This window comes from Bacillus sp. 41-22 (assembly GCF_025809295.1).
In the GTDB taxonomy this organism is placed as follows: domain Bacteria; phylum Bacillota; class Bacilli; order Bacillales; family Bacillaceae_G; genus Bacillus_A; species Bacillus_A mycoides.
This window is the reverse complement of record NZ_CP084035.1, coordinates 2166174-2223844: the sequence shown is the minus strand read 5'-3', so window position 1 is coordinate 2223844 and position 57671 is coordinate 2166174. Positions and strand designations below refer to the sequence as shown.

The window sequence follows — 57671 nt, the reverse complement described above, 5'->3', positions numbered from 1 at the left end:
CCCCTAAGTTCATTTCCTCTATCCCTTCATTTGAAAATTAATCTAATTAAACAAATAGCGATAATGATAACGATTATCACTATCAATGTAAAAAATAATACACTTACTAAACTAATTGGTCAAGTGTACTTTTCATCAAAATATTATTCATTGATAATGTTTTTCATTTAATATTCTTACACCGAAATGATAATCTTTCTCAATAAACTTGTCAACCTATTTTTATTTTTCAGATAAAATATTTTAGTACTTCTCAATACAATTACATCTAAAAGCATTAATAAGTACTTACATTAAAAAATTTAATTCGTACTCCTCTTTTTAAAATTGAAGAAGATAAACTGTAGATACCTTCATTTACAAAGCCTTACCAAAAACTCAAGTATATATTTTCTCAACATTTTTCTGAAAATATCGAGAAAGTATATCTTGCAATTACCGATGCATGTCGTGTTTATAATTTAAGATTTAATAAGTATTTCGAATATAATATATCAATTTATGATATTCCAATATAATCCAAACGGATACTTTACTCATTTTTTGCCTCTAGAAAATTCCACATGTTATAATTCATAAAAAAGCACCCTATTAAATAGGGTGCTTTTTAGTAAACATAGTGTTAAAGAAGATTTATATACTTACGCTACACTGCGATACTCTTCTTCTTTTTCTTTTTTCTGCTTAGGCACTTGGATTAAAAGTGCGATAATAAATGATACGACACATAATACGCCGATCACCATGAAAGTTGGTTTGAATCCACCTAGAACTGCACCGATAAAGGAACCAGCGAGCGCTCCAAATCCAAATCCTTGATACACAATTCCGTAGTTCTTACTATGGTTTTTCATACCGTAGAAATCACCAACGATAGCTGGGAAAATAGTGATATTTCCACCAAAGCAAAACGCTACACTTGCTACACATACGAAGTAGATACCATAATTTAAATCTACGAAACTTAAAACCAAGACTGAAGCTGCCATAACAACAAATGTACCAGTAACGATTTTTAAACGGCCGATTTTATCTGATAACGGTCCTAAAATAATACGACCTAATGTATTGAAGATTGCAACCATAGCCACCGCATTAGCTGCTGTCGCTGCGCTAAGCCCTACAAGTTGAACACCAATGTCTTTTACCATACCAATTAAGTATAAGCCACTCATACATGATGTAAATAACATAATAAATAATAAGTATACTTGTTTTGTGCCTAACATTTCTTTCGTTGTATATTCCTGAGTTTTTGTTTCATGAACTGCTCCTTGATCTGCAGCTTGATGGATTAAACAAGCGCCAAGGACAATCATAGCTGTAACAATTAAACCCCAGTATATAAACGCTTGTGATACACCAACTGATTCAATTAACTGTGCGTTAATATATTTAAAAATTAAGCTACCCGAACCATATGCAGAGACAGAAATACCAGCAATTAAACCTTTACGCTTTGGAAACCACTTTATTAAATTGGATAATGAAGTGATATATGCTGTACCATCTGCATAACCTACAACAACCCCTGCTAGTACATAAAGCAATATTAATGAGGAAGCTTGTGAACTAAGTATTAATCCACTTCCTAATGCTAGTCCAGCTATCATAATAAGTTTACGAAGTCCCCATTTTTCTTGCAATTTACTCGCAAACAAAGTTGAAAACGCTAAAGACAGGCTAGTAATTGAGAAAGTTATAGCAACAGCGTTAAGACTCCAACCGTATTTACTCACTAAGGGCTGATTGAATAAACTCCATGTATATATCGTACCAAGCCCCATTTGTACTATGACTGTTCCAAGGACAACAAGCCATGGATTAACCGATGATTTTTTCATACCATCTCTCCTCCTCTTTCTATTTCAATGCTATTCGCTAAATATGCTTTTTTTATTTTTATTTTCGCCACCTCATTCGACTTAACAACTTCATTGTATAGGATGTTTTCGCTTATGTAAGCACTTACAAGATGGAGCGTCAAAAATATGGAATCAGTTACAGAAAACGAAGGGTGAAATACAAAAAACTACTTGTTAAATACGTAGTAGTTTTTATAATGTTTTACATCAATACGACTTACGGAGCTTTCACATCCTCTTTTACCAAAAAAATTATCGAATTATCCATGGCTGGACTTCAATATTTTGCTTATCCTATTCTTATTTAACTCTTCAACGTTTATAACATGTTCGTCTGTATTTCTTGATACAAATCATTTAATAGTCTTGTAATCAAAAATTCCATCTTTTATACATTTTAACTTCCATATATCTTGTTTTTTAACGAAACATACAGAATTACAACGTTTTTTTACAATTTTATACATAAAAATAGAAAATATATAATTCATTTACATAATGTTGCACTTTAATTTTTACTAAACAACAAATATTTTATTGATAAATAAAACTAAACATTCACTAATATATCTATACGTGGTTTAATATATATAATAAACAAACATTTCTGACTTTTATAAGGAGGTACTATGAAAGCAAACGTAGGCGATACTATACTATTTCAACGAAATAACTTAAAGATCACAGCATCTGTACTAAAACTATACACTGAATCGGTCTTAGTTGAAGTCACAGATGTAAGCGGTGGTACTTTTGAATTTGACCGAACAATTGTAAATCATAAAAACTATAAAATTTTAAATGCAAATAAATAAAACAATACAATACAAAATAGCCCCTGCTTAACAGCGGAGGCTATTTTGTATAATAACAATTCATTAATTTACATATCCTAAAACACTAACAATCTCGCTTGCTTTTAAATTATTAATATAATAATAAATTTCTAACCCTCTTCTCTCAGCTCTTAGCACTTTACCTTTCATTTTTGATAAATGCTGCGAAACAGTCGATTGAGGAATATTCAATATTTCTGTTAATTGTGTTACATTACAAGTTTTGCGTGCACTTAATTCATTTACAATTTGTAATCGTATTGGATGCGCCATTATTTTTAAAATATCCACATCTTCTTCAGTTACTAAACTTTTTTTTATCTCGCTCGTATATGTTGTCATAAGACATTCCCCTTTTATTTGAATTCCTTTTTATTAAAATCTGCTTCTAAATAAAATATTATCTCTAAATATACAATTAAGACCCTTATATAGAAATAATAGGATTTTGATTATTTAAAAACAGCAATACTATACAATTTCATCTATTTGGTACATATACATAATACAATTTCAATTTGTGCTCTATGTGAAGTTAGCATAAATTTATAATGAAGATTTTTCAAACAATTCACATCTAACTATATACTTCCTCATAATACTATCCAGTGATTTTAACATATTTTAGGCATTTGTATATACTATTGCAAAACACATTCTTATTGAGGGGGACTTTATATGCCAACACCGTTACAAGAACAAGTTGAAGAAGCTCGTGAAACGTATGTCAGTCGTATTATCTTAGTTGGTGGTTCAGCTTTATTTTTAACAGGTGGTGTTATATCTGCAATTTCAGCCTTTAAAAGTTATAACCGTTTGGCAAATACGCCACCTTCTTCAAATGATTCATAATTGCATCATTCATTCCTTTAAATAATAAAGATGCCGCCTCTACTATAGAGACGGCTTTATATAAAAACATTATTAAATTCATTTGAACTTAATTGAAAAAACGTTATAACAATTTGGTACAATGTTCAAAGTAAGGATAGATACTTTCAATTTGACAAGCTTATTTCACCACAAACCTCGTCTGACTACACCCATCCTTCTGCTTCGTTACCTCTAATACAGCTGGCATTGTGTTTTTCAGTTCTTGAACGTGTGAAATTACACCGATAAAGCGACCTGATTTTTGCAAGTCGATTAGGGCGTCAACTGCTTTCGTTAATGACTCTTCATCTAATGAGCCGAATCCTTCATCGATAAACATCGTTTCGATGGAAATACCACCCTCATACGCTTGAATTACATCTGCCATTCCAAGTGCTAAGCAAAGTGATGCGTTAAATTTCTCACCGCCAGATAATGTTTTTACATCTCGGGTTTGACCTGTATATGCATCATATACATCTAATCCTAATCCACTTTGTCGATTCCTCTTTTCAACTCGTTCGCTTCGTTTTAAATAAAATTGTCCATTTGATAATTTACGTAGTCGTTCGTTCGCAATTTGAACAATTTGTTCTAAATACTCAATTAAGATGTAACGTTCAAAGGATATACGACTATCATTATCCCCTTTCATTACTTCATATAAATCAACAAGTTCTTGGAATGCTTTTTCTTCCTCATGAATTTGTTCATCAATTCGTTTAATATTTTCATGTAAATCCGTAATATATGATACGGCGTTTTGAGCACGTTGTCGTTTTTCTTTAATAATATCAAGGCTAATTTCCAATTCTCTCACTTGCTCATCTAATGAAGAAATGTCCATATACTCTTTATCTTTTAAGTCTGCTTTTAATTCGTCAATTTGTTTTGTAAGTACTTCTAGAGATGAGTAATAACTTTGGATTTCTTGTTGTAACTTATCCATCTCAGCATCATTTAATTTGGATTCTTTATATGTTAATTGATCTGTAAATCCACTTTGTTCTAGCTCTTTCATAAAGCGTGTAAACGTCTCTTCTCTCTTCTCTTTTGCACTATTAAATTGATTAGAAGCATTATCATGTTCTGCTTGAATACGTATATTTTCATTTTGCCAATGTTGATACGCCTCTTGTACTTTCTCCCATTCATCTTCCATTAACCTAAGTTCTTGCAGAGCTTGGTCAAACTGTACTTTCCAAGCTTGTACCGTTTGCAAGCTTTCCGGAATATTTTGCTTATCATGTTCATATGACGTACGAAGCTGCATACACTCCATTTCAGTACGGTGCTGCACAGTTTCTACTTCACGCTTTTGTTTCTGGAGTTCTTCTACTTTTTCTTCTACGCTTTTTATATTCACAGCAATTTGCTTACGCGTTTCTTCACTTGCTTTTAACGCATTAACTTCTGCTGCTAATTGCTTTCCTTTTTGAACGAGCGCACTATATGTTTCTACTAATTCTTCTGAGCGATAGCCTCGCTTTAGCACTTCTTCTATCACTTGTTCATATTGAACTCGATAGAAATTCCACTTTTCTTCTAATTGAACATGTAATTTTTCCGCAATATTTTTCTTTTCTCTTAGCTCATTTAACTCTTTTTCATCAATTGCATTACTTTGCTCTGTAGCTTTTTTCGGGTGGTCCATACTACCACATACTGGACAAGATTCACCATCATGTAAATGAAGAGCTAATATACCAGCTTGTTCACTTAACCAGCGGCGTTCAATATTTTCATATGTACTAACTGCCTGTTGCATCTTATGAAACGCACTTTCTTTTTCTAGCTCGTATTTTTGTTTTTCTTGCCATACATCATATGCCTGCTTTAATACTTTTGCATCTTCTCGCATATTCGTTAGTGCTTCTACTTTAGCTACATATTGTTCAAGCGCTGCTTCTAATTGCTGTAATTCGCCAGACATTCTTTGTTTTTCATTTTTATGCGCTTCTAGTTGTTCATCTAACTTTTGCATACCTTCTTTTAATTTTCCTATTTGAATTTCAGCATTTTGCAAATTTAACTTTTTCTCAGCTAATGATGCAATAATTGGCTGTAACTCTTCTAGTCTTTGAACTTGTTTTTTAGCATTTTCTCGCCCGGATGCCTTATTCTTTAATGCTTCATATTTCTCCTGAGCAAGTGCAAAACTGTTCATTATATGCTCTTTTTTTGCGATTATCTGTTTTAACAAACTTTCAGACTGCTGTTCATATTGCATCGCTTCCTCATACCATTGCTCAAATGGTAATAATCGCTTCGCCTGTTCCGCATGTTTAAAAGATTTTTCTTTCATTTCGATTACGGCACGGTTTTCTTGTAAAATACTGTACTTCTCATTCTTTTGTTCTAAATCTTTGAATTTCTCATTTACAGCTTTTGCTGCATGAAAACGTGCCTCTGCTTCTTTTAATTGTTTCGTTTTGTCATTTTGTTCTAAGTGTAATTGCTCAACCTCTGCATTGTACCAAACTGTTTCTTGTTCTAATGCCTCTACTACTTGATGTGTATTTACATGCTCTTGTTCCACTAATGTCTCTAATAATGCCCCATCACGTATTGGTAATTTAAATACATTACGGAAATATAGCTCACGTTCTTTTTGTTTTTCTTGTAAGACGTCTTTCCATTGTTTGCGCTTTTGATCTAATATCTCACGCATTAATTTATAACGATCTGTTTTAAAAATGCGGCGTAGTATTTCTTCTTTATTTTCCGTTTCAGATGTTAATAATTTTCGGAACTCTCCTTGCGGTAACATGACAATTTGGCTAAATTGATGTTTACTTAATCCAATTAAATCTTCAACTTTTTTATTTACATCCGTTACATGAAAACGATCGACACATGGAACTTTTTCCTCATCAATTACTTCATATAATTCGACTGCATGTCCTGTAATTGTTTTATTTCCTTGTTTTTTATGGCCCAGTTGTCGTTTAATTTCATAACTTTTTCCTTTTAATTGAAAAGTTAATTCCACACTTGTATAAACATCATCATCAGCAAATTGGCTACGAAGCATGTTTGTATCACTGCGCTCTTCTCCACTAGCCTCTCCATATAATACATAACAAATCGCATCAAAAATCGTTGTCTTTCCAGCTCCTGTATTTCCAGAAATAGCGAAAATACGATGCTCACCAAGATCTTTAAAATCGATTACTTCTTTCTGTTTATATGGACCAAACGCGGTCATTATAAGCTGAATCGGTCTCATCCTCGCTCACCTTCCCGTTCTTGCACTGTTTGCAAAACATCTAAAAATAGACGTTCTTTCTCTTCTGATAAATCTAGCCCTTTCATTTCTTTATAAAATGCTTTTAAAAGAGATAAATCATCCGTTTTATGTCTTGAAACAGTTACTTCATTTTCATCTGTGAACTCTCGTCTTTGAATAGATCTTTCAACATGCATTGCATTTGGGTATACAGAACGTATTTTTTCCATTGGCTGCAAGACAGGATTTTCATCTAATAATTTCACAAATACATAATCTTCACTCACTGGATGAAGCAATAAATCGTCTATTTTCGCTTCTACTGTACGCATTTTACGACGTGGTGTAAGTAAACGTTTTTCAATTGTTGTTTCACCTTTTTCATCCAGTTCCACAATATAATATCCTTTTTTATGCTTTTCTTCAGAAATAGAATATGCAAGTGGTGAACCTGAATAACGAATTGTCTCATTACGTACAAAATGCGCTTGATGTAAATGGCCAAGCGCCGTGTAATGAAACTTATCAAAATAATGGCTATTTACATATTCAGCACCACCAATTGAAAGTGGTCGTTCCGCATCACTCGTATTTTCCTCTGCCTCTCCTGAAGAAGTTACAAATGCATGTCCTACAAATATGTGTCTCGCTTCTTTATCCATCGTTTCAGAGAGTTCGTTCATAAAAATACGCATCGCATCATCATGAGAACGAACATCTTCATTTTTCAATATATGTCTAACAATACTTGGATCTGCATACGGAACGAGATGGAAATGAACCTCTCCGTATTCATCATTTAAAACAACAGGATTGTATGGAAACTGGAGTTGTCCAACAATATGTAATCCTTGTTTTTTCATTAAATTACTACCAAAATGTATGCGGTCCGGACTATCGTGGTTTCCTGCAACTGCAATTATTGGTGTTTGTAAATCAATAACTATCTTTTGTAATACATCATTTAATAAGTCTACTGCTTCTGTAGGTGGAATTGCTCGGTCATATAAATCTCCTGCAATAATTACAGCATCCGGTTTTTCCTCTTCAACAGCTTGTACAAACTGATCTAACACAATTTTTTGATCTTCAGTCATATATACACCATGAACAAGCTTACCTAAATGCCAATCCGCTGTATGAAAAAACTTCATATTACCCTTCTCCTTTTAGTTTACTGATTGTAGTGAAACAAGCTGATAGTTTAGTGTAGTTTTTCCGTTCTCCCATTCTAACTTTTGGACAATTGCACTACCGATTCTTTCTTCGTTTGATTTATATAAAGGCAATATTTCTTGAATAGTAAATAGATGATAACCATCTAAAATTAATTGAAATAAATTATCTTCTATATGTAATCTTACTTCTTTTTCATTTGAAATAATTTTTGTATGCATCTCAAATTTCATGCTAGATACAACCCCTTTTTTCTAATCTCTACATTTTAATAGTATAGTGGTCATGCAAGATTGACAAGTAAATACACCGCGATGTACATACTTTTTTAATTATAAATATTTTATGTTTTTTTATATGAAATACGGTATGTGAAATTATTAATCTACAAAAATAAAAATGCCCTTTCAGGCATCCTTATTTTTGTAAGTACTCTTTCATAACGTAGTACAATACAGTTATTAAGACAATCGCTACAAAAAACGCAAATACGGCCACAACATACCCATCTTTATTTAATAAAAAGCATATGGAAATAGATATTATAAAAATCGGAAACACGAGACGTACCTTAGCCTTCACTTCTTCTGTCGTATCTGTATGATGAAAATACTGTGTAATTCCTACCATAAGAGATGACAAAATAATAACCGACAATAGTAAAGGTCCTGGCATTCCGATCTCTCCTTTCTCTATTTCTAATTATATACAAACCCCGCGCTCTTTAAAAGTTAGATAATTCAGCCTTTTAACTTTTTCTACATCAACTCTTTAATTTACGCCACGTATACTAACTCAATATAAGTTATACATATAATAGCGCCTTCAACACGACATTTTCAAATAATAGCACTTACAGTAATGTTGTAATATTCCTCTTCATTCTCTGAAATCCTGCAAATATAACTCGTCAAAATATGCGATAAATACTAACACTAAGCACCTAATTTGGACAAAAATTATAGAGGACATTTCAGCATGTATCAAGAAATAAGAATAGAAAGATAAGTAAGGGAGGATTTATAATGACTGAACACGTTTTATTTTCTGTTAGCGAAAACGGCGTTGCATCTATTACTTTAAACCGTCCAAAAGCACTTAATTCTTTATCCTATGACATGTTACAACCAATTGGGCAAAAACTTAAAGAATGGGAGCAAGATGAGCGTATTGAACTCGTCGTTTTAAAAGGAGCTGGGACGAAAGGTTTTTGTGCAGGTGGTGATATTAAAACGCTATACGAAGCACGTTCTAACGAAGTTGCATTACAACATGCAGAGCAGTTTTTTGAAGAAGAATATGAAATTGATACATTTATTTATCAATACAAAAAACCAATTATCGCTTGTTTAGATGGAATTGTAATGGGCGGTGGTGTCGGTCTGACAAATGGAGCGACGTATCGAATTGTAACAGAGCGTACGAAGTGGGCAATGCCTGAAATGAACATCGGTTTCTTCCCTGATGTCGGTGCTGCTTATTTCTTAAATAAAGCGCCTGGATATACTGGTCGATATGTTGCTTTAACAGCATCTATTTTAAAAGCTCCTGATGTATTATATATTAACGCTGCTGATTACTTTATGACATCAGATTCATTACCAAATTTCCTTACCGCACTTGAAAATGTAAATTGGAAAAAAGAAGATGTACATATTCATTTAAAAGAAGTTATTCGTACATTTGCAACTGCTCCAAACTTAGATGGTAATCTTTCTTCTTCAGTAGAAGAAATTAATTCGCATTTTGCATTCGATACAATTGAGGGAATCATTCAATCGTTAGAGAAAGATCAAAGTCCATTTGCCCAAACAACGAAAGAAAAGCTATTATCCAAATCCCCTGTTTCATTAAAGGTAACATTAAAACAGTTTATTGATGGCCAAGAAAAGTCAGTTGAAGAATGTTTCGCGACAGATCTTATACTCGCTAAAAACTTCATGCGACATGAAGATTTCTTTGAAGGAGTACGCTCCGTTGTAGTTGATAAAGACCAAAATCCAAATTATAAATATAAACAATTAAGTGATGTTTCAGAAGAAGATGTAAATCGATTCTTTAACTTACTTAACGCTTAAACAAAGAGGCCATATATTGTAGCACACTCTCAGCTACTCTATATGGCCTCTTCTTTTTAGTTAAATAATTTTAAATATAATTTAATTTTATTTAACTAAAATATATGTTAAACTAACGTTAATCGAATTTTCTAAAAACAACAAAGGAAGGCGGATAACATTATGGAAAATTTTTTCTGTTTATTATTATGTCTATATGTCTTATTATTCTACCCGGTCCTGATACAGCAATGGCTACGAAAAACACATTGATTGCCGGCAAAATCGGCGGCGTAAAAACTGTTTTTGGTACTTGTGTTGCGCTTTTAATTCACACTTTAGCTGCTGTAATTGGTCTTTCAGCACTTATTGTAAAGTCTGCTCTTTTATTTTCTATTTTTAAATATGTTGGTGCTGTATATTTAGTCTATATTGGTATTAAAGCCCTTTTAGCAGTAAGAAACACAGAAGACTTAAATACAAATGACGTTCCAATAAATAATGACAATAAACATACTTCTTGCTTTCGCCAAGGGTTTCTTACAAATTTACTAAACCCTAAGGTTGCAGTCTTCTTTTTAACTTTTTTACCACAGTTTTTAAATCCAAATCATAATACATTTATACAACTTCTCGTTATGGGACTTACTTATCTCATTTTAACCGTCATTTGGTTTGCTTTTTATATATTTTTAATTGATAAAATTAGTGCTTTTATGAAAAAACCGAAGACACAGCGTTATATTCAAGGGATTACAGGAATCGTCTTAATTGGGTTTGGTATTAAATTAGCCTTTGAAAGAAATAGTTAACACAATACAAACGAAAATACACTACTCCATTATGAGTAGTGTATTTTCGTTTGTATTATTTTTATAATGAGTGGGAATGCACCCCACTCATTATCATTTCACTTTATTAAAACCAGCGCTCAGTTACAACTTTTTTACGTGTATAAAATTGAACGCCATCCGTACCATTTGTACCAAGATCTCCAAAGAATGAAGCTTTGTTTCCTGCAAATGCGAAGAATGCCATTGGTGCTGGAACATTAACGTTTACACCAATCATACCAGCATCAATATTGTCTCGGAATGTTTGTGCATGTTTTCCATTTGACGTATAAATAACAGCACCATTCGCAAATTTCGATTGATTTGTCAGCTTAATACCTTCTTCTAAATCTTTTACTCTTACAATACTTAATACCGGAGCGAAAATTTCATCTTGCCAAATTTTCATTTCTTGATTTACACCATCAAAGATTGTTGCACCAACAAAGTAACCTTCTCCAACTTCTTCATTGATTTTACGGCCATCTACTAGTAAAGTTGCTCCATCTGCTACACCACTATTAATATAGCCTAAAACACGCTCTTTATGAGATTCACGGATTAATGGTCCAACATAATTATCTTCGTTGAAACCGTCACCTACTTTTAACTTCTTCGTTTCCGCTACTAATACATCAATGAATTCATCAGCAATTTCATCAACTACTGCTACTACTGAACATGCCATGCAGCGCTCTCCACTACTTGCAAACGCAGACCCAATTACACCTTGTACTGTTTTCTCAAGGTTGCAATCTGGCATAACAACTGCATGGTTTTTCGCACCTGCTAACGCTTGTACACGTTTACCATTTTTTGTACCAGTTTCATATACGTAGCGTGCCACTGGCTCAGAGCCAACAAACGAAACTGCTTGAATATCTTTATTTTCTAAAATACTATTTACAACATCTTTTCCGCCTTGTACTAAATTTAATACCCCTTTTGGAAAACCAGCTTCATAGAATAACTCTACAAGTCGCTCAGCTAAAAGTGGCGTTCTTTCAGATGTTTTTAATACGAATGTATTACCGCAAGCAATTGCAAGTGGGAACATCCATAATGGAATCATCATCGGGAAGTTAAACGGTGTAATACCAGCAACAACTCCGATTGGGTAGCGCCAAATCGATCCATCAATTCCACTAGCAATATTCGGAAGAGCTTGTCCCATCATTAAATTTGGTGCTGATGTTGCAAGTTCTACCGCTTCAATACCACGCTGTACTTCACCAGTTGCATCCGTTAGCGTTTTACCGTTTTCTAGCGTAATGATTTTTGCAAGCTCATCTTTATTTTCTTGTAACAGTTGTAGATATTTGTATAGTTGTCTTGAACGATTTGGAACTGGCACTTTAGACCATGTTTTGTATGCCGCTTTTGCCGCTTCAACAGCTTTTTCAACATCTTCTTTTGGAGAAAGTGGAACGTAAGCGATGATTTTTCCAGTTGCCGGATTCGGAACCGCTTCTACTTCCGTACCAGTAGATTCTACCCATTCGCCATTAATATGATTTTTCACTCGTTTAATTTCAGTTGTAATCATTATATTCTCTCCTTTTTTATCATGGTTTTTATAAGTGCACTATTTTTGATTAGAAATTAATTGTTCGCTAACTTTCTTATATAAAGCAGCCATATCGTTTTCACCATATCCTGCCTCACTCGCTTCTTCATATACGTTTAATAGCATTTCGCTTACTGGTAAGTGAAGTTCGCTTTCTTTCGCTAAATCTACTGCAAATCCTAAATCTTTCTTTAATAAATTCACAGTAAAGCCTGGCTCATAATTTTCTGATGCAATGAAACTTTTATAATTACGCTCATAAATTCTACTTTGACCGTAACTTACATTTAAAATATCAAACATTTTATCTAAATCCATATTGTTCTTTTTCGCTAATGTTAAAGCTTCACTCACACCAGCTGTATAAAAACCAATTAATAGATTATTAATTAATTTAACAGTTGTACCACTATCAATCTGCTCACTAACATGGAAAACATTCGCTCCAAGCACTTCCATGACAGATTCAGTTTTCTCATATACTTCTTTCGATCCACCAACCATAAACGTTAATGTACGGTTTTCTGCACCAATTACCCCACCGCTAACAGGTGCTGCTAAAAAGTCTACTTTCTTTTCCTTCGCCGATTCCTCTAATTGTTTGTTTAATTGTGGAGATACTGTACTTGTATCAATTAAAGCTACATTCGAGTGGCTATTTTCAAATAATCCTTCTTCCCCAAAATATACCGCTTCCACAGCACGAGGTGAAGGCAAACTTGTAAAAATCACATCGCATGTCTCTGCTAGTTTTGAGATTGATAGGCCGATAATTCCTCCTTCTTTTTCAAAGGAAGCTTCCGCCTCTTTATTCAAGTCCACTCCATATACTGTGTAGCTAGATTTAACTAAATTTTTAGACATTGGAAGACCCATGTTACCTAAACCGATAAAACCAATCTTTTTCATATCGCTTTCCTCCTATTTACACAATATATTTCCCGCGATTTATAATAACTTTCGCAATATCTCTCTTTTTCGTAAATAAGTTTGAGTATAAAGGCACTAATAATTGACGGATTTCAGCTAATATTTCTTGTCTATTTTGTTCTTCTGTGACAGCTGCTGAAAGAATGGAAATCGCAGCTTCTTCTACTTTACGATATCCTTCTTCACAAATAACACCTGTTATCATTTGCTTCGTACGCTCTTTTTCCTCACCATTTTTACTAACTGCTTTCCTCGTACGTAAAAATGCTGATTCCATGACGTACACGTCCGTCAACATATTTGATAATACGCGTGAATATTCTTGCTCTTGCTCAATTTTTATTCCTGGAGTTTTAGAGAGCGTTTTCAAAGATTGTTTCAACAATTTTTTCGCTAATAAAATGTAACGATGGTTTCTTTCTACATTTGCTACATCAATTTCTACTTCAGCATCTTCTATTTGCTCGATTTGCTTCATTAACATTTTTGCAACTGTTAATCTATTAATTTCATTCGTTCCTTCAAAAATACGACTAATTCTAGCATCACGATATAATCGTTCTACTTCGTATTCTTGCATATAACCGTAACCACCATGAATTTGTACAGCTTCATCTACGATATGAGCAAGTGTTTCAGAAGCGTTTACTTTATTCAGTGCACATTCAATTGCAAATTGGGACATTTTTTTCATAAGATCTTCATCACTCTCATGAATTGCTTCATCAATTACACCCGCTGTACGGTAAGCTGCACTTTCTGCTCCATATGTAGAAATAATCATATTGGCAATTTTCTCTTGAATCATCGTAAAATCTACTAATTCCGTTTGGAACTGTTTTCGCTCTTTTCCATATTGAACTGACAAACCGATTGCTTGTTTTGCTGTTCCAATATTTCCAAAAGCAAGTTTTAGTCTAGCGAAGTTAAGAATATTAAGAGCTACGTGATGCCCTTTCCCAACTTCCCCTAAAATATTTTCAGCGGGGATGACAACATCTTCTAAAATAAGCGTCGCTGTTGAAGATCCTTTAATCCCCATCTTCTTTTCTTCTAATCCTATTGATACACCTTCACATGTTCTTTCGACAATAAACGCTGTCATTCCTTTATTTGTCTTCGCAAAAACAACGTATACATCTGCCATATGAGCATTTGTAATCCACTGCTTCTCACCATTCAACTTCCAAGCAGTACCATCTTCATTCAATACTGCACTCGTTTTTGCACTTAATGCATCAGAACCAGCATTTGGCTCAGTTAAAGCATAAGCCCCAATCCATTCTCCCGATGCGATTTTCGGTAAATATTTTTCTTTCTGTTCTTTCGTTCCATAATATATGTAAGGCAATGTACCTACACCGGCGTGTATATTAAAAGAAACGCTAAATGCACCAGCGTAACCCATTTTCTCTGCTACAAGACCTGAGACAGCCTTTCCTAACTCGAATCCGCCATAATCTTCTGGTACCTCAATGCCTAATAATCCAAGTTCCCCAGCTTTCTCAAATAATTGGCGAGAAACTTTATAGTTATGTTGTTCAATATTCTCAATTTGCGGGACAATTTCTTGTTTAACGAATTGTTCTGTCGTTTTTGCAATTAAATCTTCATCCCCTGAAAAATCTTCTGGTGTAAAGAAAGTATTATTCACATCTTTATTGAGTGAAAAAAATTCATCCCATGGTAACTTCGTTTTCTCCATCTGAATCCCCCTATCATTTCGGCCTTCGTTGATCTTTGCATATGCTCGTCTACGATGAGTGGAATATCTTATTATTGAAAACAGAAGGCGATGATTTTTCACATCAAGCAGTTCGTTTTGCCAAAGATGTATTTTCATCGCCTAAATCCTTCTACCTATTGATCTTCAGATAATACTGTTTTTGCAATTCCAGTATCTAACTCTTCAAAGTCATGATATGAAATTGTTTCATATAATTCACTTCTCGTTTGCATATTAGAAAGTGCATCTTTTTGAGAACCTGTTTCCTTAATTAGCGTAAACACATTCTCATATGCTTTTGCAGCAACACGAAGTGAAGTTACAGGATAAATTACCATTTGGAAGCCCATATTCGCAAATTCCTCTGCACTATAATATGGTGTTTTTCCGAACTCAGTCATATTTGCTAGTAAAGGTGCATTCACTTTGCTAGTAAATAAACGAAATTCTTCTTCCGATTGAAGCGCTTCTGGGAATATTGCATCTGCTCCTGCTTTTACATATGCATTCGCTCTTTCAATCGCTGCATCTAATCCTTCCACGCCGCGAGCATCTGTGCGTGCTACAATATATAAACTTGGCGCAACTTCTTTAATCGCTTTAATTTTTTGAACTAATTCTTCTGTAGTAACAAGTTTCTTACCATTTAAATGTCCACATTTCTTTGGTAATTGTTGATCTTCAATCTGAACAGCCGCAACTTTCGCTTCCACCATTTCTACAGCTGTTCTCGCTACGTTTAGTACTCCACCAAATCCTGTATCAATATCAACAAGAACTGGTAAATCTGTAGCTCTAACTAGATCCCTTGCTCTCTCTGCTACTTCAGTAGACGTCACGATTCCTAAATCTGGTAGTCCTTTACTTGCAGTGTAAGCAGCTCCCGATAAATATAGAGCTGAAAAACCTGTATTTTTCGCAACAAGAGCCGCCATTGCATCATGAGCACCTGGAATTTGCAAAATTTCATTTGCTTCTACTAAAGCTCGGAAGCGATTCGTAAGCTCCTCTTGTGTCGACTGTTTATTCACAACCCAAGCCATTCTAAATTCCCCCTATTATTAAATTAAGAATAGATCTACAAATTCGTTTACATTCATATTTTCTAGTTTTTCTTCATTTAGACAAGCTTCATGGATTTTTTCTTGTTGCTTACTAGAATAATGACCTGCCATATTTGCAGTGAATTTTCGAACAACTTTTGGAATTGCTTCGTCTCTACGGAAACGGTGGCCAAGTGGATATTCACATTCCACATTTTCTGTTACAGTACCATCTTTAAAATGAACTTGAACAGCATTGGCGATTGAGCGCTTGTTCGGGTCAAGGTAATCTAAACTGTACTGTTTATTTTCAACAACAACCATCTTATTACGTAATTCATCTACACGTGGATCATTCGCTACTACATCCTCATAATCATCCGCAACGATATCTCCTTTTAATAAACCTATTGCCGTAATGTATTGTAGGCAGTGATCGCGATCAGCTGGGTTATTTAATGGACCTTCTTTATCGATAATACGAATTGCTGACTCATGAGTTGTAATTGTAATACGATCAATTTCATCTAATCTTTCTTTAAGTTCCGGATGTAATTTCACTGCACATTCTGCAGCTGTTTGTGCATGGAATTCTGCTGGGAATGACACTTTGAATAATACATTTTCCATTACATAAGATTCTAGCGGTCTTGCTAATTTTAATTCTTGCTTGTTAAATAACACATCTTGGAATCCCCATCCTGGTGCAGATAATGCCGTTGGGTAACCCATTTCACCTTTTAATGCAGTCATTGCGAGATGAACACCGCGGCTCGTCGCATCACCTGCTGCCCATGATTTACGTGAACCTGTATTTGGAGCATGACGATATGTACGAAGACTAGAATTATCAATCCACGCATGTGATAATGCATTAAAGATTTCCTCACGCGTTCCGCCAAGCATTTTTGCAACTACTGCAGTTGTTGCTACTTTTACGTATAATACGTGATCAAGACCAACACGGTTTAAGCTGTTTTCTAAAGCAAGTACACCTTGAATTTCATGTGCTTTAATCATCATTTCTAGTACTTCACGTACTTTTAATGGTTCTTTTCCTTCTGAAATACGAACGCGGCTAATATAATCTGCAACTGCTAAAATTCCGCCTAAGTTATCAGATGGATGTCCCCACTCTGCTGCAAGCCAAGTATCGTTATAGTCTAACCAACGGATCATACATCCGATATTAAATGCGCCTTTTACTGGATCTAGCACATAAGATGTTCCTGGTACACGTGTACCATTTGGCACGATTGTTCCTGGTACAACTGGTCCTAATAATTTCGTACACTCTGGGTATTGTAGTGCTAAAATTCCACATCCAAGTGTATCAAGTAATACGTAGCGAGCCGTACTGAATGCCTCTGCACTTGTAACCTCTTTATTTAATACATAGTCCGTAATTTCTTCTAATAATGCATCTTTTTGTTTAATTTCATTTGTTTTAATCATGCTATTCTTCCCTTTCTGTCGAAAATTCGTTATTATTAATGATGGGTGTCGGTCAAACACCCATCTGGCGGGCGGCGCTAACAACTCCCCAGTTGTTTTTATTTACTAAATGCATGTCGCTCGCCAATATAATTTACACGTGGACGGAACAAACGATTGTTCGCATGTTGCTCAATTACGTGTGCACATAGCCCTACTGTTCTAGAACTAAAGAAGATTGGTGTGTAAAGTTGAATTGGAATACCAAGCATCCAATATACTGGAGCAGCATAATAATCAAGATTCGGATAAATCCCTTTTTCCTTCTCCATAATTTTTTCTCCAGCTTCACACATTTCATATAGTGTATAATCGCCTTTCACATCACATAACTGCTTTAATGCTTCCTTCATCATAAGTGCTCTTGGATCCATCTTTTTCATATAAACACGGTGTCCAAAGCCCATAATTTTTTCTTTGTTATATAGTTTCTTCTGTAATAACTCTTCAAATTTCTCAACATTACCAGCTTCTAAAAGCATGTACATAACCGCTTCATTCGCACCGCCATGAAGACTTCCTTTTAAGGATGCAACTGCTCCTGTTAAAGCACCGTATAAGTCGGATTGCGTTGATGCAATAACGCGTGCTGTAAATGTAGAGTTTGGCATTTCATGTTCACTATATAAAACAAGGGAACGATCAAAGATTTTCTCTTCAAGTTCAGTTGGTTTCTTTCCAGTTAACATATAGAAGAAATTCGCACTATATGACAATTCTTGAAGAGGCTCAATTGGTTCCTCATTATTTAAAATATGGTAGCTATTCGCTACAATATTTGGCACTTTACTTAAAAGCTTGTATCCTCGACTTTTATTCACTTCTAACGAGCGGTTTTCGATATCACTATCGTAACCAGCTAATGCAGACACACCTGTACGTAGCCCATCCATAGGATGCGTTTCCTTAGGCAATGCCTTTAGAACATTGAATACACCTTCTGGCACTGTATATTCTTCTTTTAATTTCTTTTCAATTGTTACTTTCTCATCCTCATTCGGTAAACGTTCTTCTAATAAAAGGTGCACAATGTCTAAATACTCTTTTGTTTTTGAGAGTTCGATTAAATCATACCCTTGAATTACAATTTCACCTTTTACTGTGTCAAGAAACGAAATTTTCGTTTCCGCTGCTACTACACCATCTAATCCCGGGGAAAATTTTTCTTCAGCTTTCATCATTATTTCCTCCAATCCTAATAGATCTTCGTGCACATAACTGTAAGCCTTTACAATAATATGAAACTACATTTCTATTTCAATGTATCAGAGTTTTTAGAAGATTTCAATTTATTTTATAATGATAAGTTTCCTATACTTTTACCGATGTAATAATACAATTTTTCAAAAATAACTTTCATCTTTTATAAAGAAAGGACAGACATCCTTTTACAATTTTTTAAAACGAAATATAACAATTATCCATATAATCCCACTAAATATACCTTTAATCCCTTTTTCTTCAACAAACATAAAAAACCGAGCTGCACTCATGCACAGCTCGGTTTTTTATAATATTTATTTCATATGCCCATAAATATAATTCTTATATAAAATTTATTTATTTTTAATACAATTATTATTTTACATAATTAAATTAAATTTCTTCCGTTTCTTTACGATAGCTTACAACTAATTCATAGTTTTGAAAGTACGAAAGATCATCAAAATCTATAAAAATAAACTACCGTCTTTCTCAACTGACACTATTTCCCCATCTGATTTTTCAGAAATAATCCCTAAAGAATATCCGGGCTGAATTGAGCTATTTCCTCCGTACCTTACAATACATCAAATAGATTCATCATGCTTTATACGCAATTCTTCCTTAAAGCATCGTCGAGCATCATGTTCAATTGAAATTTTCATCTTCGCTCTTCCTGTTTACGCAAAATCCTTTTTGCCTAATCTTTGTTTTACAAAAATGACAAATATAATTAAAGCTATTAATCCTGAAATTGCACTACCTGCGAATAAAATACGGTAACCAAACATTTGTGAAACAACTCCAAGTAAAATCGCACCTAATCCAATACCTAAATCAAATGCAGTAAAGAATGAAGCGTTAGCAACTCCTCTTTTACTAGGATCAACAATTGTCAGCATCGCTGCTTGTAAAGCGGGCTGTGCTGAACCGAATCCAACACCATATAATGCCGCTGCAATCATTACACCTATCAAACCATTTGAAATCGTTAGTACAACTATCGCTAAAATAGTAATACATAGTGCCGGAAGTATGATAAAAACTTCTCCATACTTATCTAATAGTTTTCCTGAAATAGGTCGTACAATTGTTAAAGCAATTGCATATACAAGAAAGAATGTCCCAGGATTCACATCAATTGATGACGCGAATAACGGTAAAAATGTTGTTATTCCTCCATATGCAAATGATAAAAAGAAAACAACAACCGTTATTGATAAAACGGATTTTTCAAACAGCTGAATTTTCCCTTTTTCTTTTTGTGGCGTGAATGGCATTTTCGTTATTAACGATAATACGACTGCCATAAAGGATAAAAGAGTTGCTAACAAGAATAGACCATGAAATGAATAATTTTGTACAACCCATAATCCAATCATCGGGCCAATTGCCATCGCGATTGTCATCGCCATGCCATACCAGCCCATCCCTTCACCACGACGTGAATCTGGAATAATATCAGTTATCGCTGTTCCAACTGCTGTTGTAGAAACAGCCCACGTCACTCCGTGAATAACGCGTAAAACAGCTAAAAGGGCAATAGTCGATGCTAAATTATACGAATACATCGTTATCCCAAAAAAGATGAGTCCGAAAATAATAAAAGATCTTCTACCATATTGATCTAACATTCCTCCAATAATCGGTCGTATTACAACCGCAGCTATTGTAAACATTCCCATCATCAGTCCAACTTGTGATTCATTTCCACCAATCTCTTTAATAAAGAGCGGGAGCGTTGGAACAAGTAAATAAAACCCTGTAAATAAAAATAACATCGCGATAGTCATTTGAATAAATGATTTCGTCCATAATCGTTCCATTAAAATTCCTCCATAAACACGTAAAATATTGCAATCAACATATCAATTGTATATTTTTCATGTTCCCTTGCCCTCCGCTAATAGACGTATCTTTTCATAATAAATGGTCTATCCTCAATTTAAGTTGGTCTTACGACTTTATACCTATGTTTTAAGCAAAAACCCTATATATGTACCTTTATATGTTCTAAAAGAATATACTATTTTATTATTAAACTTAGGAGTGATCGTTTCATGTGGGTATCACCAAGAATAACCGCCGTTGTCCCATCAGCTCCCTCAATACATGTTCCTGCCGTTCATACAGCTAGTTCTGATGTTGGTATCGAACTTCCTGCCGCTTGGCAACATTATCAATCGCCTGACCAAGTCACCCCTTCATTTTGGCATCATGGTACACACCCTAGTAGTAGTACTACTTTTTATAGCCCTAGTTATCCAATACCACCAACTCAAATTTTTTATCATTTCCCATCAATTTACTTTCAAAATTTCTATGGTGCTTTTATATACATTACTTATTGTCCATTATTGGCAGGGACTTCTCCTGTGTTCCCGCCAGTAGTTGGTGGCGTTGTTGCTGGTGGCGTTGGAGTTGTATTCCCTTGGCCTCCTCCGCCGTTAGTCGGTGGGGTAGTATTTCCTTGATCCCCACCGTTGTTCGGTGGCGTTGTATTCCCTTGGCCTCCACCATTGTTCGGTGGTGTTGTATTTCCTTGGCCTCCACCATCGTTCGGTGGTGTTGTATTTCCTTGGCCTCCACCATTGTTCGGTGGTGTTGTATTTCCTTGGCCATTTCCATTATTTTGTTCATTTTTCTTATTTAATTCATCCTGTTTCTTTTGCTCTTCTTGCTTCTTTAGCTCTTCTTGTTTCTTAAGTTCATCTTGTTTCTTTTGCTCTTCTTGTTTCTTAAGTTCTTCCTGTTTCTTTAATTCTTCTTGCTTTTTCTCTTCTTCAGTTTTTTGCTGTTGGTCTTGTTTTGGTTGTTCCGTTGTATCCGGTACGCTCGTATTTGGAGATGAATCACGTTTTTCACCTTTTATACGTAACTCACTACCTTCTTGAATAACACTACTTGGCATTTTAAAGCGTGATTTATCTGTAGCCATCTTGCTCATCATTTCTTTAAAGATCAACTGTGCAATTTTCGTATTTTTACTACTAATATACTCGTCTTTACCATCTTTCGTATATCCAGTCCATACTGCCATCGTATATTGCGGTGTATATCCTGCAAACCAACTATCACGAGTTGCACTTTCTGGAATTCCATATTGTGCTAGTTGTTTTGAAGAATAGTTAGTTGTACCTGTTTTACCAGCTACATCTAAAGAGGCCACATTTGCCGATGTACCAGTACCTGATGTAACTACAGAACGAAGCATATCAGTAATCATATATGCTGTAGAATCCGCCATAACTGGTTTTGGTTTTTGTCCAAAACTTTGTGACTTGCCGTCTGGATAAACTACTTTCTTAACAAAATGCGGCTTCGTATACTTACCGTCATTCCCAAATGCCGCATAAGCACCTGCAATTTCAGTTGGTGACGCTTCATTTGTACCGATCGCTGTTGATTCTGTCGGTGCTACATTAAATGTAATACCTAATTTCTCAGAGAACTCTTTCGATTTACTAATACCTACCTCTTTAGCTGTTTTAATAGCTGGGATATTACGTGATTTTGTTAGTGCTTCACGCATTGAGATTGGCCCTAAATGACTTCTATCTGCATTTCTCACTTCTTGGCCAGTTGAATACTTAAATGGAGAGTCATCGATTTGATGATACGTAGCCCATTTTAAATATTCAATAGCCGGTGCATAATCAAAGATTGGCTTCATAGTTGAACCAGCTGCACGATCTAATTCAATCGCCATATTATGCCCTTTAAATACTGCTTTATTTTCACCACGACCACTACCTATAGCACGAACTTCACCAGTTTTTGTATCCATAAATGTGAAAGCCCCTTGGAACTTATCGTTTGGATAATTAATAATATTTGCATTTAAAAGCTGATCAGCAAAATCTTGCGCTTTTGGATCCAAAGTTGTATAAATTTCTAAACCGTCAGATCCAATATTAACATCTGGTATTTCTTTTTCTACTTCTTTCACAACTGCATCCATAAATGCAGTATGTGGCATCGCTTGTAGTTCAGCTGCACTCTTAATATTTTTATCCACTGGTACTTTCGATGCTTCTTCCATTTCTGCCTTTGTAATATAACCATGTCGATTCATTAACCCTAGTACAGTATTTCTTCTTTCTGTTGCCCTTTGAACATTTTCTTTTTTCGTTGGGTCATAGTTATTCGGTGCTTTTGGTAAACCGGCAAGCATCGCAACTTCTGGTAATGTTAAATCTTTCAATTCTTTACCGTAGTAGTTTTGTGCTGCTGTTGCGATTCCATATGAACGATTACCTAAATTAATTTTATTTAAATACATCTCTAAAATTTCATGTTTTGAATACTGTTGTTCTAGCTTATAGGCTAAATATATTTCCTGAACTTTACGTTTTGACGTTTTTTCCATCGATAAGAAGTAGTTTTTAATAACTTGCTGCGTTATCGTACTACCACCTTGAGAGCCATAATCTCCCTTAAGACTAACTAAAACTGCACGAGCAGTACCTTTAAAATCTACTCCGCTATGCTCATAAAAACGCGAATCTTCTGTTGCTAAAAATGCATTTTCTACCAATTTAGGGATTTGATCATACGTAACATTCGTCCGCTTTTCTTTCCCATATTCATATACCAAATTCCCGTCTTTATCATAAATTTTTGAGGATAACGGATTAACAAGTTTTGCTTTCTCAAGTTTTGGTGCATCCTTAATCATTACGAAAAAGGTAGCAACCCCTGCCACTAATCCTACAATACCAAGTAGTAAACAACTGATTAAAAATTTACGAAAAAACGATGTTTTACCTTTTGGTTTTGTTTTTTTAGAAGCTGGCTGTTTTTTCTTTTGAACTTGTCGTCGCTCCTCTCGAGAACGATAATTTTCTGACATGTTACTTTCTCCTGCCTTTCAATTCTCCCGTTGATTTACTTGAAAATATTGAGGTCACTTTCCCAAATACATTTAATCAAGAAAGTATATTGACCTGGATCATTCAATATTTTCCCAATTCACAGATTATACATTTTAGAATACTTCTTATACAAACTATTTTCACTTCTATTTTTTCTAATAATACTGCCCCTTAAAGCATAGAATGTAAGAAGTGAATTTTTAATACCTCGTATAAATAATATACCTTTTTTTCAAATGGTCAATATTTTCTTATTTATAAATCAAAGGTGAAATAAAAATAGCACAACGATATGTACTTCGTGTGAACTTCCTTATAATTACGTATAACAAACATTTAATATATTGCATATAAGTATAATACTCCTTTAATTATTAGGATTTCAACACGACAATCCCCTTCTCTACAAGAAACCATCTAAAATGAAAAATAAGGAGTTGCGTAATGATGAAGCTATCTCCCGTTATTTCAAAAAAATTAGTTGCTGTTGGCTATAATCCTTTTTCTATGATTTTACGTATTCAACTAAAGAATGGTATGTATGATTTCTTTAATGTGCCAGAAAGCATTTACACCGGTTTATTAAACGCACACTCTAAAAGTTATTATCATAATACTTATATTAAAAATTCTTACCGCTATACTAAAATTTAAACTTGATTGGCATACAAAAAAGAAAGGCGAATCAAATCCCCTTTCTTTTTTGTATGTCAATCGCAATTTACCTTCTATTTCTTTTATTAATTTCATCATACGCTTGAACTTGTTTTTTAAGTCGCCTGTCGGCTTTTTTATCATGTACGACAAGAACTGCGTGTATCGCGCCTGGAACCCAAAAAATTAAGGTTAAAATGAAATTAATAATCGCTTGAAACGGCTTTCCGCAAAATAAAACAGCTACCGGCGGAAGTAAAATTGCTAATAAGTACATCATGTCTGAAAAACTCCTTAATGTTTATTTTTCGATTCTTCCCCATCCATCTCCTACACTATCAAACCTATGAAATCATGTTATTTCTAAAAGCGTATATAAGAACTCATCATTACAAAAATCACATATAATAGTATAACTAAATGAGAAGCCTCTCACTAACGTTAACAAGTTATTTTCACCTGTTCATTTATATGTATATTCTACGCCTATATGAAAAAGCCTACAAAAACAATTAACACATCCATCTTGTCCTACTTCTAAAATTGAAATACTCCAAACTTCATTGAAATGAGTATTTCATCACCTTTTCTTAGATTCCAATCGTTGTTCCTCTACTATTTCGGTTAATCCAATTGCTGAAATTACAGTACCTATTGCCTGTATCCAAATACCTATTAGCCCTATTATACGTTGATCTTCTTTATCTATATTACTGTCTTCTTTTCCCTTTTCTTCTTTTGGTATATTTTTAATACCTTCATATGCTTGTAATCCCGCACCTAAACTTTGCATTGAATTCCCTAATACGATAATCCACTGTATTCCATTTATCTCATTCAATGCTACTTCTACTCCTAAAAAAGCGCCAATTGATTGCAAACTATTTCCAGTAATTATAAGGAAATCATTTTCTTTCATTTGTTCATTGAGATTAAAATACGTTCCTATTACATTTGAAATATTACCTAAAGCTAATAACTCAATCCCCGTTTTCGCTAGCGCTTTATTTTTATTATCTATAGTTACCTCTTGCTTCTCACATTTATCTTCATCTTTCGCATCATTAGTTGCTATAATTTGTAATATATATCCGAGAGCTTGTAATGAACTCCCTACAATAACGAGATCCGACTCAATCTTTTCTTCTCCTGCAAACCCTCTAGTTGTTCCAATTGCTACTATAAGATTTCCTCCAACTTGAAACCATGCCCCTGTCAATTCTAAATCGCGTAGGTTCATTTTCCATCACCTATATTAAAATTTTCTAGTACATTCGAAATAAACAAATATCACCTTTAATTCATTATTCTATTTTTCATATGTAATTTTGTGCATCACATAATGTACTAATAATACAAAAGAGCACCTTTCTGGCGCTCTTTTTGACAAGGAGTTTCTCAATGAATGTATGCCGGACATGTCAATGACTCACCGTTTTTATCTATTGATATATTTAATATATAATGAATTGCTTTATGTGACCACATTTCAGGTGTAGGAGATTCTTTTACATATTGAGGTGCACATAAGTGAAGCATTGGAGTGCTAATACTGCCACCTGGATCTAAAGCAACTACTGCCATACCATTTGGTAGTTCCATTGCCATTGACTGCGTGATACCTTCAACAGCAAACTTCGAGGCACAATATGGCGCAAGTTCAGCCTCGCCTTCTCTTCCCCAACTAGAGCTCATGTTAATAATAATTCCTTCTTTCCTAGCTATCATCGCCGGGACGAACGCCCTAATGACATTTACTACCCCGTTCACATTTACACTCATTACACTTTCAAATTCTTGTGCGGTAACTTTCCATAGAGGTGCATTTTGATTAACAATCGATGCATTATTTATTAACATATCGGGAGCCCTATACTTATTAAGAATACGACTTGCCCATTTACTAACTTGGTGATGATTTGAAACATCAATTATTTGAAAATCATGTGAAGCACCGTAATATTTATTAAGCTCTTCAATTTTATTTTTTGAGCGTCCACACCCTGCTATGTTCCACCCCAATTCATGAAACCTATCAACCATTGCACGTCCTAACCCTTGCGTTACTCCAGTAATAATTACAAGTTTCCCAATGTCGTTTCGCTCCAACTTCATCTCCTCCTTTCCATTAATATTACTCTTTTTATTCTTATTCAACTTCTCACTTAAGTATCAATTCATTTCATACTTTAGAAGTATTTTTGATATTACATATTACAAACAAAAAGAGTAACCATCATAGTTACTCTTTTTGTTTGTATCGTTATTATTTTTAAATTGTATCTTCTATTCCCTACATTTCTCACATCGATAAATATAGGTTACACCTTAATGAAAGTATATTTATGTTTACGGTTCGATTTATCCAAATACTTTTCAATCCACTTTTTCAACTTAACAGAGCCCACCTCTATCAATAAATTTCCACCTAGTCTTATAACATACTTTTATTTAAATTCTCAATCTCATTTTGCAACTTTTTAAATTGCTCAAAATGCATTGTTATAGATTGAATACTATTCCTTTCAACATTTTGCTTTACTAATAAAACGCCTGTATCGTGAAAAATTGCTTCAAGTTCTTTCCTTATAGATACTTTCGTAATATATGCGGTTTTAATTGCCGATAAAATTGCTATTTCATTAAACTTTAATTTTATTTCATTAGGACAAAATGCTTTTTCGATCAATGTGACATCATTACTATAAATATAAGCAACAAGTTTACTTGATTCTGCATCTGTTAAATCCACTGTTTTTATAACATTATCCATTACATTTTGCCTCCTTTAATTCCATATATATTAATTATTCAAATTTATTCTTTTTAAAATTCAGCTCTTCATTAATTTTAACATACTTTTTGCTCGATTGATTAAACAAAGCTTCAAACATTTTTCTATTCCGGAATATTTGTCAAATGAACCAATTAGACTATACCTTCATATAGTAATGCAAACAATTACTTATAAAGTAGGTGAAAATTATGCCCTCAGTTGTTGGGAATTTAGTTGTACAAAATAGTAACGGATCTTTCAACTTAGGTGATTTCTACAATGTTTCTCCAAAAGAGAATACGAAAGCTTATAACGGCTCTGGCGCATCTAACGTTGGTTTCGTAGTGAACACTTTTAGTGGGGTTAGCGCGACTAATACATTTGATTCTGATCTAGCAGATCAAAACCAAGTTGGTACGGCCTAACCAGATCTGTAATCATTTTTGTATAACATTTTAAAATTTGTCTATACTATACTCAGGCTGATACACAGCTATCATTGATTTTTTGAGTGCCAATCTTTTTCTCCCTTTCCCTGGGGCTAAGCAGCTAGCTTGCAGCTAGCTGCTTTTTCATTTAGTTCTTCACCTCTTCAAAAAATTAGGTTTTAACAGGTAGCCTGACTCACAGCCGAATTTTGAGGTGTGAATCTGCCTGTCCGTAAATAGCTAGATAAATTAAAGAAGCTAAACTTCAAAATTCAGCTTCTTTTAGGTTACATCAATTATGTCCATTGCAGAAAATATATATGTTTTATAAAATGCATCTGTACATTTTACAATTTGTTGAATTGGATTTATATGAACCACTGTCATATAACTCGTAAGTATGTATCCTTCTTCAAAATATGTCACTAACATCTCTTCTTCAGACAATAATGAAGTTAATAATTTGTCTGAAATGCTGTCTTTCGCTTCATTTGTTATTAGCGGTCTTTGGACTTTTAATTTCTCTCCAATAATTTTTTTCATACTTAATAATTGTTCCGACATTACTGTAAACGGAACCCACTCTCTTCCTTTTTCCTGTATCTTTACATAATTCATTTTCTTTACTCCTCAATTTTCTATATCTATCCATTCTTGAACTACCCCACTTTCACTTCGTTTAGAAGTGGGGGATTCCTAAATAAAGAGTTCTATCGAACTCTACTTTATTAGGCTATCTCCGCAGTCCTTGCGGTTAGAAGCCTTATCGCTTCATTCTTTATCCATCTCTTATTTATATGTAGCGTAGCTTTCCAATTCAAAACTATTTATGAATTTGTAGAAATCTCCACTTCGAAAGAACATTCGTTCTAATTATACACGAACGAACGTTCTTACGGAAGTGCAACATGTAAATTTTTCAAACAAAATGCAACTTTAATATATGAAGTTTATTCATACTCATTTATTACTCCCTTTTATTAATCAAATTTCTTTGCACTTCCTATCGCATCATAGAATACGTGTAGCAACAATAAAAGCGACTCCACCTAATGTGAAGTCGCTTTTATTGAACTAATTATATTTCTAATTTTACTTTTCTATCCTAACTAACGTTCTTTCTGGAATACAAATTTCAGCTATATCTCATTAACCATCCTTCAACAAAAGCATACACTTTTATTATGAACGAACTCACAAAGCTTTAGAAACTTATGATGTAAAACAATTCATTCCTCATAAGTTTCATACATATCGACAATTACTACCATTTATCCTGCTATTTGTAGGCAGTAAGATTCACACTCATCAATTTTTCACTTTCTTTATTGAATATGCTTGGGTTGCATTATAATATGTAATTCTCTTTCTGTTTCTGTTTTTTTCGGATTCCGATAATATTCCAGTTTATATTCTAATACTTCATACTCAACCATCCCAATCTTTATCCCTTTTGTTTCTTTTAATACAGCTAATAGAACGCTTATATTTTCATTAGATGATTCAAAAATTTTCCCTCCGCCTTCTCTCTTAAAAATAACTTTCATATATTCTCCCCCAAATTAATTTAATAATCTAGTAAATATAAAAATATTCATCCTATTTTAATAAAGTGAAGGCTAATAATCAGTGGGGGTTTTGTCCATCACCCACTGATTATTAGCCTTCACCAATCGGGCTTTTACGAGCAGTAAGACTCCCACAAATAGCGGGATAAATAATTCTTATCATCATTAAGAACATCCTTTTGTACTAAATGTTCAACATGTCACTTCCTATAAAGTTAATTTATACTCCAATAAATATGATATGTACCATTCTTTAAATTATGTCCTCAATTCACTCTCCACGAAAATATATTTAGTTTATATTTAACAAAATTAATTAACTAAAACATTATCATTTCAATATTTTACGAATTTAATTGCTTATTCCTTTTATCTACATCCAAATTTTCCTATTGTAATTCTTAATATTTAAATGTAATATTGTATTGTCTTACTATCTATTTATAACTCACACACTAACGCGAAAAGGGAACTCTATATGAGTTCCCTTTTCTATTGAAAACAAAAAAACAGAAATATAGCATTATGCTAAATCTCTGTTTTTCTTCTAAACCTTATTTCTCATCTAAGAATTTAAATGTATCTTTAAATTCTTTATCTGTTACTTTAATATCTGCTTCTTTCAATAGATCATTGATTACTTGTTGTTTCCATTTACCTGTCGCATCTTGCAGTCTTTGTTGTTCTAAATCTTTTCGAATCGTATCTTTTACTTCATCAAATGGTTTCAATTCTTTTTTATCCGTCACTTTTATTATATGATAACCATAAGATGTTTTTATTGGCTCACTTACTTGTCCTGCATCTAATTTATACGCAGCTTCCTCAAACTCTTTCACAGTTTGACCAGGAGCAAAACCAGCTATTTCTCCGCCCTGTTCCTTTGAACCAGTATCTTCCGAATACTGTTTCGCTAAAGCAGTAAAATCTTCACCATTATTTATTTTCTCTTTTACTTCTTTCGCAGTTTTTTCATCTTTCACTAAAATGTGACTTACCTTCATTTCAGGTTTATGGTTATCTTTCACATCTTTATCTGTGACAGTCGCTCTAATCGCTTTCTCAAGTGCAATTTCTGGCTTCATTCTCTCTTTTAATTCATCTTCATTCTTTAATCCTACTTGCTCTAAAGCAACTTTAAACTTGTCACCCATTTGTTCCTTCGCTGCTTCTACTTGTTTTTTAGCTTCTTCATCTGAAACTTTATATTTATCTAGCAATGCCTTATTTAACATCATTTGAGATAAAGTACTTTTTCCATATGTTTGCCTTAATTCTTTACTTAACTCTTTCTCTGTCACGTTTCCTACTTTTGATGTTGCAACATTTTCTGAGGAACCACACGCAGACAATGTTAGCGCCACACATGCAATAATAGTTCCCATAAATAGCTTTTTCTTTTTCAATTCAAATACCTCACTTTGATAAATGTATATTAGGAACTATACAGCGCTATTGTGAAATCAATGTGTTTTCTGCAAGTATTTCTCTTCATGCCAGAGACAAGCTTTATTAAATAAAAAAGCCGGCATAAAGCCAACTTTTTTATTTAATCTGCACATGTTCTTCTTTGATCCATTTGTTCCCACCTATATCTATATATCCATCTTGACGATTCCAAATACGATAAGGGACCTTCCCATCGACCGCACCTGTATCATTCCCGTTTGGCCCATCGTACGTTCTAATTTCATATCCAGGTGTGTACTTTGAATATGCATAAAACCATTGTACATTAAAATGTTCTAACTTAGCCCACTGTTGTTCACCACCTAAACAAATCATATCTTTTTCGCCACCTCCCCAATAACCTTTATAGATTAAATATGGGATTTTTTTCGTAAGTCTTCCTATAAATTGCGGATTCGCAGGATTTTCATATAAATTAATTCCGTATCCATCATCATATTTTGAAACTGCAATACCAATTCCATTTGGTTGCTTACTGTCTCCAATACTAGATTGATTTGTTTGATTTGAACCTATAAACCAAGAAAGATTTTTATTCCCAATTAATTGATTCAAATCACATTTTCCAATACCAGGAACATTTCCTGAATCAGTATATTGCCAAATATCACAAGGATATGCTGGTTTATTCCCTCCATAACGAGGAATCCAAATAAAATCAGCATCAATATTGCGAGCTCCAAATGATACATACGTGTGATGTCCTACATATAAACCAATTTTTTTTGCACCTAATCGGCGTAATTCATCAATAAATGCTTGAGTCCCGCCTTGCATATCTACCATTGTTTGAACTTCTACATCTGCCACCCAAAATTTAGCGTTTTTATCGCCACGATTCCAAAAATCTTGCGCTTCTTTTTTTGCATCTGAAATAGATATAAAACGGCAAAATGCATAATTCCCAAATGGGATACTACGTTTCTTCATTTCTTTCACATAACCTTGATACATAAAATCGACCGTATTCGAACCATCTTGAACTCTAGCAATAACTAAATCTAGCTGAGACGCTGCAATATCCCAATTAATATTTCCATTCCATTTCGAAATATCTACAATATAACCCATTACTAATCAACTCCTTTTTATTATCTTATTCAAAGCTTGTTTTATTGCTAGACCCATACGCCTAATAGCAAGCTTCTATAAGACAAATAAATATATTTTCATCATTTTTTAAAACTAAATAATTTCTTTTTATCCATAATAAATAAGTCCTTCTTTTTTTCATTTGTAAACGATAAACTTGCGTTTATTTCATACTAAATATTGAGATAAAACTATAAATAATGTACATACTACATATAAGCAATTTTTGCTTATACTCATGAATGACCTCCAAGATTTTTCAATCTCCCTGTAAAAAGGCAGCTAAAAAAAGCTGCCTTTTTACAATTTATTATATAGAGACAAGTTAATTAACGCTTATTCCCTCATATTAGTCTGTTTTTAAGCTTTTTATAAACATGATATATATTTTTTCACAACACTATTTTGATACGTAATAGAAATTACATCAACTCATACAGTATATGTAATAATCAACTACAATAAAAATTACATATTATATTAATATGTCTTCCTAATTAAAAGGAAATAAACATATAACCTCTGTTATGTAAGGAGTTTATTTAATGAAAAAAATCCCTATCGTATTCAAAGTTCCCCCGAATTCAAAGCTAAAAGTTACATTCTATGGTCCTTGTAACGAAGTAATTACAAATGTATCTTTAATTAATCAACTACTCACCCCTACCTGCCAAACTGTATCTCAATATCCAGACTTCAAGAAATATATAACTGAAGTCCGATCATTATCAAATTGTTAATCGTATAATTTTATGATTTATCATTTCGAACAGTACGATAACAAAATAATAAAAAGAGCCGCATCTTTCAAAAGAAACGGCTCTTTTTCATTTCACAAAACATGACTTCATTAAAAAACTAAAATAACTCATTAATTGATATTCTGTTGATATTTTATTGATATTTTACACATATTAATGAAATGCGCATATATTATCGTATGGAGATTCTCCACTCATAAAACCTATCTTTTTTTGAGCATACTTTATTTGTATGCTCCTTTTTTATTCTTTACTTAACGGCTTACCCTGTTAATATTTCCAAATATCATCTGAACGAACATTGAATATTTCAATTCTTTCTTATTATGTGCTATGAATATAAGTTTAATAATTTATCTGTAGCTACATTTTCAGTATCACTTAAATCGACAAAATAATGAAGTTGCCACAATTGACTCTTCTTAGCTTGATTACTAATAGGTTTATCCCAAATAGGGTAAACCCTCATAGCCATTTTCCCTTTTTGATTTTGAGTTTTTAATATTTTTTCTTTTAGAAGAATCTCTTTTGGAAAAATAAATTGTCCTAGTTTATTATCCGCTATACAAGTGATAACTAAAAGGTTAGGAGCTGAATCATAAGAAAATGCCTGATTGCTCATAGAGGCATTCTTCTCCCAAAAAGAAACAAATTGTCCAATCTTATTAGGCGTAATTTTTGATACCCTAAATCGGATGCTTCTATTATTTAGCTGGAATACCCCTCCTGCATATTCTGAATTTTGCTTTTCTTCTTTTCGTTTAGTAATTAATAGATTATTAGGTTTGTAAATCATTTCATCTAGTTTTTCAATTATATTACTAAAATTTGTCATGTAAACGCACCTTTTTTATTTTCCAGTATACCAAGAACATTCGTTCTTGTATATTAAACTTAAACAAATGTTGGCTTTGAATATTCGTTCAAAGATTATTTTATCTACTCCATCCATAACTTCAAATTTACTTTTATAGTATTTATTACATTACTCTTCCAATTCCTTGTATTCTTCATTATTTCATTAATATATTAATAAAAAACGAGGTACATATTACATGAATCCATCCAAAATTGACTTCGGCTCCATAGAGCAACCTTTATTCCTATTAATTTTATATCTTATCGCAATTCTTTTAACACTCGGCATTACATTTAGTATATGTCATTCCCTTTTACTAAATTTAAATGCACCGAGATGGGTAGCAAAACTGTTAGCTATCGTATTAACTCTAGGTGTTGCTTATCAAGTGTTTATGAACTTATTTTAATATATTACCAATTTAACACCTTTAACTAAAAGGCCCTACCATAAGGTAGAGCCTTTTTCAAAAAAATAGTCCATAAATCACAAACATGTCTTTTATTTTATTGGAGATGGGAATCTTGCAGCCTCAAAATGAGAACCGTCTTCTGTACTACTAATAACCCCATCTATACTACTTTGTGCAAAAATCTCGACAATATCACCTGCATGTAATTGAAGTATTGTTGAAACACTTACGACATTACCGAAATTTATTGGACCAAAAAAGTCGTTATCTATAGCAATTGCCGCATTTCCATTCACTCGAACTTCTACACGCGCTCTATAATTTAAATTTGTATCGTTCGGAAAGAAACCAATCGTCCCAATTACGGAATAAACTCCTCTAGTCTTCGGAGTAAAATCTGATGTTGCTGGGTTATATTCGTTCGCTAAATCAAATTGTTCATTTTGAAATAATACTTTAACAAAAGTATTAGCTGGAAGGTTTTGATTAACTGTATTTACAGCTCTAAAAGCAGATGCTCTTACAAGGTTATTCTCCTTATGATCGCAAGAACAGTCATCACATCTTTTACCGCACTTATTATAATAATCACTTCTTTTTTTACAGCAATCATGATTTTTCTTTTGGTAACTCTCACAATTCTTACAGTAGTAATAACAAGACATATATAGTGCTCCTTTCTAATCTACTACTGCATAATATGTATGCTAGACTTGGAAAGTTTGGACAGGTTATTGCGATTACAAAAATAAAAATGCTCCACCATAAGGCAGAGCGAAGAGAAAGTATAACTTTTAAAAACAAAGCACTCATGTAATATTCTGGTTAAATCAGTAATACAAATTATCTAGTTTCATCAACTCGGATTTTCAGAAAAAACTCCTCTGTACGATTTTATTATTATTGAATAGATTATATTGTTAAGTGAGATATGCAATATTTCATATTTTATTATTTCAATATTCCTTTATTATCGTTGAGTTGTAAACATTCTCTTAAAAACACTTTAAAATCAACACTTACTCTATAGCAAATACTTTTTCATCCTTCAGAATTACCTATAAGCATTATATTCAAATATTATTATTGTAAATTATTGACCTGTACAAACGTATAATTTTTGTGTATTCTATGGACAAGGAGTAAGGTAAGAGTTACTCTTTGCCATTTTAGGAAAGGCCCTGTTGGAGACAACAGGGCCTTTTTTCATATTTTTTTATAGTAAAACACCCAAAATTTATAGACGGTTGGCAATAATTTTTGCCAAATTCCTCTCTCATCATTCTTATCGTCACCTTTCATTTTGGAAAAATAATATCCCCCACTTAAGAATCCTTGCGTTGTATATAACTCATGAGGTTGTAACATTCTCATTCCAATATCTAAAATTTTATAATTGTTCCCTAGATACGAATCATTTCTTATAAGGGCGCTCTGTACTTGCGCTCTTATATAAATACTTAAATTTATTCCCCCGCATATTTTTATAAATTGTATACAGTTCCATATGGAATTGTTGAAACAGAAATTCCGTATGGTGTAATATGATGCATTGGGTAATAATACTCCATAGATGGATAGTACGGTTGTATGCCTTGCTGTATTTGTTGCATTTGCTGCTGTGCTTGTAACGCTTGTTGAACAGCTTGAATTGTAGTTTGTGCTCCGCTATACGTAATACCCGCCGTACCATACGGACGCATTCTATCTCGGGTATCAAAATATGAATAAAACATTATTATTCAACTCACTTCCATATAAGTTATTACAAAGTATGTTATGATTCTTAATTTCAGTGAGTGTTAAAAACTAGTCCACTAGCTTTTATTCAAATAGCGTTTTTGTTCACCTTCCTTCTTTTGACCCTCACTCTTTCCCGAAATATTCCGGCGATTTTTCGCATTCAAGGCTAATCTTTTCACCGACAATCAATCGGTCTACATTTGCAAGCATCCACGGGTATTCAGGATGCTGCAGGATTGCATTTCTGCGTTGTACCTTTAAATCCCGTACGCTTGGAATCGACTTATGGCATCTTGTAACTTTTCGGCATCGATAGACGTTGTCATGATACCTTCTTGCTCCTGTGGATCAGCTTTACCATAGCCATTGTGCATGGACATCGGGTTTTCTAGCATCTAGCTCACCTCCTTAAAAAATGCAGGATTTTCCTTTCCATTATCGAATTAGTAATGTTTGAAAAGGGGGTGTAATATGGCAGAAATTAAAGTAGGACTTACACAATTTTTAGACTTCACACTGAAAAGTAGTGCAGCTAAAACAAACTTTGTAAAAAATCTAAAATCTCAACCGGAATACCAACCAGCTTTTGATTACTGGAAACAATTACGAGATACTGTTATTAAATTTCATCAAAACGAACTACCTTTTGAATGTTTCGAAACATTAGTGCAAACGGTTGATCAGAAGAAAAAGCAAAACTATATTGATGTCATAAAACAGTACAAAAAATTTATTAAAAACAAAGACGTCTCTTGGTTCGATCCAGGTAAATCACATTGGATATCAGATGATTTAATCGTCCGCTCATCACCTGAACTCGGTTTGCTCATTAATGATGAGCCGCATCTTATCAAACTGTTTTTCAAAGGAAAAAAAGAGCGAATTGATAAATACAACATCAACTCAACGCTGACATTATTAAACGAATCGACATTTTCAAATGAACATAACGATGTGAATTATACGGTTCTTAACATCCAAAAGAACAGAATGTATACGAATAACTCTATTAATAATGATCATTTAATAGCGCTTGAATCAGAAGCTAACCAGCTTTGTTATATATGGAATAAGATGTAAAGAGTACTATTCATCTCTTTCAATACCTTTTCCATGCATAATTTGGGCACAATTTTCACAGATCCTATCAGTTTCGTTTAATTGAAGCTCACCTTCTTGTTCCTCACAAACAATGCAGGGTGGGCGTTTTTTCGAAAATAGTTTCTTTAACCATTTCCGCATCCTAACTCACCTCCTCCGAAAGAGTGATATAATGAGCTCTCTCCACTAAATCAGCGTTAACCCCCTGGTTTTTTAACCGATGAAGAAGATCTTCGTTTTTTAGAACATGCAAAAGAAAACCGTTATTATATCGCTTATCTTCTTGCTATTACATGTGGAATGCGTAAAGGTGAAATCTTAGGTCTACAATGGAAAAAGATTGCTGATTTTACCTGACATTACTTTAATGGCACTAAATGACCATCTGCAAAAAATCTCTGAGGAAAAAGAGCGATATGATGAAAGCTATAATGACTACGATTTGGTCTGCCGTTTCAGAAGTTTGACACAGCTCTGGAAAAAGCTTATAAAGAAAAGTGAGGTTCCTGATATTCGGTTCCATGTTCTGAGGATTATGTTAAAGCAAGGTATACATCCGAAGATTGTGAGTGAACGATTGGGGTATAAAAAAGTAGGTATCACCTTGGACACCTACTCACATGTTGTACCAGGCCTACAAGAAAAAGCAGTCGAGGATTTTGCAAACAACCTATTTCAAAAACACTAATGTTTGCAAAATGTTTGCAAACACGGATTTTGCATAAAAATACTAGCTTATCCGTGTGACATTGAGAGGAGTCAAAAACATGAAAGAAATCAAAGCTGAACAAGAATTCAAAGACATCATCGCAAGCGAGGAGCCAGTAGTTGTTAAGTTCTTTACTACATGGTGCCCAGATTGCGTGCGTATGGACAACTTTATCGGAGATGTAATGGAAGAGTTCAATAAATTTGAATGGTATTCTATTAATAAAGATGAGTTCCCAAGTATTGCTGAAGAGTATCAAGTAATGGGTATTCCAAGCCTACTTGTATATCAAAATGGCGAAAAGTTAGGTCACTTACATAGTGCAAATGCAAAAACGGAAGAGCAAGTTACTGAGTTTTTAGAAGCATACTAAGAAACGAAAAACCTCTGAAAAATCATCAGAGGTTTTTTTCGTTTTCAAATTGTTCTTTGCCTTTGTCTCTTTCTGGAAAGTGAATATTATAATGCTTTCTCCTCTTCTTATTGAAGAATTTTGTTATCATTTCTTATATATTACTCACATGAGGAATTACAAAGAGTCATTTTGCGAAAAATATATATGAAAAAAATTTTGAGAATCATTATTCTCGCCCTCTTTCCATTTGCCATAATCATCATTAATTGTTTAATAAATTTCCACTTTGTACTTTTCAACATATTTTTCCTTAACGAAACTTTGTTATCCCCTTCTTAAAAAGCTATAAAACGTCAACAATGTTTGTATAGACCCACACGAGTTTCGTTTGATACTCTATGTATAGAAAGAAATTCCTTGTAGAAAGGCGAGTGATTAAAATGGATTCTCTTTCTCATAAAGAAGCTGATAAAGGTGCTATTGTCAGCATTATAGCCTACATATTTTTATCCTCTATGAAAATCATCATCAGTTATATTACCCTCTCTAGCGCATTACGTGCTGACGGTTTGAATAACTTAACGGATATTGGTGCTTCTTTAGCAATATTAATTGGCCTGAAAATTTCTCGTAAGCCTCGTGACCCAGATCATCCATATGGGCATTCGCGTGCAGAACAAATCGCATCACTTGTTGCTTCCTTTATTATGGCAACGGTCGGATTAGAAGTTGTTATTAGTGCAATTCAATCGTTTTTCAATCCGAAACAAGCAGCACCTAATGTACTTGCTGCATGGGTGGCTTTATTTTCTGCTGTCGTTATGTACGGTGTATACAAGTATACGAAAAAGATTGCAATGCGAACAAAAAGTAAATCATTAGAGGCTGCTGCAAAAGATAATTTATCAGATGCTCTTGTAAGTATTGGTACAGTAGTAGGTATAGTCGGAGCACAGTTCCAAATGCCTATTTTGGACCCTATTGCTGCTTTACTTGTCGGTCTTATTATTTGTAAGACCGCGTGGGAAATTTTCGTAGAAGCTTCTCATATGCTAACGGATGGAATTGATCCTGAAAAAATGGATGAATACGCTGATGCTATAGGGCATATTTCAGGTGTAGAACATATTGTAGATATTCGTGCTCGTATGTATGGGAACCAAACGTATGTGGATATTACAATTGAAGTAGATGCTCGAATGGATGTTAGCGAAAGCCATTGTATTACTGACAATATTGAAGATATGCTTCGAAAAAAATTCGGAATTTACCATGCTCATATTCATGTGGAGCCCATGCAAAAAGAACCTATTATGACATAGGTTCTTTTTTAATGAACGCCTTATGAAATATAATACATAAAACGAGCCAGCTACCGCCCGCTGCCCATCCGGCTAATATGTCAGATGGATAGTGTACGCCAAGATAAATTCGGCTAACTGAAATAGATAATACAACGAAGCTTGCTATAAAAATAATCAGCAACTTTTTATGCAATGAAATACGATCTTCTGTAATTGTGACGTATGCAATAAATCCTAAAAAAGCAGTAGCATTCATCGTATGACCGCTCGGAAAGCTATATCCAGTTGCTGTAACAAGCTGCGTCACATCAGGTCGTGCTCGTTCATACCATAGTTTGAGCATACTGTTCAAATAACGTGATCCGTAATAATTAATTGTTAGAAGTAATGCACTTAATATTTTTTTTCTAAGAAGAAAATACATTACAAGTATAATGAGTAACGGGAAATATATTCTTTTTGAACCGATAAAGGACACCCAAGTAAAATAGGTTGTCAAATACTCGTTTCGGAAACTTTGAATAAAGTGTGCGACTACATTATCAAATTTTTCAATACAAGCGGTATGATACGAAAGTGATAGTGCGACAAAACAAATGAGTAGTGTACAACTTAACAAGTATAAATGTCGGTATCGTTTCACATACATAACCTCACTATGCAAAAAAATGGAGCGGTTGTTTTAGTTTTCCTCTCCATTTCTTTTTTATGCATAGTTTATTTAAAAATATTATTGTTAATTTTTTGCTGCATCGTTGGAATATCTTCGCTTGTTACTGTAAAGCGAATAACCTTCTCATCAAGATCAAGCGCTTCTGCGAATAAACCAGCCAATCCACGTGATTTTCTATCTACTTCCATAATAATTTCTAATCGATCGTGGGCACTTGGCAAAATTAATAATTCTAATTCATCTAATTTCCCATAATACTCTCCGGAAACTGGAATAAACTCAAATTCTTGCGCGAATGGAACTTGCTTACGTAATCGATACGGTAATTCTTCGCATTCTATATGACGCGCTTTAAAACCTAATTGATTTACACTATTTAATACACTGTTCAATAGCGCATTCGGCAATACTTGAATATAATCACGGTCACTTGGATCAATACTACGTTTAATATCAAGACCTGTATGAACCCAAACCGTTTTCATTCCAAGTGTTAGTGGTGCTTCAATTGGCATTAAAAACGAAAATGGAATTTCCACTTTTTCATTTGGCTCTACAGAAAATGGATCTGTTAAACGAACTCGCTCTAAATCATACGATGCAGTTACTTTTTTATCATCCACTTCTCTTACATATGACGTCGACAACGTTAAGTAAATGCTTTCAATTTCTTGGCTAACTGAACCTCCAGTTATATGAACCTTCCCTACTATCTCTTCTCCAACTGTATACTCATCTCTTTCAAGAACGGTATCTACTTTTGCACTACCAATACCAACACTTGCTAAAAACTTTTGAAACATGGGGTCTCCATCCTTTCTAAAGCGTAAGCTACATCTTTTTTCAAATCTTGTACATTTTCATAGTATGGCGCTTTCATTTGTAACATTCGCATCAGCATGTCGCGATTATATTCTTCCAGCACTAACTCTTCATACCAAGGTTTTTCCTTTTTTTCAGTCGATTGATAACTAGCATACAATAAAAATAATACGAAATGACCGAGCGCATAAAAGTCGCTACGAAAGTGAACTTCTCGCATCAAAGCTTGTTCACCTTCATAAGTTATAGCACGCTCATCACCCTCACCTTTCAATTTAGCCAATCCAAAATCAATAATACTAATCTGATTTTCTTTCATTAATATGTTTGGAATACGTAAATCTCGGTGAATGATACCTTTACTATGAAAATACGAAACAATTCCTAGTACTTCATATAAAATTTCAAAAACTTCACGTTCATCATATACTTGCCCATCTAAGAAAATATGATCTTCGAAATTTTCCCCCGGCATATACTCCATCACAAAAAAGTTCTTTTTCTCCCATATGAAATGATCATGTAGATTAGGAATTGACGCATGATTTAATGTTTGTAAAATCACTTTCTCTTGCTCAAATGATTTTCTACCAGACTCATATCTTTGTTTACTTTTCCTTAATTGTTTTAAGACTTTATATTTATTTATTTGTAAATCATTAACGACATATGTAACCCCATAACTGCCCATTCCAATTACTGATTCAATCTTATAACGCTCTGCAACGATTGTATTTTTTCGCAGTGGTCTATCAAATAAAGCTAGTATACGACGCCATTTCATCAGCTACTTGAAAAGAAGCTACGGCTTTTACGTTTTCTTTTATAATGCTGATGCCCATAACCAGATGAACGTCGTTTATAGTCGCTACTTGAATACGAGCGCCCTCTATGACGATAATCACTACTTGAATACGAACGATGTTTTTTCTTTCCTAATAAAGAATCAATAATTTTTTTGAACATCCCTTCACCTCTTGTATAAAATTTTCTTTTAATTATACCAACAATTCTTGTCTATATTTGTGACAAGTTTGTAAAGAGTAAAAAACGACGAGTTAAGCCCGCCGTTACTTTCAATCTTCCTCTTCATCAAAAACTTCATCAATCATGCATTTCTCTAATAAATACTCAAATGTAATATCTGCCAGGTCCTCAATTTCTTCTCTTTTTGGAACGTACCCTCTTTCAATTAGTCGCTCATAAAAAAACTCCGCAATCTCTTCCGTGTCAATTACGACTTCAATTTCCTTCATGAGCATCACTCCTTTATTTCTGTTTTATGAAAAAATCTCAAAATTATGTATATGAGATTAGAAAAATAGTTTTTCTTTTTTTATAAGTCATATCATGTAGGTAAAGGGCATACGATGTTAGTACAAGCTATCCAAAGGGGGAAATAATAATGGAATACCAATACGAAGTAGAGCAAACAAAAGAAGAGTTCATGCATGAAGATCAATGGGCAGACTCTCTTATTAAATGGCTTTTTATTTTTTTAATAATTGTAGGCATACCTTATACTGCATATGTTGTTGTTCAATTTATTCTCTCTTTCTAGTTAACTATTTTTTCTCTGTCAATTTAACTAAATAATTTTGAACAACATCCATAACAATTTTATATTCTTCATCTTTAAATGTATCGAACAATAAATGATAATCATTATAAATATCTAATAACCCATCAATAATTTCTTGGCGATTCGTCTTTACACTTACTTTTTTCGAATTGTTAATTGACTTCAATTTTCCTAAATCTAATTTATTCATACCAGCTTTATCTTGTTTCATTTTCTTCAAAATTGCATTTGCCGTTTGTGCATTGGCAAGTAATGTTAAATCTGATTCATCAGCTTCTAACCATTCACCATCAGTAATTCGTGACAATTCATATATAGTATCTTCCCATGCATCATTTTTATATCTCCATACTTCTGTACGAAAACCAACAATACGAAAAACATCTTTATCATATCCAGTTACTTGCACGAGATCACCAAACGTAAAGTTATAATTTAATTCAATCCACTCTGTGTCGCCCTTTTTCATTTCTTGCTCTGTAACATGCTGCAAAGTTTGTTCTACATAAAATCCATCGTGATTATTTACTTCGTATACGTAAACTCCATCTAAAACTTTCATATTTGTAACTTTCCCAACGGTTCCATATAGCGTAATCACGACTATGTCCCCTACGTTATATTTAGGTTGTTTTTTCCTTGCCATCAATATCTCTCCTTTTTTAAACGTCGTGATTTTGATAACAGTATATGCAACCTACATAAAAACGCTTATCACAGAAGCTTATATTCATAAATTTTTTCAATAAAAAAGTAGAATTTGTATATAACTTAAAAAAGCTAGTATTTAAACTAGCTTTCACTTTTTATTTATGTTCTAACAGCAAGACGTATTGTAAATAAAAAAGCATAATGAATACTTCACTTCTTTCAAAGTAATGTATTCATTATGCTTTCATTTTCCTAAAACTTCATATCGTTATCTCTCTTGTATATATAAATCCCATGCATCATCAAATATAGACATACTTTCTAGCATTCCACTTAACTCTAAGTATGAACTAATTACATCATAGTCTTCAGATTGCTTCGGAAAACTTAAATCATCATACATCGCCTCTGCTAAATCTGATATTTCATTTTTAAATAAAGCTGCACGGTGCTTCATCATATAATGGTAAAATGTCTTTTTCAAAAATATTCCCTACCTTTCTAACTTGGGTACATTATACAAGGCAAAAAAGAAAAAAACCAGCATAAAAGCTGGTTAAAAGTCGAAATAATTCCTTTTTAATAAACGTGGTCTTCCCATCAACTCTTCGTATGTTAGTTGTTTTGGCAAATCTTTCGTATAAATTAAAAACAACTGATCTTCAATTTCTTTTACAGTATGGTCTGCTTGATAGTCCATTCCACATGAGGAACAAGTAATACATGGTGTCTCTTGGATTTCAATGGCTTTCGTACCATCTGGTAATTCCCAATATACAGTATTCAAGCTTTCTTTCGCTTCTGTACTGTCACACCACATACAATTCATACTACGTCACCCTCATTTTTTTTGTCATCATCTAACTTTGCTATTTGTGCTTGATATTTTTTATCTTTTAATTGATCACGCTTATCACGTTTATCTTTTAAAGAAGCATGCGTTTCATTGACTTCATAATCTTTGCGGCGATTCATACGTTGTAAATCATCTGGAACAAGATTAAATTTCTTATCACTCATCAATCCTGCAACGCCGATATCAGAACGTTTCTCTTCATAAGTCGGATAAATTTCTTTAAAGTAGCCTTCTGCTCTTCCTGGGATATAGTTTTCTGGTTCTGGATACGTTGTAATAACCCCTTCAAAGTTACGAAGAACAACTTTATCCGCACTTTGTGAAATTAAATAGTTTGGCTGAAGCGCAATTTTTCCGCCTCCACCCGGTGCATCGACAACGAAAGTTGGTACTGCATAACCAGACGTATGTCCACGTAAGCCTTCAATAATTTCAAGACCTTTCGAAACTGGTGCACGGAAATGACCGATACCTTCTGATAAATCACATTGATAAATGTAATATGGACGAACACGAATTTTCACTAAATCATGCATAAGTTTTTTCATAATTGGAACGCTGTCATTAATTCCAGCTAAAATTACAGCTTGGTTTCCAATTGGAACACCTGCATTTGCAAGCATTTCACATGCTAGTTTCGATTCTTCTGTAATCTCAATAGAAGTGTTAAAATGAGTATTTAACCATACTGGATGGTATTTTTTAATTATGTTACACAGGTTTTCTGTAATACGCTGTGGGAATACAACTGGTGCTCTCGTTCCGATACGAATAATCTCAACATGCGGGATTGCTCGTAAATTCTTTAATACATATTCTAAAATTTTATCATTAATTAGAAGTCCATCACCGCCAGAAATTAAAACGTCACGTACTTGTGGTGTTTCACTAATATAAGCAATCGCATCATCTAATTGCTTTTTCGGTACGCCCATTCCAATTTGTCCACTAAAACGACGACGTGTACAGTAACGACAATACATAGAACATTGATTCGTTACTAAAAATAGTACACGGTCTGGATAACGATGAGTTAATCCTGGAACTGGTGAATCTTCATCTTCATGAAGAGGATCTTCTAAATCATATTTTGTTTTATATAACTCTTCCGAAATCGGTACTGATTGCATCCGAATCGGACAGCGTGGGTCATCAGGATTCATTAGCCAAGCATAGTACGGTGTAATGTTTAACGGGATCGTTTTCGTTGAAATTTTAACGCCTTCTTCTTCGTCAGGTGTTAAGTTAATTACTTTCTTTAAATCATCTAAAGTTTTGATCGTATTCGTTAATTGCCAAACCCAATCATTCCATTGTTCTTCTGTAACATCTTTCCATAATTCAATATCCTTCCAGTGACGATTTGGTTTGTATACATCATGTAACATTGCTATTCCCCCTTTTTATACGCTCATCCTTTATATAAGCAATAATTATGCCAACTTCATATTCTTGATAAGTAAATGCGAGAAATACCCTATTATATAAGAGAATAAATATTTTTAAGTGCTGTACTAAAACGATATTTACTATCATATTCATTACTTGTTATATATGTAAACGCTCTTTTATTGGTGCAAACACACAAAAACCGCCGATTATTCGGCGGTTTTGTCGTACTTGCTCAGTTTATATTGAAGCGTTTGACGAGGAATACCTAACATTTTTGCTGCTTGCAAAATATTCCCTTCCGTTTCAATTAACGCTTGATCTATTAATTCCTTTTCCGTTTGATGAAGAGCTTCCCTAAGCGGTAATATACTTTTCTTCTTCGGAAGTTTCTCTTTCCGAAATGTTCGTGGCAAGCAATTTGCTGTTAACGAATTCCCTTCTGTAATAATGACAGCATGTTCAATCGTATGCTTTAACTCACGAACATTTCCAGGCCATTGATAAGCTTGTAATCTTTCTTTCGCTTCCTTATCAATTTGAAGTACACCTTTTTTATAACTTTTATTATATTCTTTCAAAAAGTAAGACGCTAATAACAGTACATCCTCAGTTCTTTCGCGAAGCGGCGGGATATATAATGAAAATACATTTAATCGATAGTATAAATCAGTGCGAATTTTATTTTCTCTTAAACATACTTCTGGAGGCTGATTCATTGCAGTAATAACGCGAACATCTACTTTTCTCGTCTTATTATCACCAATGCGACGAATAACTCCATCTTCTAATACACGTAGCATTTTTGCTTGTAAATCAAGCGGCATTGAATTCAGTTCATCTAAAAATAATGTCCCTCCATCTACAAGTTCAAATAATCCTGCTCGTTCGATTGCCCCTGTATAACTACCTTTTGTCGTGCCAAACAGCAAACTTTCTAATAGCGACTCTGGCAAAGCTGCACAGTTTTGTGCAATAAACGGCTTATTTTTTCGTTTAGAAGCTTCATGAATCGCTTGCACAAATAGCTCTTTCCCCGTTCCAGTTTCACCATATATTAAAACATTCGCATCGGTTGGCGCTACTTTTTGTGCTAACTCTTTCGTCTGTTTAAAGCGGGAATCATCAGTTACAATTGTCTCGAATGCAACATGCTTTTTCACCGTTTTTTTGCTAGTCGATCGTTTTATTTTCGATTGTAGATCTACAATCGTATCAGTAAGCTTTTGAATAGTAGAATAATCTTTCGCAATTTCTACAGCACCAGCAATATTTCCATCTATTAAAATAGGTAACGTTGTATTGACCGTACAAACGTCTTCCCCATTTAAATTTTGGTAATGTTGAACTTGGTGTACGATTGGTTTTTTTGTATCTAATACTTTCATCAACGTACTTGTTTCTCTGGATAATGACGGGAATGCTTCTAATAAATGCTTTCCTAGCACATTTTCAATTTTAGATCCATCATGTTTTGCAGCAACTGTATTATAAAATATTGTAATCCCATTTTCATCTACTGCATGTATGGCCTCATCTATACTGCCCAAAATCGCTTCAATGACTTCCTGTGTCGAAACTGCTAGCAATGTCATCCCCCCTTTTGCCGAAAATCCAGCAAATTCAACGCCGAATTTTCGGCACCCTCTGTGCGATTATAAGCATGACGATTCCGTTCTATTATTTTGATGAAATGTGTATATATTTTTATTGCTTATTTATGGTTAAGTGAAACTTTAATCAGTGGGGCTTTATTATTAACCCGACTCCCACCTAACTTCTTTGCTTTACAGCCGAATTTTGAGGCGGGAGTCTTACTGCTTTCGAATAGCTGGATAAATCTTTCACCCATATATTCATATCTTCCAACTTATCAAAAATGTAGCAATTATTCGCAAGCCTTCCCGTATATGTATAGCCTAATTGATGAAAGGCTGCATTCATACCGAAAGATAGCGAGCGAGCAATTGTATAAGAACAAAAAATAGATTTTTCTTGGAGCTCTTCCTCCAATTTAATTAACAGACTTTTCATGAAACCATGTTTTCGATATTCAGGTAATGTAGCACAATTCGTTAATTCTGCATTACCTTCTTTCACGTTCATTTCAGCAGATGCTGTACTAATAATTTTCCCCTCGAATTCATAAACATAGTAAATTGTATCGTCTTCCTTCATCGTCTGCTTTACATAATTCCCATCATTTAAAGGTGTCGGATAAACTTCAAATACTTTTCCAAAGACAATTGCTAATTCTTCCGCATCCTCTTCTGTCGCTTTTCTTAACACAAATTCCTCTGGGACTATTTTTTCTTTCACTTCTTTTTCTTTTACACCACTTAAAATAGTATCTTCCTCAGTCCAATGAATACTATTTCGTCTTTCATCATTATGATATTTCACGAAGAAGTGCGCATCGTGCCCTTGAAAATAATGAGGTATTGTTGCTTCCAGTAAGAAACCGAAAGAGAGCCATGTTGAAACATGCTCTCCCTTTCCTTTAATAATACATTTAGTGAAAGAATGTTTCTTTGCTAATTCATCGATTGTTTGTATGATGCTTTCAACATTTCCTGTATAGTGATCAATTCTAATACGTTTATTAAAATAATCTAAAACCCCTTCTACTGTATAATGCTTTGTCTGTTCACTAAAAGATTCATAGTATTTCATTTTTTCACCTCACACCAATCTAGTAATGTACATGCAATTATTTTTGCGGCAGCAATCATTTTATCAACTTCTATATATTCGTTTGGATAGTGTGCTACTTTCGTCTCTCCTGGACCAAATACTATCGTGGGTACGTTAGCTATTTGTGTGAACAAACCTCCATCTGTTCCCCATGGCGAAGCTTCTATAATCGGCTCGTCCCCTTCGATTTCAACAAAGTTATGTTGAAGCGTTGTAATAAGTGGATGATTTTCTTCTAGTTCACCAGGAACCCATCTAGCCCCAAACCATTCTACTTCTACAGGATTTTTTACAAACCAACTATCCACATCTTTTAATTCACCAATCCAGCCCTCAAACTCTTCTTTTGCTGCCTCTATAGTCTCATTCGGCGCAATACCACATCTTCCTTCTAAAATTAATGAATCGGGAACAGAACTTGGCCAGCTTCCCCCTTCAATTTTCCCAACGTTAATTGGAATTGGAATCGGAATCCCCTTAAATAACGGATCTGTAATTCTACCATTTCTCTTCTCTTCTAATTTTCTCAAATGCTCTACAACAAACATACTTTTTTCAATTGCACTTACTCCTTCATAACGTGTACCACCGTGTGCTGCTTTTCCTTTTATATGTAGACGAAACCACATTGATCCTTGTTGTTTCGGAAAAAACTTCATATTCGTCGGCTCAGGAATAATAACGCCATCTGCCTTATATCCTCGTAAAATAGCGGCTAATGTTCCTGCCCCACCGCTCTCTTCTTCTATTACACTTTGAAAATGTATATCACCTTTTAGTTCAATACCAGATTCAATAATCGCTTCCATCGCAAGCATAAGTGAGACATTGCCGCCTTTCATATCTGTTGTTCCACGTCCATATATGCGGTTTCCTATTTTCTCTCCACTATATGGATGATGGTCCCACTGATTTACATCCCCTTCTGGCACGACATCAATATGCCCGTTTAAAATCATAGATTTCCCTTCGCCACTTCCTTTTAAAGTCGCTACAATGTTCGGGCTATCTGTAAAACTTATACGAGGTGATACGAAATAAGGGTGATCTTTCATTTCCTTAAAAGCAGGCTCCCAAATATCAAGATCTAGACCTAACTCACGCAACTTTTCAATAACAATTGCCTGTGCACCACTTTCATCACCAGATACGCTCTTTTCTTGAATTAATCGTGTTAAAAATTTTACACTCTCTTCTTCATGACCCTCAATATAATCACAAACTTGTTTTTTTAATTGCTCCATATATTACAACTCCCCTCATTCAATTACTAGTAAATTTGAGCTTATATGAAAATCAGCTGTCGTATGTCGTTTTACATCTTCTACAGTATATGGACTCATTAATTCTTGTAAGACAAGTCCTCTTTGGGTCACTTCCATGACAGCCATGTCTGTAATAATTAAATCTACACATTTTTTCGAAGTTAATGGCAATGTACATTCCGAAACAATCTTTGCATTTCCGTATTTATCAACATGATTCATCACAACAACGACCCGCTTCGCTTTTTGCGCTAAATCCATCGCTCCTCCAATACCTGGAACGCGTTTTCCTGGTACAATCCAGTTCGCTAAATCACCATTTTCACTTACTTGTAACGAACCAAGTATCGTAACATCAAGTAATCCTTTTCGAATCATGCCAAACGCCATGCAGCTATCAAAATAACTTGCTCCTGTAATAAGAGATGTTGGTAAACCAGCTGCGTTACATAAATTCTCATCTTCATTCCCTTTACTTGGCGTTGGTCCCATACCAACAATACCGTTTTCCGCATGAAACATAACATTCATATCTTCTGGCAAATGATTCGGTACAAGCGATGGAATTCCAATACCTAAATTTACAAGCATACCATTCTGAATTTCTTTCGCTGCACGTCTTGCAATCTTATCTCTTACTTCTACGCCCATACCCATTTCCAATTCACTCCTTCCGATGGCACGATATAATTTACAAATACACCTGGGACGACAATTTCTTCTGGATCTAAACTTCCAAGTGGAACAATTTCTTCTGCTTCTACAATCGTTATGTCACCAGCCATAGCTACGTGTGGATTCATATTACGAGCGCTTTTATCAAATACAAGATTGCCAAACGGATCCGCTTTTTTCGCATATACAATTGCGACTTCAGCCGTTAAAGCTGTTTCAACTAAATATGTCTTTCCATTCATTTCAACTGTACGCTTTCCTTCTTCTACAATCGTATCAACACCAACATCAACTAAAATACCACCAAGCCCTACACCACCAGCGCGAATACGCTCTGCGAGTGTTCCTTGCGGAGAGAATTCAATTTGCAATCTTCCTTCATTTAATTGTCTTCCCGCATTTGGATTTGACCCAATATGAGAAGTAACTAAAGATTTAACCCTTTCATTCGTAACAAGACGACCGATTCCTACATCAGGAAATCCAGTATCATTTCCTATTAAATTTAAATTTGTAATGCCTTTATCTAAAACAGCTTGAATTAAAGATGGAGGTGATCCGATTCCTCCAAATCCCCCAAACATTAATGTCATATCATCATGGAACAAAGAAATTACTTCCTCTATTTCTTTTAATTTACCGAATGTATTTGTAATAGTTGTCATGCGATACTATGCCCTCCTTTTTGCATCATCTCTTCCACGCTCTTTACAAAAATTGAAAGTAATTCATCTAACTCGGAATATGTAGTTGTCATTGGTGGTGCAACAAGCAGTGCACTATCCTCTTTTCCTGCTTGCCCTGAAACAGCTTGGTATAAGAGCAGTCCATTTTTAGCAGCAACTGAAATAAGCTCCGACGCTTTTGTAAACGGTTGCAATTCTATTCCAATTAGCAATCCTTTTCCACGCACATCGGCAATGATTGTCGATTGTTGCTGAACTTTCTGCAAACCTTTTAATAAATACTCTCCCTTTTCTGCTGTTTTTTCAGGTAAATTATGTTTCTCCATATATTCAATAACTGCTAAAGCCGTTGCTGCAGACAATGGATTTGCACTAAGCGTATGCCCGCTCATTACAGAACGTGATCCACGTAAAATCGGCTCCATAACACGGTCACTTACTATTGTCGCTGCCATTGGTGTATAACCCGCTCCTAGCCCCTTACCAAGGGTCATAATATCCGGTTCTACACCCCAGTGCTCCATAGCAAACCATGCACCAGTACGACCAAGTCCAGTCATTACTTCATCCGCAATAAATAATATATCGTAATGACTACAAATATCTTTAATTACTTTATAGTATTCTTTCGGCGGGACAACCGCGCCTCCAGCAGCTCCGATAATCGGTTCAGCAATAAAAGCTGCAATATGTTCTGCACCAATTCGATCAATCGCTCTTTCTAGTTCAGTCGCACAAGAAAGTTGACATGTTGGATATACCTTTTGTACAGGACATCTAAAACAGTATGGAGCTGGAATAGTCGGATAATCTTCCAAAATAGAAACGAAACGTTGTCTGCGCAGTGGATGCCCAGACATAGATAAAGCTCCCATTGTAATCCCGTGATAGCTCATCCACCGTGACAAAATTTTATGTTTCCCTTGAATGCCACGCTCCTGAAAATGCTGAATTGCGATTTTCATAGCTGTTTCATTTGCTTCCGTACCACTATTCACAAAAAAGCTCCAGTTCAAATCTCCTACAGATAAATCACTTAACTTCTTCGCTAATTTTTCAGCTGGTTCACTCGTAAACTGTGATCTATAAACGAAAGCGATCTCCTCTGCCTGTTTTTTAATAACTTCTGCTATCTCTGCTACGCCATGTCCAATACCTGCCGTAATCGCTCCAGACGAACCATCAAAATATTTATTTCCGTTTTGATCATACAAATACACACCTTTTCCATGTGAAATCATCGGATACGGCTGACCAACAAGTGGTTTAATTAAGTAATCGCGCATAGCGCTCCCCCATTTCTCCAATTTGTATATGTATATGAAGAAAATTGACGTTTCTTTCATAAAAAAGAATCCTCTGCAAAAGCAGTGAATTTATCAAAAAACTATTATAAAATATACAAATGACTGCTAAATATTATTTTAAAAACAGAAAATTCAGAACTTGAAATGAAGACCAATCTTACCTATACGCTTAAATACCCCTTCCTGATTTAAGATAACAGCAAATTGAATATTTTTTTAATATAATATCAACTTCCCTCAATTGCTGACATTGTGTAAACTTCGACGGAACTCCCGTTATTCTCCTTCCTATTATCCTACTTTATATTGCATATTTTCAAACAAAATTCGACATTTTACTTCGCCTCATTTATCATAACTATTTCTTAACAAATAGTACCACCTGTTTAGAACAATAAAAAAAGAACCGATTAACCACATTAATCAGTTCGGCACGACGCTCTTTTATCGGTATTACCTTATCCAACGCATCACTAAAATTAATAGAAATACTCATAATACAAATCCATAATTCGTCCCACAGCCTATAGCACAAAATCCTCCATAACTTCATTCCCAATAACTATGGGGATATCCCCATCCCAATGGTTCCACTCCTTCCATCAAAGTCAAACTGCCTTTCCTTTATAATTTATGTAGGACAATTATCGATTTGTATGTGTGTTTGCCTATAAATAAAAAAATCCCCATTTTAACTTTTCCTTCTAGAAAGGCAAGTTTTTTGCATAACCTCTTTCTAGCTTCGCATATATTTGTAATGATGATAAAGGAGGAATGTTCATGACTCCATCCGAAATTGAAAAATACGGCCAAGAAGCTGCACGTTACGAACAGCTCGCTCGTTACTATCAATATAGCAATCCTAAAAGATATGTAGAACTCTATATGAAATACTATGATGCAATTACAAAACTTGTACAAGCATATGAAAAGAGAGATTCACAAGAAGCGACTTTACCGTCACATATGAGAATCTTCCACACAGCTCCCCATACACCAGCAGTTGATATTATAATAAACGGACAAAAGGTTATTAAAAATATTTCTTTTAAACAATTCAGTCCGTATTTATCATTAGTGCAAGGTAAATACCGTATTGATATTGTCCCTGTCGGAAACGAAACTCCAATATTTTCAGCATTAGTACCAATAATGGGGAATCACACTTATACCCTTGCAGCGGTCAATAGCGATAATCATCTCCAATTACAACCCATTCTTGATAATACTCATTTACCATCTGGTCAAGCAAAAATACGGTTTGCACATTTTTCACCAGACACTCCAGTTGTAAATGTAAATTTAAAAGATGGGGATCATTTATTTGAAAATGTACTCTTTAAGCAAATAACAGATTTTTTACAAGTTAGCCCTGGTACAGCAGATATTGAAGTTTCACTTGCTGATACAAAAAAAGTACTATTAACCATTCCAAAATTCAACGTTGAACCAAATACAATTTACACAATTTCAATAGTTGGTTATTCAACTGAGGATCCAAAATTAGAGACCGTTATACTTACAAATTAAAACAGTCTACACCATTCGCATGGTGTAGACTGTTTACTTTTGAAACGTAATTTGAAATTCTGTCCAATCGTTATCCGAACGACACAATATGGATCCTTTATGTTTTTCTACAATTTGTTTACATACAAATAGTCCAATACCAGTTCCTAGCTTTTTAGTAGTTACAAATGGCTCAAAAATAGTCTCTACATTGTCTGCTGGAATCATAGGTCCATTATTTTTTATAACAATGCGAACAGCCTGATCCTCTTCAAATACATCAATGATAATTTTCCGCTCTTCTTTCACCGATTCAAGAGCATCAATCGAATTCATTAAAATATTTAAAACTACTTGCTTCACTTCACTCCGGTAACCAACGAGTGGAATAGGATACGGCAAATTCTTTTCAATCAAAACATTTGCATTAACTAAACTTGGATATAAGAATTGTATAATATCTTGAAATAAGTCATTTACCAAAAAACGTTCAGATTCATTCCACATTTCTTTTTTCGATACAAGTAAAAATTGCGAAATCCTAAAATTTAATTGATCTAATTCATGTGAAATAATATCTAAATACGATAGATTAGGGTGATCTGTCTTCAATAACTTTACAAATCCCATAATCGAAGTTAGCGGATTACGAAATTCATGCACAAAACTAGCCGACATTTGCCCTAGAATCGTAAGCCTTTCTTTATGTGTTTCATTTATATATTGCTGTTTTTCTTCTAAATTTCTCGATATAATTTCTGAGTATTTTAAAACGGTATAATAAATTAATTTGTCAAAACAAGTATGTATTTTGGCCATAATCGGTTTCAGTTCACGAGCACTTACATCCAATTCGCACATCGCTTCAAAAAGTTCATTTCTTCCCACATTTGCATTGTAAACAAAATCTCCAATATTCGCATCTGCCCCTGCACGCTCAATGGCAATTTTCTCACATAATGGCTGAAGATAATTAATGTCTTTATCTTCCATAATAAGTTCGATAATTAAATCTAATAAATTCGCTCCATTTTGAACTACCTCTTGTTTAAATGGATCTTTTTCGGAAATTATCATTTTGTTTTTCCAGTTCTCTACGAATTGGTGCCTGTTGTTTTTCAAGTGCGAACAAAATACTTCTTTAATATCCTTATCGATTGGAAAAACCTCCATTCCTCCATTTCCATACGACGAATACCCTTTATATTTTGAATATTAACACAAAAAATACATTTCGTTAATAGATTTTTGTCACATTTTGTTAATTTCTGTTGATAAAATTTATTTTTCCTTTCTTATTTAAATAAGTTGTATTCCTATATCCCTTTCCCTTCTCATTTTTTAAATTATTTTCCTGTTCAAAACTACTTTTTTTTTGCATCCTTTTTAATTCTTGCGTACAATAAGAAGTGAAAGGTGTGAAAAATATGGTAAATAAAAATGTGGAAGACTATCTCCAAGAAGGCATATATGGCCAAAAGCAAAACAAACCAGAAGAACGTAATATGTACTTAACTACATTACGTGAGCGTGTAGAAATCGCTTTAACAATCGGTCAAGTAATGCAAAGTAATGTGTATACAGAAGTAACGGGTAACATACGTTCTTCTCAATCATTACAACTATTCCTAAATGGAAGCATTGCTTACCCACATTTATCAAAATACATTAAATTAGCAACTGAAAAAAATATTCCTTTTACAATTGTTCAAAATAAAGGTACTGAAACACCAATCGGTTTAGTACTCTCTCATAGCACTGCTGTAGATAAAGAACATATTTATGTCGAAGATGATATTTTCAAACAAGAAATGAAGTAAAAGGTACACTTGATTAAATGAAATCGTTCCGAGAAACGTAAAACAAACAATAAAAAACGAGTATGGAATCGTAAACATTTCCTGCTCGTTTTTTATTGCGGTGTTTAAGCTCGATCTACTTTATTTTTTTAATACACACTAATTTCATTTCTGTCATTTCTTCTATTGCATATTTAATCCCTTCACGGCCTGTGCCACTCTCTTTCACACCGCCATAAGGCATATGATCTACTCTGAACGTTGGAATATCATTAATCATGACACCACCGACTTCTAATTCATCAATTGCACGCATTGCCTTACATAGATTGTTTGTAAATACACCTGCTTGTAATCCATAACGTGAATTATTTACTTGTTCTAAAGCCTCATCAAATTCTTTAAATGTATTTACAGTCATAAGTGGACCAAATACTTCTTGGCACTGAACAGATACATAATCTGGAACATTTGTTAATACAGTTGGTTCAAAAATCCTTGCATCACGTTTGTTACCACCGTATACAACATTAGCTCCTTCCTTAACTGCCTCTTCCACCCATGAATTTATACGTTCTACATCTTTTTTTGAAATAAGTGCTGATACATCTGTTTCTTCATGAAGCGGGTCTCCTACTACAACGTTTTCCATTGCTTTCGTTAATTTTGTAATAAACTCTTCCATTTTGCGTTCATGCACAAAAACACGTTGTACTGAAATACAAACTTGTCCATTATTCACAAACGCGCCCCATTTTACACGTTCAATTATTTCGTCTGTCAATTCAACATCTTCATCAATAATTACTGCAGCGTTCGATCCTAATTCTAACGTCACTCGTTTCAACCCGGCTTTTTCCTTAATTCCAATACCTACTTTCGGACTTCCTGTAAAAGTAATACTAGCAACGTTCTCATCTTTTACTAATGCCTCACCTACAACAGATCCAGGTCCAGAAATTATATTGAAAGCTCCCTTTGGTAAACCAGCTTCTTCAAATAATTCTACCAATGCATACGAAGAAAGTGGCGTTTGGTCGGCAGGCTTTAGCACAATAGTATTTCCAGCCGCAATTGCTGGGCCTACCTTATGTGCTACTAAATTAAGTGGAAAATTAAACGGTGTAATAGCACCAATAACCCCGATTGGTTGTCGAATTGTATACGCTATACGGCCACCTGCTCCTGGTGCAGCATCTAATGGTAACGTCTCACCATATATTCGCTTCGCTTCTTCAGCTGCAAACTTATATGTTTGAACAGTGCGATCTACTTCTCCCCGTGCAGCACGAATTGGTTTTGCAGCTTCTTTTGCGATAATCTCTGCAAACTCTTCTCTTCTCTCATCCATTTTTTGTGCAACCTTTTCTAAAATAGTTGCACGGTCGTATGCGGATAATTTTTTCATTTCTTTCATTGCATTTTTGGCCGAAACTATTGCTTCCTTAACGTCATCTTCTGTACCTTGCGCAATCTCCGCTAATGTTTCTTCAGAATATGGTGCATACAATGGTTTATACGTCTCTACTGATTTCCATACCCCATTTATATATAAATGTTTTTTCATAGTGGTTCTCCTTCCGAATATATGTATACAATAATATATTTCATTTATTTCACCTAGTGAAAGGTCTGACTTGTGTAATTGTATCATAGCCCTAATACATCAAAAAACATTTTGCTCAAAAAAACTCTGCTACAAAGCAGAGTTTACGAACTAATTTGTTCTTGGAGCGAAATCTTTTTTTCATCTCCTACAATAACAATCGATTCTGAAGGTTTCGTTACTTCTAATCTCTTAATATAGTGTCCATCTAATTTTTTTACGCAAAATTTATAATTTTCAATCTCAATGGTATCACCCTCGGAAATCTCAATATTTTTTGTTAGGATCCAACCGCCAATCGTATCGACATCATCGTCGTCAATAGTCAAACCTAATAATGCGTTCACTTCACTAACAAGTACTTTTCCCTCTAAAATCGTTTTCGTCTCACTAACTTGTTGGATTTCCGGTTGTTCATCAGTATCGAACTCATCTTGAATATCCCCTACAATTTCTTCTAAAATATCTTCAACGGTTACAAGACCTGATGTACCACCATATTCATCAATTAATATAGCGATATGTGTTCTTTCTCTTTGCATTTTTAAAAATAGATCATGAATCGGGATAGATTCAATAACTAAAATAATTGGCCTAATATATTGCTCCACTGTCTTTTCACTAACAACTCGGTGCTTCACAAAATCTGTAAATATATCTTTAAAATTCACAAAGCCTATTACATGGTCCTTATCACCATCAACAACCGGATACCTCGTATATTTTTCATGAGACATTTTTTGTAAAGCCTCTTCAGCAGGCATTTCTTTATTTAAAATATTCATCTCTGTTCGTGGTACCATTATTTCTTTCGCAATACGATCATCAAATTCAAATATTTTATTCACATACTTATATTCAGATTGATTAATCTCACCATTTTTATAACTTTCTGAAACTAATAACCGCAATTCTTCTTCTGAATGCACTTCATCATGCCCTTTTGGTGGTTTCAACCCAAGAAACTTTGTAATTAACCGAGCTGATCCATTTAAAATCCAAATGAATGGGAATGCAATACGATAAAACAAAATGAGTGGCTTAGCAACAAAGAAACTCACTTGTTCTGCTTTTTGAATCGCAAATGTTTTTGGAGCTAACTCTCCTACTACCACATGGAAAAATGTGATAAACAAAAATACTAAAATTATAGCTAAAATGTCTGCGAGTTGAGTAGGGACGTTCCAATTTGCAAACAACACATCAAACATGTGCTTTA

The 57671-nt window shown here is 34.1% G+C and carries 61 protein-coding genes and 3 pseudogenes (2 of these 64 cut by a window edge); 16 read left to right on the top strand and 48 right to left on the bottom strand.

The genetic code is table 11. The features are described 5' to 3' along the window. Nucleotides 1–13, bottom strand: partial view of a 2,3-dihydro-2,3-dihydroxybenzoate dehydrogenase gene (gene dhbA / locus LCF45_RS11405; RefSeq protein WP_002127287.1) — the beginning only. Its footprint begins 773 nt before the window's first position; 13 of the gene's 786 nt are visible here — the first part of the coding sequence; its start codon is at nucleotides 11–13; the stop codon falls past the left edge of the window. 628 nt (nucleotides 14–641) lie between these two features. Further along, nucleotides 642–1844 carry an L-lactate MFS transporter gene (locus LCF45_RS11400; RefSeq protein ID WP_002127286.1) on the bottom strand — a complete coding sequence of 401 codons (1203 nt, stop codon included), beginning with the start codon at nucleotides 1842–1844 and terminating at the stop codon, nucleotides 642–644. 650 nt (nucleotides 1845–2494) lie between these two features. Here LCF45_RS11400 and LCF45_RS11395 point away from each other — a divergent pair. Further along, entirely contained in the window at nucleotides 2495–2680 is a 186-nt protein-coding gene (locus LCF45_RS11395; RefSeq protein WP_002012762.1) for a YkvS family protein, read from the top strand. A 63-nt stretch (nucleotides 2681–2743) separates the two neighbouring features. Here the strand turns inward: LCF45_RS11395 and LCF45_RS11390 are convergent, their stop codons facing one another. Beyond that, nucleotides 2744–3043, bottom strand: coding sequence for an ArsR/SmtB family transcription factor (locus LCF45_RS11390; protein ID WP_033730116.1), 300 nt, complete (start codon nucleotides 3041–3043; stop codon nucleotides 2744–2746). 336 nt (nucleotides 3044–3379) lie between these two features. Here LCF45_RS11390 and LCF45_RS11385 point away from each other — a divergent pair, with 336 nt between their 5' ends. Further along, nucleotides 3380–3553, top strand: a complete 174-nt coding sequence (locus LCF45_RS11385) for a hypothetical protein (RefSeq protein ID WP_002031929.1) — start codon at nucleotides 3380–3382, stop codon at nucleotides 3551–3553. A 160-nt stretch (nucleotides 3554–3713) separates the two neighbouring features. Here LCF45_RS11385 and LCF45_RS11380 read toward each other — a convergent pair whose 3' ends face one another. The 4 genes from LCF45_RS11380 to LCF45_RS11365 all read right to left on the bottom strand — a co-directional run bounded on the left by LCF45_RS11380 (nucleotide 3714) and on the right by LCF45_RS11365 (nucleotide 8654). Next, nucleotides 3714–6803, bottom strand: coding sequence for an AAA family ATPase (locus LCF45_RS11380; RefSeq protein ID WP_263894833.1), 3090 nt, complete (start codon nucleotides 6801–6803; stop codon nucleotides 3714–3716). Further along, on the bottom strand, nucleotides 6800–7957 hold the full coding sequence (locus LCF45_RS11375) for an exonuclease SbcCD subunit D (protein WP_050000722.1): 1158 nt from the start codon (nucleotides 7955–7957) through the stop codon (nucleotides 6800–6802). The genes LCF45_RS11380 and LCF45_RS11375 overlap by 4 nt, the downstream gene beginning before the upstream one ends. Before the next feature lie 15 nt (nucleotides 7958–7972). Next, on the bottom strand, nucleotides 7973–8212 hold the full coding sequence (locus LCF45_RS11370) for a DUF2584 family protein (protein WP_002085739.1): 240 nt from the start codon (nucleotides 8210–8212) through the stop codon (nucleotides 7973–7975). 184 nt (nucleotides 8213–8396) lie between these two features. Beyond that, entirely contained in the window at nucleotides 8397–8654 is a 258-nt protein-coding gene (locus LCF45_RS11365) for a hypothetical protein (protein ID WP_002012747.1), read from the bottom strand. 350 nt (nucleotides 8655–9004) lie between these two features. Here LCF45_RS11365 and LCF45_RS11360 point away from each other — a divergent pair, with 350 nt between their 5' ends. Together LCF45_RS11360 and LCF45_RS11355 are read left to right on the top strand one after the other, a co-directional pair. Beyond that, nucleotides 9005–10057, top strand: coding sequence for an enoyl-CoA hydratase/isomerase family protein (locus tag LCF45_RS11360; RefSeq protein WP_263894832.1), 1053 nt, complete (start codon nucleotides 9005–9007; stop codon nucleotides 10055–10057). 188 nt (nucleotides 10058–10245) lie between these two features. Beyond that, nucleotides 10246–10848, top strand: a complete 603-nt coding sequence (locus tag LCF45_RS11355) for a LysE family translocator (protein ID WP_263894831.1) — start codon at nucleotides 10246–10248, stop codon at nucleotides 10846–10848. A gap of 106 nt (nucleotides 10849–10954) precedes the next feature. Here LCF45_RS11355 and LCF45_RS11350 read toward each other — a convergent pair whose 3' ends face one another. The 8 genes and pseudogenes from LCF45_RS11350 to LCF45_RS11315 all read right to left on the bottom strand — a co-directional run bounded on the left by LCF45_RS11350 (nucleotide 10955) and on the right by LCF45_RS11315 (nucleotide 20658). Further along, complete coding sequence (locus tag LCF45_RS11350) at nucleotides 10955–12415, bottom strand: CoA-acylating methylmalonate-semialdehyde dehydrogenase (protein WP_002127280.1); 1461 nt, start codon at nucleotides 12413–12415, stop codon at nucleotides 10955–10957. Between the two features lie 39 nt (nucleotides 12416–12454). Further along, complete coding sequence (locus LCF45_RS11345) at nucleotides 12455–13345, bottom strand: NAD(P)-dependent oxidoreductase (RefSeq protein WP_002031851.1); 891 nt, start codon at nucleotides 13343–13345, stop codon at nucleotides 12455–12457. Nucleotides 13346–13361: 16 nt separating this feature from the next. Next, on the bottom strand, nucleotides 13362–15071 hold the full coding sequence (locus tag LCF45_RS11340; protein WP_078203245.1) for an acyl-CoA dehydrogenase family protein: 1710 nt from the start codon (nucleotides 15069–15071) through the stop codon (nucleotides 13362–13364). A 155-nt stretch (nucleotides 15072–15226) separates the two neighbouring features. After that, on the bottom strand, nucleotides 15227–16135 hold the full coding sequence (prpB, locus tag LCF45_RS11335) for a methylisocitrate lyase (RefSeq protein WP_002168448.1): 909 nt from the start codon (nucleotides 16133–16135) through the stop codon (nucleotides 15227–15229). A gap of 18 nt (nucleotides 16136–16153) precedes the next feature. Continuing rightward, nucleotides 16154–17590: a 2-methylcitrate dehydratase gene (prpD, locus tag LCF45_RS11330; protein ID WP_002085755.1), complete on the bottom strand. Its 1437-nt coding sequence runs from the start codon at nucleotides 17588–17590 to the stop codon at nucleotides 16154–16156. Between the two features lie 98 nt (nucleotides 17591–17688). Then, nucleotides 17689–18810 carry a citrate synthase gene (gene mmgD / locus LCF45_RS11325; RefSeq protein ID WP_002168449.1) on the bottom strand — a complete coding sequence of 374 codons (1122 nt, stop codon included), beginning with the start codon at nucleotides 18808–18810 and terminating at the stop codon, nucleotides 17689–17691. 415 nt (nucleotides 18811–19225) lie between these two features. Further along, nucleotides 19226–19497 (bottom strand): annotated as a pseudogene (locus tag LCF45_RS11320) (HesB/YadR/YfhF family protein). Between the two features lie 15 nt (nucleotides 19498–19512). After that, nucleotides 19513–20658, bottom strand: coding sequence for an MFS transporter (locus LCF45_RS11315; protein ID WP_002168450.1), 1146 nt, complete (start codon nucleotides 20656–20658; stop codon nucleotides 19513–19515). Nucleotides 20659–20892: 234 nt separating this feature from the next. Between LCF45_RS11315 and LCF45_RS11310 the strand changes: the two are divergent. Continuing rightward, nucleotides 20893–21165 (top strand): annotated as a pseudogene (locus tag LCF45_RS11310) (hypothetical protein); the annotation flags it as partial. Nucleotides 21166–21176: 11 nt separating this feature from the next. Here LCF45_RS11310 and LCF45_RS11305 read toward each other — a convergent pair. Next, nucleotides 21177–23684: a transglycosylase domain-containing protein gene (locus tag LCF45_RS11305; protein WP_002185919.1), complete on the bottom strand. Its 2508-nt coding sequence runs from the start codon at nucleotides 23682–23684 to the stop codon at nucleotides 21177–21179. Between the two features lie 466 nt (nucleotides 23685–24150). Between LCF45_RS11305 and LCF45_RS11300 the strand changes: the two genes are divergently transcribed. Continuing rightward, the gene (locus LCF45_RS11300; RefSeq protein WP_002085762.1) at nucleotides 24151–24360 is read left to right on the top strand and encodes a KTSC domain-containing protein; all 210 of its coding nucleotides are present in this window, start codon (nucleotides 24151–24153) and stop codon (nucleotides 24358–24360) included. 67 nt (nucleotides 24361–24427) lie between these two features. Here LCF45_RS11300 and LCF45_RS11295 read toward each other — a convergent pair whose 3' ends face one another. The 4 genes from LCF45_RS11295 to LCF45_RS11280 all read right to left on the bottom strand — a co-directional run bounded on the left by LCF45_RS11295 (nucleotide 24428) and on the right by LCF45_RS11280 (nucleotide 27133). Further along, entirely contained in the window at nucleotides 24428–24640 is a 213-nt protein-coding gene (locus tag LCF45_RS11295) for a YqaE/Pmp3 family membrane protein (RefSeq protein WP_002085763.1), read from the bottom strand. Between the two features lie 300 nt (nucleotides 24641–24940). Then, on the bottom strand, nucleotides 24941–25600 hold the full coding sequence (locus tag LCF45_RS11290; protein WP_263894830.1) for a DUF6944 family repetitive protein: 660 nt from the start codon (nucleotides 25598–25600) through the stop codon (nucleotides 24941–24943). 158 nt (nucleotides 25601–25758) lie between these two features. Next, complete coding sequence (locus LCF45_RS11285; RefSeq protein ID WP_002085764.1) at nucleotides 25759–26469, bottom strand: SDR family oxidoreductase; 711 nt, start codon at nucleotides 26467–26469, stop codon at nucleotides 25759–25761. A 325-nt stretch (nucleotides 26470–26794) separates the two neighbouring features. Continuing rightward, nucleotides 26795–27133 carry a hypothetical protein gene (locus tag LCF45_RS11280; protein ID WP_002127270.1) on the bottom strand — a complete coding sequence of 113 codons (339 nt, stop codon included), beginning with the start codon at nucleotides 27131–27133 and terminating at the stop codon, nucleotides 26795–26797. A gap of 212 nt (nucleotides 27134–27345) precedes the next feature. Here LCF45_RS11280 and gerPF point away from each other — a divergent pair, with 212 nt between their 5' ends. After that, entirely contained in the window at nucleotides 27346–27561 is a 216-nt protein-coding gene (gene gerPF, locus LCF45_RS11275; protein ID WP_001141569.1) for a spore germination protein GerPF, read from the top strand. 285 nt (nucleotides 27562–27846) lie between these two features. Here the strand turns inward: gerPF and LCF45_RS11270 are convergent, their stop codons facing one another. From LCF45_RS11270 to LCF45_RS11255, 4 genes are all read right to left on the bottom strand, one after another. Continuing rightward, complete coding sequence (locus LCF45_RS11270; protein ID WP_002085766.1) at nucleotides 27847–28182, bottom strand: YolD-like family protein; 336 nt, start codon at nucleotides 28180–28182, stop codon at nucleotides 27847–27849. Between the two features lie 707 nt (nucleotides 28183–28889). After that, on the bottom strand, nucleotides 28890–29111 hold the full coding sequence (locus LCF45_RS11265) for a hypothetical protein (protein WP_002012623.1): 222 nt from the start codon (nucleotides 29109–29111) through the stop codon (nucleotides 28890–28892). Between the two features lie 575 nt (nucleotides 29112–29686). After that, nucleotides 29687–30538, bottom strand: a complete 852-nt coding sequence (locus LCF45_RS11260; protein ID WP_002031835.1) for a peptidylprolyl isomerase PrsA — start codon at nucleotides 30536–30538, stop codon at nucleotides 29687–29689. A gap of 139 nt (nucleotides 30539–30677) precedes the next feature. Then, on the bottom strand, nucleotides 30678–31673 hold the full coding sequence (locus LCF45_RS11255) for a glycoside hydrolase family 25 protein (RefSeq protein ID WP_002136170.1): 996 nt from the start codon (nucleotides 31671–31673) through the stop codon (nucleotides 30678–30680). A gap of 566 nt (nucleotides 31674–32239) precedes the next feature. Between LCF45_RS11255 and LCF45_RS11250 the strand changes: the two genes are divergently transcribed. Further along, nucleotides 32240–32434: a hypothetical protein gene (locus LCF45_RS11250; protein ID WP_002085768.1), complete on the top strand. Its 195-nt coding sequence runs from the start codon at nucleotides 32240–32242 to the stop codon at nucleotides 32432–32434. Nucleotides 32435–32786: 352 nt separating this feature from the next. Here LCF45_RS11250 and LCF45_RS11245 read toward each other — a convergent pair whose 3' ends face one another. Continuing rightward, nucleotides 32787–33290, bottom strand: a complete 504-nt coding sequence (locus LCF45_RS11245) for a MepB family protein (protein ID WP_002012628.1) — start codon at nucleotides 33288–33290, stop codon at nucleotides 32787–32789. 220 nt (nucleotides 33291–33510) lie between these two features. On the opposite strand from LCF45_RS11245, the gene LCF45_RS11240 reads away from it, so the two are divergent. Continuing rightward, a complete protein-coding gene (locus LCF45_RS11240; protein WP_002012629.1) occupies nucleotides 33511–33723 on the top strand; it encodes a hypothetical protein in 213 nt (70 codons plus the stop codon). A 92-nt stretch (nucleotides 33724–33815) separates the two neighbouring features. On the opposite strand, the gene LCF45_RS11235 is transcribed toward LCF45_RS11240, so the two are convergent. The 4 genes and pseudogenes from LCF45_RS11235 to LCF45_RS27145 form a co-directional block, all read right to left on the bottom strand. Beyond that, complete coding sequence (locus LCF45_RS11235; protein WP_002127263.1) at nucleotides 33816–34391, bottom strand: C1q-like domain-containing protein; 576 nt, start codon at nucleotides 34389–34391, stop codon at nucleotides 33816–33818. Between the two features lie 819 nt (nucleotides 34392–35210). Further along, a complete protein-coding gene (locus tag LCF45_RS11230; protein ID WP_002127261.1) occupies nucleotides 35211–35462 on the bottom strand; it encodes a DUF3947 family protein in 252 nt (83 codons plus the stop codon). A 133-nt stretch (nucleotides 35463–35595) separates the two neighbouring features. Continuing rightward, nucleotides 35596–35730: pseudogene (locus LCF45_RS27050) on the bottom strand (YqaJ viral recombinase family protein); the annotation flags it as partial. Then, a complete protein-coding gene (locus LCF45_RS27145) occupies nucleotides 35727–35864 on the bottom strand; it encodes a hypothetical protein (RefSeq protein ID WP_002127259.1) in 138 nt (45 codons plus the stop codon). The gene LCF45_RS27145 and the pseudogene LCF45_RS27050, both read right to left, overlap by 4 nt. Nucleotides 35865–35940: 76 nt before the next feature. On the opposite strand from LCF45_RS27145, the gene LCF45_RS11220 reads away from it, so the two are divergent. Continuing rightward, complete coding sequence (locus tag LCF45_RS11220; RefSeq protein WP_002012636.1) at nucleotides 35941–36549, top strand: hypothetical protein; 609 nt, start codon at nucleotides 35941–35943, stop codon at nucleotides 36547–36549. A gap of 6 nt (nucleotides 36550–36555) precedes the next feature. Here the strand turns inward: LCF45_RS11220 and LCF45_RS11215 are convergent, their stop codons facing one another. Beyond that, nucleotides 36556–36711 carry a hypothetical protein gene (locus tag LCF45_RS11215; RefSeq protein WP_002127258.1) on the bottom strand — a complete coding sequence of 52 codons (156 nt, stop codon included), beginning with the start codon at nucleotides 36709–36711 and terminating at the stop codon, nucleotides 36556–36558. 199 nt (nucleotides 36712–36910) lie between these two features. On the opposite strand from LCF45_RS11215, the gene LCF45_RS27045 reads away from it, so the two are divergent. The 3 genes from LCF45_RS27045 to LCF45_RS11205 all read left to right on the top strand — a co-directional run bounded on the left by LCF45_RS27045 (nucleotide 36911) and on the right by LCF45_RS11205 (nucleotide 38956). Then, the gene (locus tag LCF45_RS27045) at nucleotides 36911–37258 is read left to right on the top strand and encodes a site-specific integrase (protein WP_002127257.1); all 348 of its coding nucleotides are present in this window, start codon (nucleotides 36911–36913) and stop codon (nucleotides 37256–37258) included. 79 nt (nucleotides 37259–37337) lie between these two features. Then, nucleotides 37338–37652 carry a thioredoxin family protein gene (locus LCF45_RS11210; RefSeq protein ID WP_002012639.1) on the top strand — a complete coding sequence of 105 codons (315 nt, stop codon included), beginning with the start codon at nucleotides 37338–37340 and terminating at the stop codon, nucleotides 37650–37652. A 422-nt stretch (nucleotides 37653–38074) separates the two neighbouring features. Beyond that, the gene (locus tag LCF45_RS11205; RefSeq protein WP_002085782.1) at nucleotides 38075–38956 is read left to right on the top strand and encodes a cation diffusion facilitator family transporter; all 882 of its coding nucleotides are present in this window, start codon (nucleotides 38075–38077) and stop codon (nucleotides 38954–38956) included. On the opposite strand, the gene LCF45_RS11200 is transcribed toward LCF45_RS11205, so the two are convergent. The 5 genes from LCF45_RS11200 to LCF45_RS11180 all read right to left on the bottom strand — a co-directional run bounded on the left by LCF45_RS11200 (nucleotide 38946) and on the right by LCF45_RS11180 (nucleotide 41689). Further along, nucleotides 38946–39581: a phosphatase PAP2 family protein gene (locus LCF45_RS11200; RefSeq protein ID WP_002127255.1), complete on the bottom strand. Its 636-nt coding sequence runs from the start codon at nucleotides 39579–39581 to the stop codon at nucleotides 38946–38948. The genes LCF45_RS11205 and LCF45_RS11200 overlap by 11 nt on opposite strands. Before the next feature lie 74 nt (nucleotides 39582–39655). Beyond that, complete coding sequence (locus LCF45_RS11195) at nucleotides 39656–40414, bottom strand: sporulation protein (RefSeq protein WP_263894811.1); 759 nt, start codon at nucleotides 40412–40414, stop codon at nucleotides 39656–39658. Continuing rightward, the gene (locus LCF45_RS11190) at nucleotides 40396–41217 is read right to left on the bottom strand and encodes a serine/threonine protein kinase (protein ID WP_002127253.1); all 822 of its coding nucleotides are present in this window, start codon (nucleotides 41215–41217) and stop codon (nucleotides 40396–40398) included. Before LCF45_RS11190 ends, LCF45_RS11195 begins: the two co-directional genes overlap by 19 nt. Beyond that, nucleotides 41217–41399, bottom strand: a complete 183-nt coding sequence (locus LCF45_RS11185) for a hypothetical protein (RefSeq protein ID WP_000473368.1) — start codon at nucleotides 41397–41399, stop codon at nucleotides 41217–41219. The genes LCF45_RS11190 and LCF45_RS11185 overlap by 1 nt, the downstream gene beginning before the upstream one ends. Before the next feature lie 110 nt (nucleotides 41400–41509). After that, entirely contained in the window at nucleotides 41510–41689 is a 180-nt protein-coding gene (locus LCF45_RS11180) for a YozD family protein (RefSeq protein ID WP_002012644.1), read from the bottom strand. A gap of 149 nt (nucleotides 41690–41838) precedes the next feature. Between LCF45_RS11180 and LCF45_RS11175 the strand changes: the two genes are divergently transcribed. Further along, nucleotides 41839–41994, top strand: a complete 156-nt coding sequence (locus LCF45_RS11175; RefSeq protein ID WP_002018281.1) for a DUF3930 family protein — start codon at nucleotides 41839–41841, stop codon at nucleotides 41992–41994. A gap of 4 nt (nucleotides 41995–41998) precedes the next feature. Here the strand turns inward: LCF45_RS11175 and LCF45_RS11170 are convergent, their stop codons facing one another. The 10 genes from LCF45_RS11170 to LCF45_RS11125 all read right to left on the bottom strand — a co-directional run bounded on the left by LCF45_RS11170 (nucleotide 41999) and on the right by LCF45_RS11125 (nucleotide 51517). Further along, nucleotides 41999–42661, bottom strand: coding sequence for a hypothetical protein (locus LCF45_RS11170; RefSeq protein WP_002012647.1), 663 nt, complete (start codon nucleotides 42659–42661; stop codon nucleotides 41999–42001). A gap of 273 nt (nucleotides 42662–42934) precedes the next feature. Further along, nucleotides 42935–43150 carry a YozE family protein gene (locus LCF45_RS11165; protein ID WP_002085796.1) on the bottom strand — a complete coding sequence of 72 codons (216 nt, stop codon included), beginning with the start codon at nucleotides 43148–43150 and terminating at the stop codon, nucleotides 42935–42937. Nucleotides 43151–43222: 72 nt separating this feature from the next. Next, nucleotides 43223–43495, bottom strand: a complete 273-nt coding sequence (locus LCF45_RS11160) for a YokU family protein (protein ID WP_002085797.1) — start codon at nucleotides 43493–43495, stop codon at nucleotides 43223–43225. Beyond that, nucleotides 43492–44910, bottom strand: coding sequence for a lysine 2,3-aminomutase (gene ablA / locus LCF45_RS11155; protein WP_002012651.1), 1419 nt, complete (start codon nucleotides 44908–44910; stop codon nucleotides 43492–43494). Before ablA ends, LCF45_RS11160 begins: the two co-directional genes overlap by 4 nt. Nucleotides 44911–45120: 210 nt before the next feature. Further along, nucleotides 45121–46506, bottom strand: coding sequence for an arginine utilization transcriptional regulator RocR (rocR, locus tag LCF45_RS11150; RefSeq protein WP_003189045.1), 1386 nt, complete (start codon nucleotides 46504–46506; stop codon nucleotides 45121–45123). A gap of 178 nt (nucleotides 46507–46684) precedes the next feature. After that, the gene (gene ablB, locus LCF45_RS11145) at nucleotides 46685–47584 is read right to left on the bottom strand and encodes a putative beta-lysine N-acetyltransferase (RefSeq protein WP_002127248.1); all 900 of its coding nucleotides are present in this window, start codon (nucleotides 47582–47584) and stop codon (nucleotides 46685–46687) included. Beyond that, nucleotides 47581–48849, bottom strand: a complete 1269-nt coding sequence (locus LCF45_RS11140) for a peptidase (RefSeq protein ID WP_263894810.1) — start codon at nucleotides 48847–48849, stop codon at nucleotides 47581–47583. Before LCF45_RS11140 ends, ablB begins: the two co-directional genes overlap by 4 nt. A gap of 15 nt (nucleotides 48850–48864) precedes the next feature. Next, a complete protein-coding gene (locus tag LCF45_RS11135; RefSeq protein WP_002127246.1) occupies nucleotides 48865–49527 on the bottom strand; it encodes a CoA transferase subunit B in 663 nt (220 codons plus the stop codon). Continuing rightward, complete coding sequence (gene atoD / locus LCF45_RS11130; RefSeq protein ID WP_002085805.1) at nucleotides 49512–50210, bottom strand: acetate CoA-transferase subunit alpha; 699 nt, start codon at nucleotides 50208–50210, stop codon at nucleotides 49512–49514. Before atoD ends, LCF45_RS11135 begins: the two co-directional genes overlap by 16 nt. Further along, nucleotides 50207–51517, bottom strand: a complete 1311-nt coding sequence (locus LCF45_RS11125; protein ID WP_002185938.1) for an aspartate aminotransferase family protein — start codon at nucleotides 51515–51517, stop codon at nucleotides 50207–50209. The genes atoD and LCF45_RS11125 overlap by 4 nt, the downstream gene beginning before the upstream one ends. Nucleotides 51518–52318: 801 nt before the next feature. On the opposite strand from LCF45_RS11125, the gene LCF45_RS11120 reads away from it, so the two are divergent. Further along, a complete protein-coding gene (locus LCF45_RS11120; RefSeq protein ID WP_263894809.1) occupies nucleotides 52319–53068 on the top strand; it encodes a DUF4397 domain-containing protein in 750 nt (249 codons plus the stop codon). A 33-nt stretch (nucleotides 53069–53101) separates the two neighbouring features. On the opposite strand, the gene LCF45_RS11115 is transcribed toward LCF45_RS11120, so the two are convergent. Beyond that, nucleotides 53102–54220: a BA2291 family sporulation histidine kinase gene (locus LCF45_RS11115; RefSeq protein ID WP_002127244.1), complete on the bottom strand. Its 1119-nt coding sequence runs from the start codon at nucleotides 54218–54220 to the stop codon at nucleotides 53102–53104. A 254-nt stretch (nucleotides 54221–54474) separates the two neighbouring features. Here LCF45_RS11115 and LCF45_RS11110 point away from each other — a divergent pair, with 254 nt between their 5' ends. After that, nucleotides 54475–54867, top strand: coding sequence for a YueI family protein (locus LCF45_RS11110; protein WP_002085811.1), 393 nt, complete (start codon nucleotides 54475–54477; stop codon nucleotides 54865–54867). A gap of 115 nt (nucleotides 54868–54982) precedes the next feature. Here LCF45_RS11110 and LCF45_RS11105 read toward each other — a convergent pair whose 3' ends face one another. Beyond that, complete coding sequence (locus LCF45_RS11105) at nucleotides 54983–56413, bottom strand: aldehyde dehydrogenase family protein (protein WP_263894808.1); 1431 nt, start codon at nucleotides 56411–56413, stop codon at nucleotides 54983–54985. Between the two features lie 143 nt (nucleotides 56414–56556). Continuing rightward, on the bottom strand, nucleotides 56557–57671 hold the 3' portion of the coding sequence (locus LCF45_RS11100) for a hemolysin family protein (RefSeq protein WP_002127238.1). Its footprint extends 241 nt past the window's final position; only the last 1115 of its 1356 coding nucleotides appear in the window; the start codon falls outside the window, past its right edge; it ends in the stop codon at nucleotides 56557–56559.

What these genes read in the sequence shown, in the direction of transcription:
- LCF45_RS11400 (WP_002127286.1), bottom strand. Translation starts at nt 1,844, where the DNA reads ATGAAAAAATCATCGGTTAATCCATGGCTTGTTGTCCTTGGAACAGTC.
- LCF45_RS11395 (WP_002012762.1), top strand. Translation starts at nt 2,495, where the DNA reads ATGAAAGCAAACGTAGGCGATACTATACTATTTCAACGAAATAACTTA.
- LCF45_RS11390 (WP_033730116.1), bottom strand. Translation starts at nt 3,043, where the DNA reads ATGACAACATATACGAGCGAGATAAAAAAAAGTTTAGTAACTGAAGAA.
- LCF45_RS11385 (WP_002031929.1), top strand. Translation starts at nt 3,380, where the DNA reads ATGCCAACACCGTTACAAGAACAAGTTGAAGAAGCTCGTGAAACGTAT.
- LCF45_RS11380 (WP_263894833.1), bottom strand. Translation starts at nt 6,803, where the DNA reads ATGAGACCGATTCAGCTTATAATGACCGCGTTTGGTCCATATAAACAG.
- LCF45_RS11375 (WP_050000722.1), bottom strand. Translation starts at nt 7,957, where the DNA reads ATGAAGTTTTTTCATACAGCGGATTGGCATTTAGGTAAGCTTGTTCAT.
- LCF45_RS11370 (WP_002085739.1), bottom strand. Translation starts at nt 8,212, where the DNA reads ATGAAATTTGAGATGCATACAAAAATTATTTCAAATGAAAAAGAAGTA.
- LCF45_RS11365 (WP_002012747.1), bottom strand. Translation starts at nt 8,654, where the DNA reads ATGCCAGGACCTTTACTATTGTCGGTTATTATTTTGTCATCTCTTATG.
- LCF45_RS11360 (WP_263894832.1), top strand. Translation starts at nt 9,005, where the DNA reads ATGACTGAACACGTTTTATTTTCTGTTAGCGAAAACGGCGTTGCATCT.
- LCF45_RS11355 (WP_263894831.1), top strand. Translation starts at nt 10,246, where the DNA reads ATGTCTATATGTCTTATTATTCTACCCGGTCCTGATACAGCAATGGCT.
- LCF45_RS11350 (WP_002127280.1), bottom strand. Translation starts at nt 12,415, where the DNA reads ATGATTACAACTGAAATTAAACGAGTGAAAAATCATATTAATGGCGAA.
- LCF45_RS11345 (WP_002031851.1), bottom strand. Translation starts at nt 13,345, where the DNA reads ATGAAAAAGATTGGTTTTATCGGTTTAGGTAACATGGGTCTTCCAATG.
- LCF45_RS11340 (WP_078203245.1), bottom strand. Translation starts at nt 15,071, where the DNA reads ATGGAGAAAACGAAGTTACCATGGGATGAATTTTTTTCACTCAATAAA.
- prpB (WP_002168448.1), bottom strand. Translation starts at nt 16,135, where the DNA reads ATGGCTTGGGTTGTGAATAAACAGTCGACACAAGAGGAGCTTACGAAT.
- prpD (WP_002085755.1), bottom strand. Translation starts at nt 17,590, where the DNA reads ATGATTAAAACAAATGAAATTAAACAAAAAGATGCATTATTAGAAGAA.
- mmgD (WP_002168449.1), bottom strand. Translation starts at nt 18,810, where the DNA reads ATGATGAAAGCTGAAGAAAAATTTTCCCCGGGATTAGATGGTGTAGTA.
- LCF45_RS11315 (WP_002168450.1), bottom strand. Translation starts at nt 20,658, where the DNA reads ATGGAACGATTATGGACGAAATCATTTATTCAAATGACTATCGCGATG.
- LCF45_RS11305 (WP_002185919.1), bottom strand. Translation starts at nt 23,684, where the DNA reads ATGTCAGAAAATTATCGTTCTCGAGAGGAGCGACGACAAGTTCAAAAG.
- LCF45_RS11300 (WP_002085762.1), top strand. Translation starts at nt 24,151, where the DNA reads ATGATGAAGCTATCTCCCGTTATTTCAAAAAAATTAGTTGCTGTTGGC.
- LCF45_RS11295 (WP_002085763.1), bottom strand. Translation starts at nt 24,640, where the DNA reads ATGATGTACTTATTAGCAATTTTACTTCCGCCGGTAGCTGTTTTATTT.
- LCF45_RS11290 (WP_263894830.1), bottom strand. Translation starts at nt 25,600, where the DNA reads ATGAACCTACGCGATTTAGAATTGACAGGGGCATGGTTTCAAGTTGGA.
- LCF45_RS11280 (WP_002127270.1), bottom strand. Translation starts at nt 27,133, where the DNA reads ATGGATAATGTTATAAAAACAGTGGATTTAACAGATGCAGAATCAAGT.
- gerPF (WP_001141569.1), top strand. Translation starts at nt 27,346, where the DNA reads ATGCCCTCAGTTGTTGGGAATTTAGTTGTACAAAATAGTAACGGATCT.
- LCF45_RS11270 (WP_002085766.1), bottom strand. Translation starts at nt 28,182, where the DNA reads ATGAATTATGTAAAGATACAGGAAAAAGGAAGAGAGTGGGTTCCGTTT.
- LCF45_RS11265 (WP_002012623.1), bottom strand. Translation starts at nt 29,111, where the DNA reads ATGAAAGTTATTTTTAAGAGAGAAGGCGGAGGGAAAATTTTTGAATCA.
- LCF45_RS11255 (WP_002136170.1), bottom strand. Translation starts at nt 31,673, where the DNA reads ATGGGTTATATTGTAGATATTTCGAAATGGAATGGAAATATTAATTGG.
- LCF45_RS11250 (WP_002085768.1), top strand. Translation starts at nt 32,240, where the DNA reads ATGAAAAAAATCCCTATCGTATTCAAAGTTCCCCCGAATTCAAAGCTA.
- LCF45_RS11245 (WP_002012628.1), bottom strand. Translation starts at nt 33,290, where the DNA reads ATGACAAATTTTAGTAATATAATTGAAAAACTAGATGAAATGATTTAC.
- LCF45_RS11240 (WP_002012629.1), top strand. Translation starts at nt 33,511, where the DNA reads ATGAATCCATCCAAAATTGACTTCGGCTCCATAGAGCAACCTTTATTC.
- LCF45_RS11235 (WP_002127263.1), bottom strand. Translation starts at nt 34,391, where the DNA reads ATGTCTTGTTATTACTACTGTAAGAATTGTGAGAGTTACCAAAAGAAA.
- LCF45_RS11230 (WP_002127261.1), bottom strand. Translation starts at nt 35,462, where the DNA reads ATGTTTTATTCATATTTTGATACCCGAGATAGAATGCGTCCGTATGGT.
- LCF45_RS27145 (WP_002127259.1), bottom strand. Translation starts at nt 35,864, where the DNA reads ATGCTAGAAAACCCGATGTCCATGCACAATGGCTATGGTAAAGCTGAT.
- LCF45_RS11220 (WP_002012636.1), top strand. Translation starts at nt 35,941, where the DNA reads ATGGCAGAAATTAAAGTAGGACTTACACAATTTTTAGACTTCACACTG.
- LCF45_RS11215 (WP_002127258.1), bottom strand. Translation starts at nt 36,711, where the DNA reads ATGCGGAAATGGTTAAAGAAACTATTTTCGAAAAAACGCCCACCCTGC.
- LCF45_RS11210 (WP_002012639.1), top strand. Translation starts at nt 37,338, where the DNA reads ATGAAAGAAATCAAAGCTGAACAAGAATTCAAAGACATCATCGCAAGC.
- LCF45_RS11205 (WP_002085782.1), top strand. Translation starts at nt 38,075, where the DNA reads ATGGATTCTCTTTCTCATAAAGAAGCTGATAAAGGTGCTATTGTCAGC.
- LCF45_RS11195 (WP_263894811.1), bottom strand. Translation starts at nt 40,414, where the DNA reads ATGTTTCAAAAGTTTTTAGCAAGTGTTGGTATTGGTAGTGCAAAAGTA.
- LCF45_RS11190 (WP_002127253.1), bottom strand. Translation starts at nt 41,217, where the DNA reads ATGAAATGGCGTCGTATACTAGCTTTATTTGATAGACCACTGCGAAAA.
- LCF45_RS11185 (WP_000473368.1), bottom strand. Translation starts at nt 41,399, where the DNA reads ATGTTCAAAAAAATTATTGATTCTTTATTAGGAAAGAAAAAACATCGT.
- LCF45_RS11180 (WP_002012644.1), bottom strand. Translation starts at nt 41,689, where the DNA reads ATGAAGGAAATTGAAGTCGTAATTGACACGGAAGAGATTGCGGAGTTT.
- LCF45_RS11175 (WP_002018281.1), top strand. Translation starts at nt 41,839, where the DNA reads ATGGAATACCAATACGAAGTAGAGCAAACAAAAGAAGAGTTCATGCAT.
- LCF45_RS11170 (WP_002012647.1), bottom strand. Translation starts at nt 42,661, where the DNA reads ATGGCAAGGAAAAAACAACCTAAATATAACGTAGGGGACATAGTCGTG.
- LCF45_RS11160 (WP_002085797.1), bottom strand. Translation starts at nt 43,495, where the DNA reads ATGAATTGTATGTGGTGTGACAGTACAGAAGCGAAAGAAAGCTTGAAT.
- ablA (WP_002012651.1), bottom strand. Translation starts at nt 44,910, where the DNA reads ATGTTACATGATGTATACAAACCAAATCGTCACTGGAAGGATATTGAA.
- rocR (WP_003189045.1), bottom strand. Translation starts at nt 46,506, where the DNA reads ATGACATTGCTAGCAGTTTCGACACAGGAAGTCATTGAAGCGATTTTG.
- ablB (WP_002127248.1), bottom strand. Translation starts at nt 47,584, where the DNA reads ATGAAATACTATGAATCTTTTAGTGAACAGACAAAGCATTATACAGTA.
- LCF45_RS11140 (WP_263894810.1), bottom strand. Translation starts at nt 48,849, where the DNA reads ATGGAGCAATTAAAAAAACAAGTTTGTGATTATATTGAGGGTCATGAA.
- LCF45_RS11135 (WP_002127246.1), bottom strand. Translation starts at nt 49,527, where the DNA reads ATGGGTATGGGCGTAGAAGTAAGAGATAAGATTGCAAGACGTGCAGCG.
- atoD (WP_002085805.1), bottom strand. Translation starts at nt 50,210, where the DNA reads ATGACAACTATTACAAATACATTCGGTAAATTAAAAGAAATAGAGGAA.
- LCF45_RS11125 (WP_002185938.1), bottom strand. Translation starts at nt 51,517, where the DNA reads ATGCGCGATTACTTAATTAAACCACTTGTTGGTCAGCCGTATCCGATG.
- LCF45_RS11120 (WP_263894809.1), top strand. Translation starts at nt 52,319, where the DNA reads ATGACTCCATCCGAAATTGAAAAATACGGCCAAGAAGCTGCACGTTAC.
- LCF45_RS11115 (WP_002127244.1), bottom strand. Translation starts at nt 54,220, where the DNA reads ATGGAGGTTTTTCCAATCGATAAGGATATTAAAGAAGTATTTTGTTCG.
- LCF45_RS11110 (WP_002085811.1), top strand. Translation starts at nt 54,475, where the DNA reads ATGGTAAATAAAAATGTGGAAGACTATCTCCAAGAAGGCATATATGGC.
- LCF45_RS11105 (WP_263894808.1), bottom strand. Translation starts at nt 56,413, where the DNA reads ATGAAAAAACATTTATATATAAATGGGGTATGGAAATCAGTAGAGACG.